The sequence below is a fragment of the Rhodococcus sp. NPDC056960 genome (genome assembly GCF_042674125.1).
Lineage (GTDB): Bacteria > Actinomycetota > Actinomycetes > Mycobacteriales > Mycobacteriaceae > Rhodococcus_F.
The window spans coordinates 1-56805 of sequence record NZ_JBHURF010000037.1 but is presented as its reverse complement, the minus strand read 5'-3'; the positions used below and the strand labels follow the sequence as shown (position 1 = coordinate 56805).

Below are 56805 nucleotides of genomic sequence, written 5' to 3'. Positions count from 1 at the left end.
CGGCGAGATCGCCGGCATTCAGGCGGACGTCCGGAGCAGCGCGGACATGAAGGCCGTCGCCGACCTGGCGGTGTCACAATTCGGGCGGATCGACATCCTGCTGGCGAACGCCGGTATCCACGATCACTGCGAGTCGACGCTCGAGATCGAGGACGACGCGTGGCAGACGATGCTCGACGTCAATCTCACCGGCGCGTGGAAGGCCTGCAAGGCTGTTGTTCCCGTGATGATCGACGGAGGCCGGGGCGGATCGATCGTGATCACCTCGTCCGTCGACGGGCTGCGCGCTGCCCCGTCGTGGGGGCACTACGGAGCGGCGAAGCATGGACTTCAGGGCCTGAAGGACACACTCGCATTCGAACTCGGCCAACACAACATTCGGGTCAACACGGTCAACCCGACGGGGGTCAATTCGCCCATGGCAGCCGGCCTCTCGCAGGTGCTGCCGCACGTGGTGCGGAAGTGGAAGGACAACGACCGCACGAACCTGCTGGACGTGATGATGCTCGAACCGCAGGACATCTCCGACGCCGTCCTGTGGCTCGTGTCCGACGCCGCCAAGTACGTGACCGGGATCGATGTGCCGATCGACGCGGGTTACCTGACCAAGCACTGACCGTTCGGGTCCGCCGCGACACCCGTCCGCGGGCCGGACGCGAAATGCCGATTCACGAGAGTGGAGATGTGATGACCCCGAGTGCCGAGGTGGCCCGCGAGTTCCCGGCGACGACGCCGGCTGGCCCGTACGCGGACGGCCTGGACCTGCCGTACTGGGAGGGTCTGCGGGCCGGTGAGCTCCGTCTGCAGAGGTGCGGCGAGTGCGGCCTGTGGATCTGGCGGCCACGCTGGATGTGTGGGCAGTGCCAGGTGTTCGACCCGGAATGGGTCGCCGTGGAACCGGTCGGACGAGTCTTCTCGTGGACCCGGACCTGGCACTCCTTCATCCCGGAGCTGACCGGCGAACTGCCGTTCATCACGGTTCTCGTCGAACTGCCGCATGCCGGGGGACGCCGGGTCCTCGGGCTGCTCGCAGAAGACGGAAACACCGACATCACCATCGGTGATGCAGTCAGGGGGGTCATTCAGCAGCCCGACGATGCGCCGTGGCCGCTGCTCCGCTGGCAACGCGCGGGCACGCGGCCCGAGACCGAGCGGGGAGAACACCGATGACCGATACATTTCTCCGTGGGGCGGCCGCCGTGGTGGGCATCAGCGAGTTCCACTACAAGCGAGGAGAATCGCCCGACAGCGAGCTCCGGATGACGTTGCGGGCGATCGTCGAGGCGGCTGCCGACGCCGGCGTGTCACCGCGCGAGATCGACGGCTTCGTGTCGTACGGCGGCGGCGAGAACGATGGGACCGTCGTGGGGGCATCGCTCATGTCGCACCGGATTCGATGGTCCAACATGATCTGGGGAGGCGGCGGCGGTGGTGCAGCCGCGGCGATCACGAACGCGGCGATTGCCATCGCGGCCGGACAGGCGCAGTGCGTCGTCGTCTATCGCGCTATGGCGCAACAGGATTCCGGGCGGCTCGGATATGCCAAGCATCATTTCGACGGGCACATGCTCCCGCACGGTGTCGGATCGCCTGCCGAGGCCTGCGCGCTGCGCACCCGGCGGATGCTCGAGCACGACGGTGTTCCGGAATCCGCGATGAGGTCTCTGGTTCTGGCCGATTACTTCCATGCCCAGCAGAATCCGTCTGCCGCGGCATTCGGGCGCCCGCTCGACGAAACCGGGTACGACGCGTCCCGGAAGATCGTCGAGCCGTATCGGCTCTACGACTGCTCACGGGAGAACGACGGCGCGGTCGCGTTGATCCTGGTCTCTGCGGATCGCGCCGAGGCGCTCGGGCAGCATCCGGCGTACGTGCTGGCCGGTAGTCAGGGCGCGGTGGGTGGCTATGCCGTCGACACGGAGAACGATCTCGACTACACCTCGGCCGGATTCTGCGGCGCCGCCGGCGTCGCGGAGACCCTCTGGACGGATGCCGGCCTCGGGCCCGACCAGGTCGATGTCGTCCAGGTCTACGAGAACTTCAGCGGTTCGGGGGTGGCCGCACTGATCGATCACTCGCTGTGCCCACGCGGCGCCGAGGCCGGCAAGGTCATGACCGTCGAGAATCTCACCGCACCACACGGGCTGCTTCCGGTGAATACCAGCGGTGGCAACCTGGCGGATTCGTTCGTCAACGGCATGGGGTTGGCCGTCGAAGCGGTTCGTCAGGTGCGGGGAACTTCCACCAACCAGGTTCCCGACGCGACGGTGTCGCTCTTCATCGGCGGGCCGATGGCTGCACTCTCGAGTTCGGTCCTGCTGTGCACGCGCGACGTGCTGTGAATGAAAGGGAGCACGACATGGCGGTGACAGAAAACGAACCGGTCATCGCGGACCGAATCGTCGGGTCCTGGGAACTCGTCGAGTACTCGACGACGTCCGACACGGGCACCGTCGGTCATCCGCTGGGGCCGGACGCTCGCGGACTGATCATCTACTCGGCCGACGGGTTCATGTCCGCGCAGATCATGCGTCGCGACCGGACCCGCTACCGGTCGGCCAATGTGCACAGCGGCGAGGCGAGCGAACGCAGCGAGGCGGCCGGCGGTTACCTCGCGTATTCGGGTCCGTACCACGTCGACGAGACGAACTGCGCCGTGTGGCACGAAATGTCGGTGTCGTTGTATCCGAACTGGATCGGCGACAACCAGAAGCGGCATGTGCGCTTCGACGGTGACCGGATGACCCTCTCGTCGGATCCGCTCGTGTTCCGCACGACCACGCTGTTGCCCGCGCTGGTCTGGCGGCGCATCACGCTGCGTCCGAAGCGGACGACGGCATGAGCGGCGGGAACTTCACCGTTGCCGTCGACCTGTCGACACCGAACGCGTCGGTCGACAGCATCACCCTGGTTCGGCGGCCGGGTCCCGTCGAGTCCGTGCGGATAACCGCTCCGGACCTTCGTGAGGCGCAGAAGAAACGCTCATCCATTCGGGCCGGGTTCGAAGAACGCGGAACCGGTGGCCGGGTCGACGTACTGCTCGACGTCGTCGTCCACATCGCCGCGGACGCACGCACTGCGCGCCGCGAAGCGGTCGGGGGACAGCGAGGCGACACGGTGGTGTACGTCGGAACACCCAGCGGACTCGCAAGCTTGATTCTCGACATCCGCGCGGCCGACGTCGCCGATGGTGTCACCGTCGTTCCGGCTGTCGCGGAGGGGAGTGCACGCGATTCCTGTGTGCAGCTGCTGCTCGGCGACGTGCTGCCGATCCTCGAAGCCCGCGGCCTCGCGCCGGACGCAACGGTCCGGCCACACGCCGGTTAGCTCCCGCCCAACCACGGAGAAACGGAGAAACCATGCGAATCGTCGTCGACAGGATCCCCGGTGAGCCACAGATCCGGCTCGAAGACGCCGGCGAGTTCGGCTCCCTCCACATCGAATCGGCCGACCCGCGGCACGGCGTCGCGCCGGAACACCTTTCAGCGCTCGGCCGACCGTCCGGCGCCTACCAGGTGTTCGTCGACCCGGACACGATCCGTGCCCTCGCGGGGGACCGCGTGTCCGACCCGTCGTGGTCGGCGGGATTCGAGGCCATGATGGACTTCGCCGAGCGCCGCGGATGGCTCAGCCCCGCAGGCGAGATCAGGATTCACATCGCACCGAACGTATGAGAGGACGAGACGTGTCGACACAATTGGACAGCAGCGAGTTCTCGGCTGTGAATCCGCGGGAGCTCCGTGACGTACTGGGGCACTTCTGTTCCGGCGTAACGGTGGTGACGGCGATGGTCGGCGGCGAACCGGCGGGCTTCACCTGCCAGTCGTTCTCGGCGCTGTCGCTGGATCCGCCCCAGGTCTTGCTGTGCCCGAGCAAACGCTCGACGAGTTGGCCCACGATCCGCACCGCCGAGACGTTCGTTATCAACGTGCTCTCGGCGGGGCAACAGGGCCTCAGCGACCGATTCGCGATCTCGGGTGGACCGAAGTTCGACGGAGTGCAGTGGCACCCTGCCGAGCGTGGAGCGCCGATCCTGGACGGTGCGGCGGCCTGGTTCGAGGTGGCCCTCGATGTGGAGCACGACGGTGGCGATCACCTGATTGCCGTCGCCGCGATGCTCGGCTTCGGCGCAGACCCGGCCACAGAACCTTTGCTCTTCCATCGGAGCCGATACCGAGGGATCGTGGATCCGAGCCTCTGATCATCGTGGAGGCAATCCCGGCGCAACGCCGTGGGACGGCCGTAGCGAGGCGATTTTCGACCGAAAGTGGGAGTGATGGGACGACCGGCAAAGCCGCTGATCAGTCGGGATTCGACGGTCGCGGCAAGCATCGAGATCATCGACACCGAAGGAATGGATGCGTTCAGTCTGCCGCGCGTCGCCAAGCATCTGAACGTGAGCACGTCGTCGCTGTATCACCATTTCGCCGATCGCCGCGAACTCATGACCGAGGTGGCGAAGGAGATCATGTTGGAAGCGGTCGTCCCCGGCCACCCACCGGGCAAGGACTGGGTGGAGTGGTTCGTCGACCTCAGCCTCAACTACCGCGACGCCATTCTCCGCCATCCCAACGCAGCGCTCGTGTTGGTGCAGTTCCTCCCGCGAGACATCCTCACGAGCACATACGAGAAGTGCGCCCGCATCCTCGATGACGCGGGTGTGCCGGCATCTCTGCATGTGGTGATATTGGATGGGTTGGAGAAGCTTTCGCTCGCGACCACCCTCACCGAACTGATGCGTCAGCCGGCCGGAAGCACGGAGATCTTCCCGAACGTCGACGCACGCAGGCACCCCACGCTCACCCGCGCGCTGGCAACGAACCGGTGGTCGTCGCGTGAACTCTTCGTCGTCACGATCCGCGGTTTCCTCGCCGGCGTGGTGAGCGGAGCCCCGTCGAGTGAAGCTCTTCCGCAGACGAGCCGCATGCCGGTGCGGTCTCGGACGTGATTCTCCGAAAACAATTGCAGGTGAGTTACTTTCGAAGTCTCTATGTGCATCTCTCTTGACTGCTCTTATCTATAACCTTAAGGTAAAGGCGGTATGTCCGGGTGCGAACCAGGACTTCAGTGCGGGGTATGAGACCCGCCAGGGCATTCCTCCCGAGCTGCCCGATCAATTCGATCCACCCGATGATGCGGAGTGAGCCATCGTGAAATGTGATTTGTATGTGGACGGCACCTGGTCTGCCTCCGCGAGTGCCGAGCGTATCGACGTGGTCGATCCGACCACCGAGGAGCGGATCGGGGACGTGCCCGCCGGATCGGCAGAGGATGTCGATCTCGCGGTGGCCGCTGCGAGACGGGCGTTGGAGCCGTGGTCACAGACCGAGCCGAGCGCACGGGCCGAGTTCGTGTCCCGCCTGGCCGACGAATTGGAGCGCCGGCAGGACGAGATCACGGACCTCGTGGTCGCCGAGGTCGGCACCCCGCGCAGGGTCGCGCGCTGGGCGCAGGTCGGACTGGGCATCGTCGACCTGCGGGAGGCCGTCACCGCTGCCGCGGACTTCCCGTTCGAAGAAACACTCCGAAACTCACTGATCGTGCGGGAGCCGGTCGGTGTGATCGGGTGCATCACGCCCTGGAACTACCCGTTGCACCAGATCACCGCCAAGATCGGCGCCGCACTCGTGACCGGGTGCACGGTGGTCGTCAAGGCCAGCGAGGTCGCCCCGTTCACCGCTCGTGCCCTGGCCGAAGCCGTCGACGCCGTCGGCATCCCACCCGGCGTGTTCAACCTCGTCCACGGATACGGACCGATCGTCGGCGAGGCCATCGCCGTGCATCCGGACATCGACATGGTCAGCTTCACCGGATCGAACTCGGTCGGAAAGCGAGTCCTCGAATTGGCCGCGGGAACCGTGAAGCGGGTGTCGGTCGAACTGGGCGGCAAGAGCGCGGCGGTGCTGCTCGACGACCTGAGCGGCGACGACTTCGCGAAGGCGGTGCAGCACACCGTGCGCGCCTGCTTCATGAACGGCGGACAGTCCTGCAATGCGCAGACCCGGATGCTCGTACCACGCTCGCGCCTCGCCGACTCCGAGAAGTTCGCCGCAGCGGCGGTCGCCGCCTACGCCCCGGGCGACCCGACCGACGGCGACACGAAGCTGGGCCCCATGGTCACGGCGGCTCAGCGTGAGCGGGTGCTCGGCTACATCCGCACCGGCGTCAAGGAGGGCGCGAAACTCGTCGCCGGCTCCGTCGACGCACCGGTCCGCACCGGGTTCTTCGTCGAGCCGACCGTGTTCTCCGAGGTGGACCCGGACGCCACGATCGCTCAGGAGGAGATCTTCGGTCCGGTGCTGTCGATCATCCCGTACGACACGCTCGACCACGCGATCGCGATCGCGAACGGCACGATCTTCGGTATCGCCGGTGCCGTGTGGTCTTCCGACCCGGCGCGTGCGACGTCGGTCGGGCGGAAGCTGCGTGCCACGCAGATCGAGGTCAACGGCGGAAAGTTCAACGGTGCCGCGCCGTTCGGCGGGTTCAAACAGTCCGGCCACGGGCGTGAGGGCGGCGCGTTCGGCCTCGAGGAATTCACCGAAGTCAAGAGTCTGCAGCTGTAGCGACGTACGTGCGGGCTCTGACGGGCACCGCGAAGGAGTGAGCACGATGGTTTATGCCGATCTGCCGTACGACGAGGCGACGAAGACCGGGTTCGCCCGGGCCATGTTCGATCACCTCGCAGAGGGCACCACCGATATGGCGCCGGAGATCCTCGAGGTCGATCCTCGCGTCTACACCGATCCGGAACTCGCGGCTCGGGAGCGCGCCGAACTGTTCGGATATGTTCCGATCATCGCGGCACACAGTACCGAAATTCCCGGCAAGAACGATTTCCTGACGGTCCAACTGCCCAACAACGAAGTCGTCCTCGTTCGGCAGGCCGACGGCGGAGTGCGTGGCTTCGTGAATACCTGCCGGCACCGAGGCGCGCGTCTCGTTCCCGACGAGAAGGGCACGAAGCGGATCTTCTCGTGCCGTTATCACGGCTGGGCATACGGAAGCGACGGCGGCCTGCGCTCGATCGCGGACGAACCCACGTTCGGATCGGTCGAGCGCAGCTGCATGAGCCTGCTGGAGATTCCGGTGGAGGAGCGGCACGGCTTCATCTGGGCCGTCGACTCCGCGGCGGGTGACCGCAAGATCGACCTCGCGGAGTGGCTCGGCCTGGAGTTCGACGAGTCCCTCGCCGCCATGGAGATGGACCAGTACACCTGTCACATCGCCCAGAACTTCGATGTGGACATAAACTGGAAGGTCTTGATGGACGCCTTCCTCGACGGCTACCACATCACCTCGACCCACGCCGGAACCGTGGCCCCGTACTTCTACAACAATGCCCAGTTCTGGGAGCCGATGGGCAGGCACGGGCGGATGGTGACGGCACGCAAGAGCATCGACTCGGTTCGTGGTGAGGCGCCCGAGGCCGTGTCGATCGACCGGCACATCACGGTTGCGCACTTCCTGATGCCGAACATGACGGTCCTGCGTCAACCGGATCATCTGGAGGTCCTCAATTTCGTGCCTGCTCAGGGCACGGCCGTCGGAACTCGGATGCAGATGCGCCTCCTCACCCGGGAACCCGCGGTGACGGAGGAGGAGAAGGCGCGGTGGGACAAGAACTGGAGCATCCTCATGGCCGTGCTTCGAGACGAGGACCTCGTCGTCAACGAAGGCCTGCAGCGGGCCGTGACGAATACCGACATCGGGCCGCTGCATTTCGGACGCAACGAGATCGCCAACCAGCATTTTCATCAGTGGATGGCACGCGCGTTCGAGGATCCCCGTAGGTGGGGCTGAGCTCCGAAGCCATGATGGGCGGTCGACTCTGTCGGCCGCCCATCGACGTCCTGGTCGACGTCGCCCGTAATTGCGCAGCGCACCAGAAGGTTCGATAGAAGCAATAGTCCGCCCCGGCTTGTCACAAGAACCAACAACCATTAGATTAACGCTCATGTGACGCACGCCATATCGCGTCCACATCCGCCACGCCCGCCCTGCCGTCATCGAACCCAAAACATTCACAAACCCGAAGGAATAGCATGTCGCACAACTCCGGTCCGGTGAAAGAAGGTACCGCCTCGGGTGCCAGATCCGTGGTCCTCACCTGCTTGGCCATCACGATCCTCGACGGCGTCGACCTCATCATGTTCGGCGCCGTCCTGCCGACATTGCTGGAAACCAAGCAGTGGGGAATTACCACCGCAACAGCCGGTTTGATCGGAAGTCTGTCGCTCGTCGGAATGATGGTCGGCGCCATGCTCGCCGGCTACATCACCGATCGCATCGGTCGACGCCCCGTCGTACTCGCCTGCATCGTGAGCTTCAGCCTGTTCACCGGGCTGTGCGCCCTCGCGCCGAACGTCGAGGCTTTCGGACTCTTCCGGTTGCTGGCCGGACTCGGTTTCGGTGGAGCACTCCCCACCCTCATTGCGCTCACGCAGGAATACGTCAAGGTCGATCGACGACAGTTCTACAACGGTGTCATTCAGACCGGCTTCCCGATCGGCGGGTGTCTGGTCGCCGTTGCCGGCATCTTCGTGATCCCCGCCTTCGGATGGAAATCGATGTTCGCGGCGGGTGGCCTCCTGGGCGTCGTCCTGTTCGTGACGGCATACCGGAAGCTGCCCGAATCGATCACCTTCCTGACGAGCAAGGGGCGGCACGATGAGGCCCGCGCGCTGGCGCAGCGCTACTCCATCGACGCCGGCGCCGAATCGGGAATGGCGCTCGAGCAGTCGAGAGACACTGGCAGTGAAACGAAGTCGGGGCTGAAGCTCCTGTTCACGCCGGGTTACCGGATCGCGACGATCATGTTCCCGCTCATCACCTTCTTCGGACTCCTCGTCTCCTACGGTATGAATACCTGGATTCCGCAGATGCTGAGGGCTTCCGGCTACGACCTCGGGTCCGCGCTGACGTTCCTGCTCGCGTTCAACCTCGGCAGCGCGGTCGGCATGGTGGTGATCACCGGCCTGGCGGATCGGGTGGGTTCGCGCCCGGTGATCTCGGTGAGCTTCATCGGTGGTGCACTCGCGGTGTCTGCCCTGACCCTGCAGCCGGCACAGGCGATCGTATTCGGATTGGTTCTGCTGATCGGATTCTGCTCCTCCGCCACGACGGGTGTCTACGGATTCGTCGGGGTCCACTTCCCGGCCACGGCGCGTGGCACGGCGCTCGGGCTGGCGGTCGGCCTCGGGCGGTTGGGCGGTGTGTGCGGTCCCATTCTCGCCGGCCTGATCATGAGTTCGGCGCTGGGATCGAACTGGGCCTTCTACGCCTTCGCGTTTGCCGGAGTAGCTGCCGCAGTGCTGGTCTCGTTGGTTCCCCGAGCGAATCGCGTCGCGGCAGCGACGCCCACTGTCGTCGAGAAGGCCGCGGAACTTGCCTGAGGGCGGGCTAGGTGACACAGAAAGGTCAACCGAAGTGACGATGAAAACTAGACTGACGTGCCCGTGCGGAACCGCGATCACCGGCACCGATGAGGACGACCTGGTTGCGAGGACGCAGTTGCACCTGACCGAATCGCATCCGGGAATGGAGTACTCGCGAGACGAGATCCTCTTCATCGCGTACTAGACCTGACACATGTTCGAACAGAGGAGTATTCATGAAACTCGAAGGTAAGGTCGCGCTGATCACCGGTGCCGGATCCGGGCTGGGGCGCGAGGCGTCCCAGTTGTTCGCGTCGGAGGGCGCGAAGGTCGCGGTGGTCGACATCGATCCGGAGCGGGCGAAGGGCACGGTCGCTCTGGTGGAGAAGAACGGCGGTTCAGCTGTCGCGATCACCGCCGATGTGCGGATCGAGCAGCAGGTGATCGACGCCGTGGCGGCGACGCTGGCGGCGTTCGGCAAGCTCGATATCGCCTGGGCCAATGCGGGAATCGTCTCGCGCGGTGGAGTGCCATCGGTTGCAGGTGGCGAGCAGGTCGAGTTCCAGGATCTGACGGATGCGGACTGGCAGGACGTGGTCGGTGTGAACCTGTCGGGTGTGTTCTACACCGCGAAGGCCGCGGTGCCGGCACTGCGTGCCAACGGTGGGGGTGTCATTCTGGCGACGTCGTCGGCGGCGTCGTTCGTGGCCTACCACAGCATCGCGGCGTACTCGGCGACGAAAGCCGGTGTGAACGGAATGGTTCGGGGTTTGAGTCTGGATCTGGGGAAGTACGGGATCCGAGTCAACGCCATCGCGCCGACGCACGGCATGTCACCGAACTTCCTGGCACCTGCGGGTGCACCGGTGGTGGGTCAGTCTTATGAGCAGGTGGCCGGCCCCTGGGTTCCCGAGGTGTCGCCGATCCCGCTCAAGCTCAATCGACCGCCGTCCTTGTCGGACAACGCGCGTGCGGCATTGTTCCTGGTGTCCGATGATTCGGCGTACATCTCGGGCGTGACGTTGCCGACCACCGACGGTGGCACGCTGTCGCGCGTGGCGATGATGTTCCCGGAAGACGGCAACAATCCTCCGCCCATGGTCACCGGCGAGGAGTGACGGTCGTGATTGGCCGCGACAATGCACCGCAGAACGGTCCGCGCCGCCTCGTCGTGGATCGGTCGGTCTGCGCCGGGCACGGTGTGTGTTACGGCCATTCCCCCGAGGTCGTCGACTGTGACGATTCCGGATATCCGGTGATCCTCCAGGACCCACTCGAACTCGACCAGCACATCACGGCCGCCGAGGAGGCGGCCGTGATGTGCCCCGAGCGCGCCATGACGGTCGAGTTGCCCTGACCGCGCGTTGATCGACCGAACGGCCGGAACGCCGCGATGGCTACGCGGTGGTGCCGCCGTCGGCGGTGTAGACGGCTCCGTTGACGAAGGAGGCGTCGTCGGATAGTAGCCAGACCGCGAGGTGTGCGATCTCGTCCGGCGTGCCGTATCTGCCCAGAGGGATCTGGGATGTCAGCTGGTCGTGGACCGCGGTCGGATTCCCGGGCGCCCACTGCTGTTCGAGGCTGTCCATCATGCGCGTGGCGATCTGACCCGGCGCGATGGCGTTGACCCGGACCCCACTGCTTCCGGCTTCCAGTGCCGCGCTCCGGGTCAGGCCCACGACGGCGTGCTTGCTGGCGACGTAGGCCGACAGTCGGGGAACACCCCGGATGCCCGCCTGGCTGGCGGTGTTGACGATCGCTCCATGCCCCTGCGCGTACAGGTGGGGCAAGATCTCCCGCATGCCGAGATAGACACTTCCGGCGTTGACGGCCAGGACCTGCTGGAACTGGTCCGGGTCGGATTCCTCGAGCCCTGCGGCGCGACCTTCGATTCCGGCGTTGTTGTGGAGGTAGTCGACACGGCCGAAATGCGCCAGGGTGTCCTCCACATACGCGCGGGTGCCCTCGGGGGTGGAGACGTCGGCGGCAACCGCGAGACAGGTGTCGCCGAGTTCGACGGCCAGGGCTTTCACCGCGGTCTCGTCCAGGTCGACGGCCGCGACACGGACTCCGCGGGCGACGAGCCTCCGGACTGTCGCAGCGCCGATGCCGCCGCCGGCGCCGGTGACGATCGCAACGCGATCGGGGCGTTCTCGAGTGTCGATCATGATGTCCTCATCGATTGTGTGACTGGCACAGCGGACTATTGAGCGGTGTATCCACCGTCGACGAGCAGAAGCTGTCCGGTGACGTACGAGGAGCTGTCGCACGCGAGATGCGCGACGGCCGTGGCGATGTCGTCGGGGGTCGCGGTGCGGCCCAGGGGGTGTTGTGCGGCCATCGATGCCCACTGGGCGTCGTCACTGATCTTGTCTGCGGTGAAGCCGACGCGGGCGAAACTGGGACCGACGGCATTGATGCGCATGCCCTGCGGGCCGTATTCGACCGCCGCGGCTTTCGTCAGGCCGAGCACGGCGTGCTTCGACGCCACGTAGGCGCTGATGTTGGGCATCGCGACGGTGCTCATGATCGAGGCGATGTTGACGATGGAACCACCATCGCCGCTCTCGGCGGTCATGGCGTTCAGTTCCGCTTGCATGCAATAGAACACGCTGCTCAGATTGACATCCAGCACTTGCTGCCAGGTGTCGAGAGGATACTGTCCCAGCGGCACCATGTCCCCGCCGATGCCGGCGTTGTTCACCGCGATGTCGAGGCCATTGTGCTCGCTGACCACTGCGTCCACCATGTCGCGGACGGCGCCGGCGTCCGTGAGGTCGACGTGATGGAAGGACGCGACGCCACCTGCTTCCCGAACCTCGGCGGCCGTGGCTTCACCGCTCGCCGGGTCGCGGTCGACGACCGCGATCCGGGCGCCGCCCGCGGCCAGTCGCCTGCTGATGGCCCGGCCGAAGCCGCCGCCCCCGCCCGTGACGAGGGCGGTCTTGCCCTCGAGGTGTGTGATGTTCATGGCGGTGTCCCTCACTCGGTTTCTCCTGCAGTGCGATTGGCCCAGGTCTGATCGAAGGTCCCGGAGCTGATTTCGAGGATCGTGCCGAACGGATCCTCGCAATACACGACCTCCCGGCCGGGAAACAACGTCCACACCTTGCTGCGTTGCTTCCCGCCGTTGTCCGCGATGTGCCGTGCCAGGGACGCGACGTCGGGCCAGGTCAGACACACATGGAATGGGCCCGTCCGCCAGTACTCGACCTCGTCCGGCCGGACGGTGGCGGGGGCGAGGAACTCGAAGAGCTCCATCCCGGTGCCGTCGGCGGTTGCGAGGAAGGCGACACGCAGACTGCCCCAGTCGCTTCCGAAGATATCGCCGAGGACTTCACCGAACGGCTCGTCCTGCTTGTCCACCTGCATGGGCCCGCCGAGGACGGTGAACTGGAGCACCGTGCTGTACCAGTCGACGGCCGCGTCGAGGTCGGGGACGGTGATCCCGATGTGGTTGAACGCCGGCGCGGTCGGCAGCGATGTCGTCATGGTTTTTTTGTTCACTGCAGATCGGTCGATCCGTACGAGTAGTCGACGAGTTGGGTGTTGTGCACGGCGTTGTTGTCCTTCGCCATGTAGTAGTGGAGTCGGGCGTCACCCATCACGGCGAGTTGCCCGTCCTCGGTGTAGCCCCCGATGGGGCCGTCGAACATCGCCAGCATCACGCACCCGGTCTCCGTGGCGAACGGCTCGTGAATCGTGCCGGCGGTCTCGACGGTGAACGAATGCGGTGTGCCAACATCGGGGATCGTCTGGCCGTCGACGACGACGGTGCCGTCGTAGTAGTAGAAGCCGCCCTCGAGGATGTACACCTGCAGGTTTCCGACGTGCCAGTGCGAGGTTGCCTTGATGCCCGCGTCCACCTGCAACAACAGCGTGAACGCCCCGGAGACGAGGTTGCAGTAGAGCAGTTTGTACCGGGTGCCCGGCATCAACCAGTCGGTCCAGTCGGTTTCGTCCATCGTGTGGAACTCGCGCCGGTCGCCCTTGGGGGTGTTACCAGGGCTTGTCATCCAGAACAGGGGGTTCCGGGCGGTGGTGGCAGCGGTGTGGTCGACAGTGGTCATCGAAGGTCTCCTGAACGTGGGATCTGTGTTGTCACGGCAAACATCGGGGCTGTCCGATCGCTGTGACTGGGACCACTGTGCCGCCGTTACCGGCCCAACACCAGGTCGTATCGTGTGCCCGCCGGTAAGTAACACTTATCGATCGAGCGTGGCCGCACCCGTGCGTTGTCCGGGTGCGTTCTTCTGACGCGACATCCCTCAGAATGGGGGGGACCGAGACGACGGAGACAGTGAAGGAGGACGAATGGACATTCATCCCCGCGTCTTGCGGTATTTCCTCACGGTTGCCGAAGAACTCCATTTTCGGCGGGCCGCGGAACGGTTGTTCATCACCAGTCCGGCGCTGAGTCAGCAGATCCGTCACCTCGAGCACGATCTCGGGTTCGAGGTACTGAAGCGGACTTCGCGGTCTGTCGAACTCACCGACAAGGGTGCCGAACTCGTTCCTCACGCGCGCGCTGTCGTCGACGCCAGCGATGCCCTGGCAGCGTGGGCAGCAGGCTCGGATCGCGCAACACCGCGAATTCGTATCGGATTCATGGCAACCGGCGCAGGCGAGCTCACCCAGCGAATCCTCAATGCGGCAGCGATGCATCTGCCGACCCTCGGTATCGAACTCAAACACCTCGACTGGGGTGATCAGACGCGAGCGTTGCTCGAAGACCGGGTCGATGTCGTCTTCACCCGCGAACCCACTCCGCTCGATCAGCTTCGGCACCTCGAGGTGTTGAGCGAACACCGCGTCGTCGTTCTGCCCCGCAGCCATCCCCTGGCAGATCGGAAGACAGTCGCCTTCCACGAAATCGCGCACGAGGTCTTCCTGCCGAGTGCGACCGGGTCGGCGGAGTGGACCGACTACTGGTTGGTGAACCCGCGCCCGGACGGGTCACGCGCTCGCACCGGCCCGGCGATCTCGACCGTCGAGGAGATGCTCGAACAATGCGCCGCCGGCTACGGAATCGCCACCACCGCGGAGTCGGTTCCCCAGTTCTACGCCCACCCCGGCGTTCGCTTCGTCGTCATCGAAGACCTCGCACCCACGCACGTTCTCCTTTGCGCTCGCGCGGACAACACCAACCCCGCCGTGACAGCGTTCGAACAACTCGTGAGCGAGATCGTCGACGCCTGAATCCGCGAGGGGCCTATGGGACGTTACCTGCGGGTTGGTGGAGGGTGGGAGCACCGTCGAAGACATCCGGATCGGCGCACATCCGTGCCCAGCGAAGGGTGATGCGCGCGTATGCGAACTCGCGAAGCATTCTCTGCGCGATGTTTACCCACCGATCTCCGGGGAGGAGTCCGAACAACGCGAGCACGGCGTGGAGAAGGAGTGTCGGCATGTATCAGTTCCACCTTCCGGATCACGAGTGTCGGTCGAGACGGGCGTTCACCCGGAGATCAGAACTCGATCCTCAGTGTCGGGCTGGTCGGCTTCGCCTGGCAGCCGAGGATGTAGCCGTCCGCGACATCGTCGGGATCGAGTGCGTCCGTGACGCCGGGATCAACAGTTCCTTCCACGAGAGTGCAGGCGCAAGAGCCGCATTCGCCTTCGCGGCAGGAGTACGGGGCATCGATTCCGGCGTTGACCATGACGTCGATCAGGGTGGCGTCGGCCGGCCAGGACAGGGTGTGGGTGTCTCCGTCCAGGGTGACGTCTACAGTTGACGACCCTGCACCATCGGTGGCGGTGACCTGTGTGATGGGGGCGAAGGGGTCTCCGTCGAGGGATCGGAATTCTTCGATGTGGATGTGGTGGCGGTCGTAACCGATGCTGGTCAGCGTCTCCTTGACCATGGCCATGAATGGTGCGGGTCCGCAGACGAAGACGGTGCCGTCCTGGCCGGTGTCCGCGAACCGGGTGAGGCTGTCCGGGGTGGGTAGCCCGGTCTCGCTCTCGAGGCGGTGCTCGACGGTGAGCCGGTCCGAAAACTTCTCGGAGAGGTCGGCGAGTTCGGCGTCGAAGATGATCGAATCGCGGTCCCGGTTGGCGTAGTACAGCGACACCCTGCCGGTCGCGGATGCCAGGACGGTCTTGAGGATCGACATCACCGGAGTGATCCCGCTGCCGGCGGCGAAGAGCCGGAAGTCGCCGTCGAGGCTGTGCGGGGTGAACGTGCCCGACGGCGGCAGCACGTGCACGTCGTCGCCTGCGGTGATGTTGTCGCACAGCCAGTTCGAGCCGTATCCGTCGGCGGTGCGTTTGATCGTCATCTTGATGCGGTCATCGGTGCTGGGCGAGCTGGCGATGGAGTAGCAGCGCGCCACCGAACCCGTGCGATCGCTGGGGATCCGGACGGTGAGGAATTGCCCGGGTCGGTACGCGAACCGGGCGGCGAGCTCGGCCGGGACCTCGATGACGAGGGAGGAGGCGTCAGCTGTTTCAGCGATGATTTCGGCAACACGGACTGTGTGCCCGAGGGAATCTGCGGCGACGGAGGTCATGGGTGCGTCTTTCGTTGCAGCTCGAAATGAAGGAGCGGTACCGCATGGCACCGCGTCGGTGACGGAGCGATCAGTGCTCGCCGGCCGGCGTGGCCGGGGGCAATGCCCTGAACCAGACCTCACCGAGGGCGCGGCCGAGTTCGTCGATACGTTCACGTTTGGGGGTGGAGGCGGGCAGACCGACGTGCACGTAGGCCATCTGCTCGGTCATGCAGCCGAGGGATTCGGCGAGCAGATCGAGGTCGGTGTCCCCGATCTCCCCTCGGTCGTGCAATTTCTGCAGCCAGCGGCGGGTGCGGGCGATGAAGTCGTCGCGCAATTGCAGCCACAGTTGCTGAAATCCCTCGTTGGCGCTGGCGGCGGCGGCTTCACGCAGCAGCCGGAGGATGTGCCGGTGCCGAGAGTAGGCGTGCAGATAGGTCCTGTTGACCTCGATCAGCGCCTCTAGTTCCCCGCTGGTGGTCGTCTTGCGGCTGGTGGCCTCGGACAGTTCCTGCAGTCCGGTGTGCATGGCGGCGAGGAACACGTCGTCGAGGTCGGTGAAATGCCGGTAGAAGTTACCCTGCGCAGTCTTGGCCCGGTGAGTGATGTCGGAGACGCGGGTGCGGGTGTAGCCGTATTCGCTGAAGCATTCGATGGCGGCCTGCACGATGCGTTCGCGGGTGAGTTCCCCGCGCTTGTTGGGGCGCTTGGGGGTGGCGGCGCCGGGTTCGACGAGTCCCACGTGGGTGTAGACGTCGTCGAGCGTGCGCGGTGGTATCTGACGCTGCGCGCTCATCCCGGCCTCCTCTCCGTCGCCCCCGTTTGCGAACAAGATATCACTAACATAGGTAATCGCATCGTGCTGACCTCGGGTTATGCCCGTTCCAGGTGCGCTGAGCGCAGAAGGGCGAGCGGGTGATCGGACGCAACGGTGTCGGGCAGGTAGCCGAGCAGTTCGGTGAGGTACTCGTCGACGTCGCCCTCGTCCGGGGTGTGCAGGGCGTCGCCCTCGTACACCGAGCCGGTGGCGCCGTCGACGGTAACCGTGAGCCCGGCCAGCTTCGCGACGGTGCCGGCTCCGGCGCCGACCACGCACGGCAGCCCGATCTCCCGGCACACCAGGGCGGCGTGGGAGGTGGCGCCGCCGAGTTCGGTGACGACCGCGACCGATTCGAACATCGCGGGCACGTCGTCCGGGGCGGTGGACGGGCGAACCAGGACCACCGGTGTTCCGGACGCCGCGAGGTCGAGTGCCTCGTCGATGTCGCTGACGGCCCGGCCGACGGCCACACCGGGGCCGGCGCCCAGTCCGGTGGCCAGGACCGTTCGGTCGGCGTGCACGGCATGGGTGGTCGCCAGGCTCGTGGCTTGTTCGGCCGAGACCCGGGCCACCGCGTCGTCGGCGGTGATGAGGCCCTCGCGGACCAGGTCGACGGCGATCCGGACCGCGGCGCGCGGCGACCGCTTGCCGGCCCGGCATTGCAGCACGTACAACCGTCCGCTTTCGACGGTGAATTCGATGTCGACGAGGTCGTGATGCTCGCGTTCGAGAACCCCGGCGATGCGCTCGAGTTCCGGGTAGACCTCGGGCAGGATCTCACCGACGGTGACGAGCGGGTTCGGGGTCTTCTCCCCGGAGACGACGTCCTCGCCCTGCGCCTTGGCCAGCCATTCGCCGTAGAGGGTGTTCTCGCCGGTGGCCGGGTCCCGGCTGAACATCACTCCGGTCCCGGACTGCTCGTCGCGGTTGCCGAACACCATGGCCTGCACGGTCACCGCGGTTCCGGCTCCGGCGCCGAGGTTGTGGCGGGCGCGGTAGGCCTTGACGCGGTCGTTGGTCCAGGAGTCGAAGACGGCGCCGATCGCCGCGCGCAACTGCTCGAGCGGGTCGCTCGGCGGTGCGGCGCCGGGGGTGCCGACGACGATGGCGGCGTAGCTGTGGCAGAACCGCTCCCACGTGTCGGTGGCCCACTGATGATCATCCGTCTCGGTGGCGAGCGCCTCGCACAGTTCGGGGGTCAGACCGAGGTTGAGGACGGTGTCCATCATGCCGGGCATGGACTGCGCCGCACCGGAGCGGACCGAGACCAGCAGCGGGGACGGGCCCGCACCGAACCGGCGCCCGGTTTCGGCCTCGAGTCCGTGCAGGTGCTCGAGGACCTGCTGCCAGATCTCGTCCGGGAGGCAACGGTCGTTGTCATGGTAGATCGCGCAGACACCGGTGGGCAGCGCGAACGCCGGGGGGACCGGCAGGCGCATCGCCCGCATCTTGTTGACGCTGTAGGCCTTGCCGCCCAACACCTCCCGAGTTCGGGGGAGGGTGCCGTCGAGGGTGATCACGTGCTCGGCCGGGGTGCTGGGGGAGTTCATAGCGTAAGTCCTTCGAAGACGGGAGATTTGGCGGCCGCGCGGGTGGCGAAGAGTCCGCCCTCGACCGGGATGTCGATGCCGTTGAGCCAGGATGCGGCGGGGGAGAGCGCGAAGGCGACGACTGCGGCGATTTCGTGGGGGTAGCCGTGCCTGCCGACGGCGTCGGAGGACCGGGCCATCGCGTCGGCGCCCATGCTGGCGGTGAAATCGGCCAGGATGGGAGTCTCCACCGGCCCCGGGCTGACGGACAACGCGCGGATGCGACGCGCGGTCAGTTTCGCCGACAGCAGTTGCGTCCAGTCGACCAGTGCGCGCTTCGAGGTGTCGTAGGCGGCCGGTCCCTTGACCGGGTGGTCACGAAGCCAGGCGCGCAATTCCGTCCGGTCGAGCACCTGCAGCAATGCGTCGATCGACTCCGGGGATTCGGTGTTGCGGTGCGCGGCAACGGAGGCGACGTTGACGATCGCCGCGCCCGCCGCCATGCGCGGAAGCAGCTGCTCGGTGAGCAGGCGCGGCCCGAGCAGGTTGACCGCCAGCACGGTTTCGGCGGCGGCGGTGCCCGGGACTCCGGCGACGTTCGCCAGCCCGGTGATCTCCTCGGGGAGGGCGGCGACGGCGTCGCTGATGGACCCGGGATCGGACAGGTCGCACAGCAGGGTGCGCACCGAGTCGAGCGGGCAGTCGCGCCGGTCGAGGGCGTAGACCGCGGCCCCGGCCGCGCTCAACTGGTCGGCGAGCGCGAGACCGATGCCCGAGGCCGCGCCGGTGACGACGACATTTCCGTCGAAAGCGTTACTGGTCATGACATTACCGCTGTCACGTCGGTGAACTCCTCGATGCCGAGGTGGCCGAGTTCGCGGCCGTAACCCGAATCCTTGATGCCACCGAAGGGGACTGTGGGCCGGTTGCGGGTGCGGACGCCGTTGATCTTGACCTGGCCGACGTCGAGTCGGCCTGCGACCGTGCGGGCACGTCCGACGTCGGCGGACCACACCTCCGCGGACAGCCCGTACGCGCAGTCGTTGGCGATCCGCACGGCGTCGTCGACGTCGGTGTAGGTCTGCACCGCGAGGACGGGGCCGAAGATCTCCTCGCGGATGGCCCGGGCGTCCTCGGGTAGCCCGGTGACGATGGTGGGATCGACGAAGAACCCGGTCGGGGACACCTCCGAGGGTTTGCCGGTGCCGGTGAGCAGGTGCCCGCCGGCAGCGACGGCGTCACCGATGTAGTCCAGGACGCGGTCACGCTGGCGTGCCGAGACGAGCGGCCCCTGCTTGGTGGCGGGGTCGGCGGGGTCGCCGAGAACATGTTGCGCCACTGCCTCTGTGAGGATTTCGATGGCGTCGCCGGCGAGCGTCTCGGGGAGTAGAAGCCGGGTGGTGGCGTTGCAGGCCTGGCCGGAGTTGACCAGCCCGGACGCGACGACCCCGGTGAGCGCGGACTCGAGGTCCGCGTCCGGCAACACCACCGCGGGCGATTTTCCGCCGAGTTCGAGAGTGCAGCGTGTCAACGTCTGCGCCGCGAGGGACGCGACCGCGCGACCGGCCGGGACGCTACCGGTGAACGAGACGTGTGCGAGCCGGGGGTGCGCGGCGAGGGCGGCCCCGGTGGCCGCACCGGTGCCGGTGACGATGTTGAACACCCCTGGTGGGCAGCCCGCCTCGAGGAACAGCGCGGCGAGCGCGTTCGCGTCGTACGGGGTCATCTCCGACGCCTTGAGTACCACCGTCGATCCGGCCGCGAGCGCAGCGGAGACCTTGGCGACGATCTGGTGAACCGGCATGTTCCACGGGGTGATCGCGGCGACCACACCGCTGCCCCGGCGAACCAGGGTGGCCCCGTCGATGTCCTGCGACCACGGGAAGTCGCGGGCGGTGCGGGCGGTGGCGCGGAGCACGTCGGCGGGAAGCTGTGCCTGGGTGATGCGGGCGAGGGAGATCGGCATCCCCATCTCCCGGCTCACGATGCCTGCGACGGTGTCGCCGTCGCGGGTGAGCAGATCCGCGGTGCGGTCGAGCAGGGCTGCGCGGTCGGTGACGTCGGTGTCCCGCCACGCCGGGTGGGCCGCCGCGGCCGAACGCACGGCGGCGTCGGCGATCTCGGCACCAGCGTCGACGACCTCCCCGATCACGGTCTCGGTGTAAGGGTCGATCACCTCGATCACCGGTCCGTCCGGGACGAACCACTGTCCGTCGATCAGACAACCCGCCCGGTCGAGAGCGTCAGCCACGGCGCTGCTCCAATCGCACGGGAAGGGTCTTGATGCCACGGAAGAAGTTGCTCTGCAACCGCTTCGGGTCCTCGATCACGCTGATGTCGATGCCTCGTTCGACGAGCTTGGTGAAGAACAGCTTCGCCTCGAGGCGGGCGAGGTTGGCGCCGAGGCAGGCATGGTCGCCCCATCCGAAGCCGAGGTGCTCGTTCGGGAACCGGTCGGCGCGAAAAACGTTGGGCTCGTCGAAGACCTGATCGTCCCGATTCGCCGAGCAGAACCACATGACCACCTTGTCTCCGGCCTTGATGGTCTTGCCATGCATCTCCACGTCCCGGGTGGCGGTGCGGCGCATCGACAGCACCGGCGAGACGAAGCGCACCATCTCCTCGATCGCCGTGCGGATCTTGCCGGGATTCTCCCGGAGCATGTCCCACCACTGCGGATTCTCGTGCAGGGCGAGAACTCCGCCGGTGAGCAGGTTGCGGGTGGTCTCGTTTCCGGCAACCATCAGGAGCAGGTAGTAGGCGTCGAGGTAGCCGCGGGCCAGGGGAACACCGTCGAGTTCCGCGGCGGTCAGCACGCTGACCAGATCGTCGGCCGGGCAGGCGCGCCGCTCGGCCTCGAGGGAGCGGAAATAGGCGAACACCTCGTCGCGGGCGCGCACGGCGGTCTCGGGGCCCTCGGAGTAGTCCGGGTCCTCCGAGGCCATCTGGTTGGTCCACCGCAGCAGGTTCGGGCAGTCCTCGAGGGGGGCGCCGAGCAGCCGGCCGATCATCACCAGCGGAAGTTGCGCGGAAATCTTCGCGACCAGATCGATCGGCCCGGCACCGACCGACTGGTCGAGCAGCCCGTCGATCACCGCCTCGATGTCAGGCGTCAGCGTCTTCACCTTGGCCGGGCGCACGTGCGGGGTGACGATCTTGCGCAGCGGCCCGTGCTCGGGTGGGTCGACGTGGTGAATGCTGCGGGCACCTTCGCCTTCGGCGCGGCGGCTCGCGATCTGGGTTCCCTCGGTGACAGTGAAGGTGGCGTGGTCCGAGGCGACGGCTTTGACGTCGGCGTATCGGGTCACGGACCAGAAACCCGGTCCGTTCGGCTCGGCGTTCCAGTGCAGAGGGTCCTCGTCGCGAAGCCTGGCGAAGACCTCGTCGGCGTAGCCGGATTCGAAGGCCCGCAGGTCCATCAGGTCGATACCACTGGTGGTGGTCATTGGATGTCTCCCGTCACGGTCACGTTCGTTTGTGACATAGGTTTCACTAAATCATAGATACACCGATTTGGAAACACCCCTTGTACGACGAGTCGATTCGCTTGTAGCCTGACCTTGATAGTGACGAAACATTCACAAAAAGAGGTCCTGTGTACCCTCCAAGAATCGCCGGCGAACGCCCGGATTCCCTTGCCTTCGTGATGGCCGACTCCGGTTCCTCGCTCACCTACCGGCAGCTCGACGAGCAGTCGAATCAGCTCGCCCACCTGCTGATCTCCCGCGGCGTGAGAGCCGGAGACTCCATCGTCCTGGTGATGGAGAACCGCATCGAATGGCCCGTGATCGTCGCAGCGGGCATGCGGTCGGGTCTGTACGTCACCCCCGTGAATTGGCACCTCACCCCCGACGAACTCGCCGTGCTCCTCGCCGAAGCTGCACCGACTGCCGTGGTCACCAGCGGCGCACTCGCCACCGCGGTCGCCGCCGCCCTTCCGGACGAGCACACCGCGTTGACCCTGTGCACCGATCCCGCTTCGGGCTTCGACCATCTCGCCACCGCGATCGCGGACCAGCCGATCACCCCGATCGCCGACGAACGCTTCGGTGCCCGCGTCCTGTACAGCGGCGGCACCACCGGTCGGCCGAAAGCGTTCCGGCAGAAACTGCTCGACATCCACCCCGCGCAGGCACCGACCCGGCACGCGGGCCTGGTCGAGAAGCTGGGCATCGACGCGGACACGGTGCTGCTTTCGCCCGCGCCGAATTACCACGCCGCACCGTTCACCTTCCAGCTGATGACGCTGGCCGCCGGCGGCACGGTGGTGTGCATGGAACGGTTCGACGCCGCGGCGGCCATGACGGCGATCGCCACCTACGCGGTCACTCACTCACAGTGGGTGCCGACCATGCTGCTCCGCATCCTCGCCCTGCCCGACCGGGACGCCATTGCACTCGCACCCACGCACACCACCGCCGTCACCTCCGGCGCGCCGTGCCCGATCGAGGTCAAGGACCAGATCAACGCATGGTGGGGGCCGGTCCTGCACGAGTACTACGGCGCCTCCGAGGGCTACGGGCACACCTACATCTCCGCCACCGAATCCGCCGACCATCCCGGCTCTGTGGGGCGGCCGCTGAGCGGTACCCGTGTGCACGTCACCGACGACGAGGGAACACCGCTGCCCGCCGGGGAGATCGGCAAGGTGTGGTTCGAACCGCCCACCACTGCCGCCTACAGCAACGCCGGGGACATTCCCGCCACCGCCGCGTGGAAGAGCATGGGCGACCGGGGTTTTCTCGACGAGGACGGGTTCCTTTACCTCGCCGGCCGGGAGAGCTTCATGATCATTTCCGGCGGCGTGAACATCTACCCGGAAGAGATCGAGGCCGCGCTCGTGCGCCATCCGGATGTCGTCGACGCCGCCGTCTTCGGCATCCCGGACCCCGAATTCGGCGAACAGGTCAAGGCGATGGTGGAACTGCGCGATGGGGTGGCCGCCGACGACGTGACCGCTGCGGGCCTCATCGACCACTGCCGTGCCGCCCTGGCCACGTTCAAGGCGCCCCGTTCGGTCGACTTCGTGGACCGGTTGCCACGACTGCCCACGGGCAAACTCAACAAGAAGGCCTTGCGCTCAACGTATCTGGCGAGCTCATGACCGTTACCCGACCCACCGATCGATCCGAACAGGAGCCAGACATGGTTCACACTCGAAACGACCAGCTCACTTTCGATGTCCTGCACTCGCTGCGGGTGAAGGGGCTCGCCAACGACGCCGTCCTCGGCGCCCTGTCCGGTGTGCCCGTCGAGGACCTGTCCGCAGCCCTCGACCCACTCGTCGAGCAGGGCCTCGTGGTGCGGAGGGAAGGGCGGATGCCGGGAGCGATGCTGACTCCCGCCGGCAAGACCGAGCATCTGCGGTTGCTCGCGCAGGACCCGGCCACCACCGGCGCGGCCACGGCACTGAACGCCTTCTACGACCGATTCCTGCCCATCAACTCCGACTTCAAGAAGGTCTGTCAGCGCTGGCAGATGCGCAGCGAGGACACCCCTAACGATCACAGCGACCCCAGCTACGACGCAGGCGTCGTCGATCAACTCGCGCAGACCGACGAGCAGCTGCAGGTCCCTCTCCGGGAGCTGGCCGACACGCTGCCGCGGTTCGGCCGCTACCTGCCCCGCCTGTCCGCGGCCCTGGGCCGGGTTCGCGCCGGTGATAACGCCTCGTTCGCACGGCCGATGTACGACAGCTTCCACGACATCTGGATGGAATTGCACGAAGACCTCATCCTCAGCACCGGACGCACCCGGGGTGCCGCCGACGAAGGCTGAGCACCCACAAGGAAAGGGTCGGGCCGGTCATCGACCGGCCCGACCCTTTCCCGTGGGCGTGCTGAATGGCACCGCCGGTTGGTGGGTCTGTTCAGGAATCGGCGCCCGCGGCCGGGAGCGGCAGGCAACCCTCGACGTGCGTCGCGACGTCGGAGCCTTCCGAGTTCGCCACCACTGCCGAGATCGCGCTGATCGACACGTAGCCGTCCCGTACGAGGGCCGAGTCGGTTCCGGTGCCGAGTCGCTCGGTGTTGGCAAAGCGCAACAGCCGCACAGTATCCGGGGTCTTGTCGAAGGTCAGGCCCAGCAGACCGCGCGGTGCCAGCGGCGCCATCCGGACACCCTTGACGTCGCTGATGTCCATATCGGGGACGTTGACGTTCAGTACGGCCCGCCGGGGGCTGTGGGCGAGCATCCACTGCGCGGCGGATATCGCGATCACGGCGGCGGTGTCGAAGCGGTGGTCGGGCGGGAACCCGCAGCTGACGGCGAGGCCGCGGACACCCAGTGTCGACGCGGTCAGCGCGGCCGCCACCGTGCTCGAGTTCAGAATCATCCGGCCGGTGTTCGGTCCCGGATTGATGCCGCTGACCACGAGGTCCGGTGGGGCGCCGAACACGCCCGCGCAGGCCGCGAATACCGCAAAGGCGGGCGGGGAGTCGAAACTGAATGCGGGCACCCCCGGCAGATGCTCGAACCGGCGTTTCTCGTAGGCGATCTCCGCACCGTGTTCGAGGGTGCCCAGCGACGAACCGCTGCCGCTGCACTCGCCGTGCGGGGCGGCGATGGTGATCTCGTAGCCCTCGGCTGCCAGGGCCGTTGCGACCGCGTGTAGGCCGGGGGCGTCGATGCCGTCGTCGTTGGTGATCAAAATGCGCATGTGGGCGCTCTCCTTACCCGCCGACCTCCGCAATCAGACGCCAGCTCAGACCTCGTATCCAAAGATTGTGACTTAGCATTCACACTTTTGTCTACCGCCGGCTCCGGTGGAATCGTCGACTCCCGACGTGGATCTGAGGCCTGGGCAGCCCCGCTCGAAGCCTTCTGAACCCCTAATGTCGTGCACGTTTCTCGGAAATTCGGCAAGAAATAGGATGGGCAGGGGCTTCTTGCGTTGCGCAGAGAATCGCCACGCGGTTCGTCGGATGCCTTGACAGGGTGACGCCACTCACATAAGAATGTGAATTTATAGTCGCTAACACGAGTGGTGACGTGCATCGTTCGGGCATGAGCCCGGCACCTCCCAACACTTCTGTCTGGAAGAAGGCATCGCATGGCTGAGTGGCCCATCAACGACACCGTGTCGAAGATGTTTCCCCTGTATTCCCGCGCGAACGTCGGCGAAATCTTTCCCGACCCGATCAGCCCGTTGAACGCCTCGGCAGGGTTCCAGCACAATCTCGAGCCCGGCTGGCGGGACGCCTTCGTCGCGTGCAAGGTCTGGGATCACGACCTCTACGACGCCACCGTCGAGAAGAACATCCTCCCGGCCTTCGGCAGCTACCTGTACATCAACATGTCGCTGATGCGGCTGTTCGGCGTCCGCGTGCCGGGGATGTCACCCGAGGCGGTCGACCTGCAGTACTTCGGCGATATGCCCGGCATCCCCAGCTACGAGAGCGAGAAACGCGACTTCGACGAGAACCCCGCGTTCGAGGCCCGCGCCGGCGCATGGTTGGTCGAGGAGGTCATCGGGGCCACCGGGCTCCCCGAGTACGACGCCGACCGGGAGGACGTGCTTCGCATCCGCGCCAACCGGCCGGACATGGCCACGCTCACCGATCAGCAGCTGCGCGGGCGGATTACGTCGTTCGACTACATCCTGCGGCCGCTGTTCCAGCACCACATCGAGGCCAGCCTCAAGTCCGGAGTGGGCCTGGGTGCCGTTGCACAGATCGCCGCCGAGGTCGGCCGGCCTGAACTGGCCTTGACCCTGGTCGGCGGCATCGGCGACGTCGACTCCACCGGACCGTCCAAGCGGATGTGGACCCTCAGTCGCGCTGCCCAGGATCCCGCCGTGGCCGCCCTGTTCGACGCCGGCGTCACCGGCCTCTACGACCGCCTGACAGCGAGCACCGAGCCCACCGTCGCGCAGTTCCGCGCGGATCTCGACGCCTTCCTGTCCGATTGGGACTTCCGAGGACCGGCCGAATGGGAGATCCGCGCCCTGACGTGGGGAGTCAAGCCGGAACTGGCGGTTGCCACCATCGACCGCATGCGGCAGGTCGGCGAAAACGAGGCGCCGGAAGGCAAGGGCGCCATCCGAAGTGCGGAACGCGAAGCCGCCGCTGTCGCGGTCCGCGAACTCCTCGCCGGAGATCCCGAGACCTCCGCCCAATTCGAGGCCATCCTCGCCGCCGCAGCGCTCTGGCTACGCGGTCGTGAACGCGCCCGCACCACTGCTGCCATGGTGATCCACGAAATCCGTCTTCCGGCACGAGAACTCGGCCGCCGCGGTGTCGAGGCAGGAGCGCTCGACAGCGTCGAGCAGATCTTCATGCTCTTCGCCGATGAACTCGACGCCTACCTCGCCGACCCTGCAGCGTTCACCGACACCCTGCGCGCACGGGAGAAGAGCTACCTCGAACTGTTCGACATCAAGCCCCCGTTCGTGGTGTCCGAGGAAGTGCCCCCGCTCGAGAGCTGGGCGCTGCGCACCGGCGCCGCCGACGCCGCTCTGGTTGCGGGCGAGTCGATCGTCGGTGTGTCCGGCTGTACCGGTACCGCGCGGGGCGTCGCCCGAGTCCTGACCGATCCGGACGACCCGTCGGCTCTCGAACCTGGAGAAATCCTCATCGCCCCGATCACCGACCCGTCCTGGACCCCGCTGTTCGTCGCCGCGTCCGCGGTTGTCGTCGACGTCGGAGCCCCATTCTCGCACGCGGCCATCGTCAGTCGTGAAATCGGTATTCCGTGCATCGTCTCGGCTACCGACGCGACCAAGCGCATCCCCAACGGCGCCGAGATCGAGGTCGACGGCGCCACCGGCGTCGTCACATGCCTTCGGCCTGTGAGTACTTATTAACCACGGGCGGTTAATAAGTACTCACGGCCGGAGTGACCCGCGGCCAGTGAACTCGGCCGCGGATTGGCGCCGCAACTCGCGGCGTTCGGACTGCCGCCGGTCACCACCGCTCAGCTGGAAGATTTCGTCGCCCTGATGCGACGTTGTGGCGGGGCGGGCCCGTCATCGCGTGTGCCTTCCCCTCACCCGGAGGGAATAATCAAGGTTCCTTAGGGGGTATTTCCGACGGCATTTGTAGCGTCGATCACATCGCGATGTTTACGGTCGCCTTGACCAGATCTTGCGCCGCGAAATTGAGGAGCCGTTGTGATCACCGCTGCTGATGTGGATTACCACCCGAGTGAGCCGTCGGCTCGTACCTGGGCTGAGACCATTGTGTTGGTCTTTTCAGTTCCGGAGGCCGGAATCCTCGGCAACGCTTACGTTCTGTCTCGGCCGAATGTCGGGGCCACCATCTCGTCGGTGGTCGTGCATTCCGGGCTCTGCACGCAGCCCTACGAGATCGATTTCACGGACCCGCAGATGCATGTGCCGGCCCCGGAGGTGTTCTCGAAGTTCACGCTGGAGAGCGGGCTGAGTCTCGAGGCGACGAACGCACCCCGCGATTTCCATGTCTCGTACGAAAATGCACTGGGGGCATGTCGATTCGACCTCCAGTTCCAAGGTCTGCATGAACCTTTCGACGTTCACGACGCCACGCAGAACCCGCTCGTAGCCGGTGCCGACGGCCCCATCGACACCGGGCTCGGTGACGTGTGGGCGAATGGGCACTACGACATGATCGGGCACGTGACCGGCACCCTGGAACTACGGGGCAGGGAGTACCAGGTCGATTGCTTCGACGGCATGGACCGCAGTTGGGGGCCCCGCGCGGAGCTCGGACACAGTGGCGCCGCCTGGATCCACGTGACGCTCGGCCCCGACTTCGGACTGCACCTGGGGATGGCCCTGGGCATCCGGAACGGCGAGGTGATCTACGAGGGTCTGCGCTTCGGCTATGTCGTCGAGGACGGTGAAGGCTTCGGGATCACCCACGCGACCGTCGAGGCGTCCCGAGTCGACCTGATCGCTGTCAACAATCACATCACCGCGGTCGACGTCCGTGGCAAGAAGCACGAATTCTTCGGTACCGCCGTCGGTGGTGCACCGTGGTACAGCTTCAGTCCCGCCTACGTCAGTTGCCAGAGTCTGTTCCGTTACCAGGTCGGCAACCGGGTCGGGTACGCCGAGGCGACGGACGTGCTGGGACTGGAGTTTCTCGCCGAGCGACTGTCGAGTCATGGCCGGCTGCGCGCCGGGGCCCGTCTCTGACGGTCCTGGTTTTCTCCGACGACGAAAGGCCGGCAATTCCATGCCACGAACAATCACGGCCGCGGTGATCACCGAACCCGGCGGTCAATTCATTACCCACCATGTCGAACTCGTCGATCCCGGCCCCGACGAGGTGGTCGTCGAGATACGGGGCGTGGGTGTGTGCCACACCGATATCGCCGCCCGCGACGGACTCTTCGGCCTGTCATATCCGATGGTTCTCGGGCACGAGGGCAGCGGGGTCGTGGTCGAGGTCGGCGTAGGAGTGACGACCGTACAGCCCGGCGATCACGTCGCGCTGTCGTTCGCCTCGTGCGGGAAGTGTGGCCCGTGCGACGACGGCCACTCCGCCTATTGCCTGGAGTTCGCGGCGCGAAACTACGGCGGTGGCCTCGAGGCGGACGGCACCAGCTCGATCAGCCTGAGAGGCGCCCCTGTGACCGCGGCGTTCTTCGGCCAGTCGTCGTTCGCGTCCCACGCACTGGTCTCCGAACGCAATGTCGTCAAGGTCGACGGGGATGTGCCGGTGGAACTCATCGGCCCGCTCGGCTGCGGTATTCAGACCGGTGCCGGTGCGGTGTTCAACAGCCTCGACTGCACGGAAGGCGAGTCGCTGCTGGTTCTCGGTGCCGGACCGGTGGGGCTGTCCGCCGTGATGGCGGCGAAAGTGCGTGGCTGCGAATCGATTATCGTCTCGGATCCGGATCGGCGCCGCCGTACGCTCGCCGCCGATCTGGGTGCCACCGCGACGCTGGATCCGGGCGATGGACCGCTGGTCGACCAAGTGCATGCCGCGGTACCTGCGGGTGTGGACTACGCATTCGACACGACGGGACTCCCGGCCGTCATGGCGGAGGCCGTCGGCGCTCTCGCTCCACTCGGCACACTCGGTTTCGTCGGTGTCCCGCACGACATGGCGGCCACGCTCGCGCTGCCTCTCGTGCCGGCGATGGTGGCAGGGCTGACCGTCCGGGGCATCACGGAGGGGGACAGCGATCCTCGCACGTTCATCCCCTACCTGCTCGACCTCTATCGGGCCGGAAGATTCCCCTTCGACCGGCTCGTCGGCACGTTCCCGTTCGCCGACATCGAGGCTGCGGTACAGGCACAGTTGCGTGGCGAAGTCGCAAAAGTGGTCCTGATCCAGGACGGCGCCGACCCCACACCCGACTCGAACGGAGAATGATTCATGGTGATGACAACGGCCACCACCCGCGGGGCCGCGCGAGTGGAGCCCACTATCGACGCAGTATTGCGTCGCAAGATGCAACGGCGGGGGGCCATGATCCATGAGCAGCCCGCAATCGGCGCGGTGTCGGAACGACTGCGGGAGTTCCTCTCCCAGCGGATCGACGGAGAATTCCTCGTCGAGGGCATCGGCCGACTTGCGGGCGGTGCGTCGAAGGAGCAGTTCGTCTTCGACCTGGACTGGGTGCGGAACGGGCAGCGCAGGCAGGACCGCATGGTGTTGCGGATGGATCCGCCGGGGTCGATGGTCGAGACCCCGCGGCTGCGCGAGTTCGAAGTACTGAAGATGCTCGACGGTGTGGTCCCCGTGCCGCGCGTGTTCTGGGCGACCGAGGACCCCGCGGAACTCGGTGCCCCGTCCATGATCTGCGGCTACGTCCCGGGATCGGCGAGCGCGAAGGCTGCCGGGAAGACGGCGTCGGGGCTCGGAACCGTGTACGGCGCGGCGCTGCGTCCGGTTCTGGGACCCCAGTTCGTGCGTCATCTCGCCGAACTGCACCGGTTCGATTGGACTCCCCACGATCTCCCGTCGTTCGAACGTCCGCGGGCCGGGACGACCGACGCGATCGATTGGAGACTGGCGGCCACCGACCGCGCCTGGCAGGAAGACTCGTTCGAGGCGCATCCGGTGATTGCCCTGACCCAGCAGTGGTTGTGGGAACGACGTCCGCCGGTCGATCACGTGTCGGTGATTCACGGCGACTATCGCAACGGCAACTTCCTGTTCGACGAGGATGACGGGACGATCACCGCCTTGCTGGACTGGGAACTGACGTATCTGGGCGACCGACACCACGATCTCGCCTACGCGATGATGGAGGGATGGGGGGAGCACGACCCGGCGACGGGACAGTTCTACTGCTCGGCGTTGGTGTCGCGTGACGACATGATCGAGGAGTACGAGAAGGTGTCGGGTCTGCCGGTGGATCCGGCGCGACTCGAGTACTACACGGTCCTCAACATGTACTGGGCGGCGGTTGCTCTGGTCGGTACGGGGCCGCGAAACGCGGCCGAACGCCTGACTCACCTGGATTCGATGCAGACATTTCTCGGCGGACTCGGCGCCTTCTATCTCGACCAGTTGCTCGCAATTGTCGGCAAGGACTAGGAGTTTCCCATGATTCCCACTGTGGCACAGCAGATCAGCGCTGTTCGCAACACGATCGGCAAGTCGGTGTTACCCGCTCTCGATCCGAACGATTCGTTTGCGGCCGAGCAGGCCGGACTCGTACTCGCCTGCCTGGATTGGGTACTGGACGTGCAGGCGTTCGAATACCCGTACGAGGTCGCCGAGCACGCAGACGCTCGGCACACCCTCACGGCCCTCACGGAACTGGACTCCGAGTTCGCCAGCGAGTGCCGCGCGCTGCTCGACGAGACGGCCTCTCCCGCGACGAACCCCCTGGAATTGCGGCAACAGGTGCGTGACCTGAAGGAGCTCGTCGCGCGCGGGTATCGGGACCTCGCCGCTGCCCAAGGGCTCGGCGCCGAATCGGCTCGTCGCATCGTGGCCGAGGCCGCAGCCCGGCAGACCGAGCGGGAACTCGCGTGGTGCCGTATGACGGGTTTCCCCCAGGGTGACGTGCCGAACGTCGGCGATGTACTGAGAGCCCAGCGACGCGAATGACATGGACCGGGCCGCGGGACGGAGGGGCCCTAAGACTTGCCGGCATCGAAGCGCGCGATGAGTTCGGCTCGATTGGCGACGCCGCACTTGCGGAGAATCCTTTTGACGTGAGACCGCACGGTTTCCACGGAGACGACCAAATTGGCGGCGATCGCGGCGTTCGAGGCACCGGTCAAAACGAGTGCGAGGACGTCGCGCTCGCGCGTGGTCAGCGGTTCGAGCGCGATGGACGAGTGCGGATCCGGAGTCCGGGTGGGAGCAAGAGGGGCCAGCGTGTGGGCCGAGTCCTCGAGACCCGCGAGCGTGTGCAGAAGGTCTTGCTGACGGTGGTGCCGCCGGTCCAGGGCCGCGCACTCGAGACAGGTGCCGACCACTCCCGCGTAGGCGAGCAGAGCATCCATGACGACGTCGTCGGGTGTGGAGCCGACATGGATCACGCCGGCCGGTAGGCCGCCGATATCGACCCGGAACGCTGTATACCTCCCGTTCGCAGAGACTTCGGGGGTTCCGGTGCTCTCCGAACCGTCGAGTTCGGAGAAGAACACGTCCTTGCACGTGGCGATGGAGGCCGCACCGGGGCACACCGCGCGGATGATGTCGTCGACCGTGGTGGCGCGCTGCAGGACGGATACTGCGGACTCCAGCAGGTGCGTTGCGCCTTCCAGCCGGTCGAGGTCGTCGGCGTGTGTCCGGTCCTGTGCTTCGATCAGCTCGACGAGCCGGATCGCCGCATCGTGCGGTTCGGGAGCGGAATCATTCGCGAGATCGGCGAGAATACGGTCGATCTCGTCGGTCAGCGCATTCTGGTCGGTCATGGGAACCTCAGCATGTTTCTCGCCCGGGTCGGTGCAATTTCCTGTGCAGGACCGCAGCTTCGGCACGGGTGGACACACCGAGTTTGCGGTAGATCCGCTGGACGTGGGACTTCACTGTGCCCTCGGACACGAACAGTGCTCGGGCGATGTCGGCGTTCGGTGTGCCGTGGGCGACGAGCTCGAATACTTCGTGTTCGCGCACGGTGAGGGCCGCGCAGTGGGAGGTCCCGGCCGGGCCGCTCGTGCAGCCGGCGCGATCGGGTTCGGCGCCGAGCGCCTCGGCGAGACTGAGCTGTGACTGCTCGAGGTCGTCGAGGGCGGACTGAATCGCCGTCATCTGTTCTGTCACCCGGTGGCGGCGGGTCGCGATGGCGGATCGGAGGGTTTCCTGTTCCGCGGTCAGTGCGCACACCGCGGCCGCCGTCTGCAAGGTGGTCATGTCGGACTCGTCGACCTCGACATCGTCGTGGTCCGCATGAAGTAGTGCTGTGACTCGCCCCGCGGCGACCACCGGTACCGCGAGATAACCGCGTGGTCGCGACAGTTCGACGAGCGGGCGATAGGTGTTCCGATAGATGTCGATCGGGTCCACGGCGATTCCGCGTCCGCTGCGGAACACCTCCTCCTCGCGCGGCGCGGCACCAGGGGGGAGTGACAGCGCCGCGACCGCCTGCCGCAGAGGAGCGAACGAGTCGTCCAGTTCGGGATGAATCGCGATCGTGGTGGGAGACCAGCCCGAGGTCGTGGCCGGGGAGTACACAGACTTCTTGAAGCCCAGATCACGGCACAACCGGTCGGTCACGACATACGGACGCTCGGCCCGCGACACCCCGCGGAGATTGGTGAGAAACGCGCGAAATCCCGTGAGCTGAGATCGATGGTCCGCGATCCGCCGCGCCTGTCGCCGACGCTGGATCGCCTCGATCTCTCGGAGAAGTTCTGCGGCATTGCGGATTTCATCGGCGCCGCGCGCCCCGGACCGCAGGCGCGAGAGCAGGGCCTGACGGGTCCATTCGAGAGTGAGGGGGTCTTCGCCGGATTGCGCCGCCAGTTCCGCTGCCGCCTGGGAGTTGCCTCTCCGGACGGCAAGGTCGAACAGAGGAGCGAGTCCGCCGTCGGATGGTGGGTTCATCGGGATACTCATTTCCTGCGGGGTCCTGCGACCTGCGGGCAGGAACTTCCAGGCCGCGCGGTGGTTCGACGCGGCTTCCTTCTCCGATCTTTGGACTGATCATAAAGCCAAAGCGTGGGGTGCGGCAAGGGCCACTGTCGGGTGCGACGGCGTGCTCGGTAACGGTGACGCCGTGAGGATGCGGCGTCTGGACCTCACGTCCTCAGCGGCGTGAGGTCCAGACCGCCCGCCTACAGGAATTCGTCGATACTACGGAGTTGCTCCGGGGCGGCTTCGAATCCGAAGGGTGCGTACCAGGACCGCTCGAACGCGAGGAGGTTGCGGGACGCCTCGGTGACCCATTTGCCCACTGCCAGGCGGACGTCGTCCGGCAGTGACTCGTCCTGGACGACGGTGCTGATTGCGGCGGCCAGGGTCGCACCCAGCTCGATGAGTTCCGTCGTGCCGGTGGACGCGGATTCGCGTGCGCTCCGGGCTGTATCGGTGTGCTTGGTCAGCTCACCGATTGCCGGGATCGATCGCGTGGGGACTCGCGCCAGCACGCCGTCGGCCATCCGGAGATACTCGCCGAGTTCGAATCTCGACCGCTCATGGATCCGATAGATCCGCGTACGCAGGAACTCCAGGTAGTCGGCAACGAGAGGCAGTTGCTCGGAAGCGAGCGGATCGGCCCGGTCGACGGCCGGCGCGACCGAGTCGAGAAGCGACTTGCGCAGGGCTCCGAGTGTGTTGCGCGAGTGGTCCATCACAGCACCTCTTCCAGGAGTGTGTTCAGTTCGTCCGCTGCGACCGCAGACATGCCCTTGACGCGACACAGGACGACGTCCTGATGCGACTTGCCCAGCTTCGCGACCCGGTGTGCCGAGGCCATCGTGGAAACGACGATCTGATACGCGTTGAGGATCTTGTAGAACGTGAGTTTCTCGGAGTCCACCGGCAGACCGGTGGCGGCTTCGTAGCGTCGGTAGAAGTCGTCCTCCGGGATCAGCCCGCACACGAGGTACCGATCCTGCTCGTCGTAGTGGCCGAACGTGGATTGCGTGGTCCAGGCGAGGTCTCGGTGGCGGTCGCCGAGATGGCCGCGTTCCCAGTCGAGCCAGGCCGTGATCTCCAGGGTGTCCTCGTCGTAGAGGAAGTTTCCGCTGCGGTAGTCGCCGTGGACGATACTCACATGATCGAGGACGGGCAGATGACTCAGCATCCAGTGCTCGGCCACGTCCATCAGCGGCACGTCGGCCGCACGGTCCTCCACCCAGGTCCGGCGGGCCTGATTGAGCAGCCACCGCGCCGCGTCGTCGGTCCCGACCCGGGGCCGGGTAAGGCTGGTGAACTCCGCCTCGGACAGATCGAACGTGTGAAGGGCGGCCAGGTAGGACACGAACTGATCGGCGAGACGCTCGCGTGTGCCGGCACCGAAATTCGTTCCCAGGCCACTGATCCTGCCGGTGGTGGTCGCCGACGGCTTGGTCACACCCGAGACGTAGGAGTAGATGAGCGCGGGTTCCGGGAAATACTCGCCGCCGATGTCGATGAAGCGCGGTTCCGGAACGCGAACGGTGCCCCGCACCGCGCCGACGAGTTCGAATTCGCGTAGCCGACTGGTGGCATTCGATCCCTCGGCCGGGTCCATGCGAACGACCAATCGCTCACTCGTCCAGGATCCGGACTCTTCGCGATGCAACGTGAATCCCATCTGGACCTTGGACACACCGCCGGTGAACCACCGGGCATCGGACACCCGGAAGGGGCCGTCGAGGTGAGCCGACAGAAACGTCTCGACACAGCGGGTGAACTCGTCGAGGTCCATTCGCCGGTACGAACCGAGTGCACGACGGTTCATCTTGCGGGTCAATGTCCGATCGACTTCGGGCTCGGTGGGGTACCGCGCGCGGAGACGTTCGATCTGTGCGTTGGTCGGGGCGTCGGCCCAGTCCCTGTCGGGCAGGGACAAAGAAGTGCTGGTCATCTGAATTCACTCCTACTTCAGTCGGCCGTGACGGGACATCCGCTCGGCCAGGTAGTCCAATCCGAAGATGTCTCCCATCTCGCCGTAGCCGACGGCGGAGCCGCGCTCGTACCGGAACAACGACTGGTAGCAGACGTGGGACGGGTTGAATGTGTACCACGGGTGCCCCGCGATCGCGCTGCCGAAGAACTCGTGTTTTCTGCCGCGGACATCGGTGGCCGTGACGTGGTTGCTGAACGCGAGCATGTCGACGCGCTCCGCCTCGATCGTTCCGTCGATCAGACCGAAGACCTCGCCGTGCTCGACGACGTAACCGAACCGGATCTTGTCGTAGAACACCTGGCCTCGTTCGATTCGCATCGGCACCGCCATGTGCATCGCGAAGTCCTCACCGAAGTTGATCGAGACCCAGGAGACCGATCGGGTGCCGACCTCGGGGCGGGGTCCCCAGCTGTGGTCCATGCCCTCGTAGGATTCGACCTGGTAGGTCTTGCCGCGCAGTTCCAGTTCGCCGCGGATACGGCCCTTGACTTCGAAGTGCCCGTTCTCCCACTCGTTGCCCTTGCGTGGGTCGTGCGAGGTTTCGCGGTCCAGGTCGAGGAGCGGATTCTGGTTCGGGTCGTGCGGGTCGAACGGTTCGTGCAGTCCTTCGAAGGTGAGGTCGAAACTTGCTGCCCCCAGGGCGTTCTTGTATTGCATCCGGTAGTTGCGGGGGCCGTCCGAGGACACGGTCAGGCCGTTGTCGAGGGTGTAGTTGCTGAACGAGTCGGGGCAGGGCAGGTGCATCTGGGGGTCGGTGAAGTCGACTTCGTACGGCTGGCGGCAGAATCCCTCGGCGAGGATGACCGAGGACAGGGTGACGCCGAGGTTCGGCCGGGCCAGTACGTAGGCGTTGCCGAAGATTCGTGCTTCGGGCACGGAGATGATCAGGACGGTGGTTTCGGTCCAGGTCTTGTCGGTGAGGTCTCGGGAGTGGAATTCGGTATCGGAGTGCGTGATCACGGCGTTGTCCAATCGTGTGGTCGGAGGGGTCTGTCTGTGCGTTCAGTCATGTTGCAGCTGTTTGGTATTCGAGTTCTTTGATGCTGTCGTTCGAAGGGTTTTCGAGACGGCGATCATGATCAGGCCGCCGGCGCCGAGGACGATCGCGCCGACGAGGAACGACAGCCTGTTGCCGGCCTCGCCCGGGAACGCGTCGCGGATGATGCCGAACATGTAGGGCGAGACGAAGCCGCCGATGTTGCCGATGCTGCTGATCAACGCGATCCCGGACGCCGCGGCGGCGCCGGAGACGATCTTCGGTGCGGTGGTCCAGAACGTCGGGATGGTGGCCATCGAGCCGATGGTGCCGACGCAGATCGCGATCGCGGCGATGTACGGGCTGGAGGACACCGTAGCGGCGGCGATCACCCATGCGCAGGCCCCGGTCAGGGTCGGAACGACGAAGTGCCACATGCGTTCCTGGGTGCGGTCCGAACTCCGGGAGATCAGCACCATGGCGATTCCCGTGAAGACATACGGCACCGCAGCCAGGTAACCGATCCCGGTGGTGCCGACGGTGCCGCCGGTCATCTCCTTGATGATCGACGGGAGGAAGAATCCCATGAGATAGATGGGCACGACCATCGAGAAGTACACGGCGGCGAGCATGAGGACCCGGTAGTTCTTCAGCCCGTCCGTCCAGTGCGGACGACTGGTGCCGTCGTCGGTGTCGGCGGGATCCTCCAGGCTGATCGTGTCGGTAAGCCACTGCGCTTCAGGGGTCGTGAGCCACCGCGCGTCGCCGGGCTCGTTCGGGAGGAACTTGACGATGACGGCGGCGAGCAGCAGGCAGGGCAGGCCTTCGGCGATGAACATGAACTGCCATCCGGCCAGCCCCCACGGGTTGAGCGACATGAGAGTGCTGGTGAGGGGCGACCCGACTGCCGAGGCGACGGGAATGGCGAGGAAGAACAAGCCGAGGATCCGTCCCCGGTTCGCCGACGGTACCCATCGCGTGAGGTAGTAGACCACTCCCGGTAGCAGGCCGGCTTCGGCGGCGCCGAGGAGGAAGCGCATCCCGTAGAACATCCAGATGTTCTCGACCAGCGACATCAAGGCTGTGACCAGGCCCCACGTGATCATGATGCGGGCAATCCAGATCCGGGCCCCGATGCGATGGAGTGCGATGTTGCTGGGAACCTCGAAGAGGACGTAGGCGATGAAGAAGACTCCGGCGCCGAGGCCGAAGGCGGCTTCGGAGAGGCCGAGATCGGTCTGCATCTGCAGTTTGGCCACACCGATGTTCGTGCGGTCCACATAGCTGAGCAACGCGGCGAGGAACAACATCGGAACGATCCGGAACGAGATCTTTCGCGAAATGCTCGAACCGGGAGCGTAGTCGGTTGTCTGTTCGGCGGGGTTTCGCCGACGGTGGTTGTCCATGGTCACCTGAACCTTCTGAGGGGGAAATCGCGGACTGGGTGCAGATCCCAGCGGAAGTGACGACGTCACCGGGAACCATAAGAACGACGGGAATGGCAGGACAACGCTCTGCCCGGCCCCCATCGGTTTCGTGGGTGAATCGCTGCTGTGGATGCCGACAGCACGGCCTCACGAGAATGCTTGCCAATCAGTGACGAATGCAGTATTCGCAAATCCGGCCTCGCGGTGAGCAGATTCGCGCTTCGGTCTCATTTCGTGAGGCAGGTGGGGCTGGTGGGGCGCTTGCGGACGCATCCGAGTTGTTGAGTGCTCGACATCACCTGTAGTGGCGGGGTGTTCCGAAACTGCGCCGGATGCACTACAACGACAGATCGTGATGAATGAATCGGGGCTTCCGCGGGGGTTCGTGGTGTTCTGTGCGCAGTTCGCCGCTCGATTCCCCCGCGTCGAGCCCCGTCGACGGATGCCGGCCTACGTCTACGGGCTGCTCGGTGGCGCCGGGCGCAAGAACGGGTGGACGCAGGCAGAGGCGGCGGGAGAGGCCGGCCCGGAGGGCATGCAACGGTTGCTGAACGCGGCATCCTGGGACGAGGACGGCGTGCGCGACGACACGCGCGAGGTGGTGGTCCAGGCGGTCGGCGATGTCTGGCAGGGCCGGCTGATCGTCGGCGACCTGTGGTTCCGCAAGCGAGGCAGCCGGTCTGCCGGGGCGGCCCCTCGGGTATCGGAGGAGAGCGGGCGGACCGAAAACGCCCAGGCCGGCATATTCTTGGCGTACGCATCCGAGGCGGGCGTGGGCCTGATCGACCGCGAGCTGTACCTGCCGTGGGAATGGACAGACGACCGGAACCGTTGCCGGACAGCGGGTATCGACGATTCGGTGACATACGAGAGCCCGGCCGACTTGGCGCGGGCGATGATCGACCGGGCCCTCGACGCGGGGGTGCCGTTCGTCTGGGTCACGGCCGGCGCGACCTATGGCCGGTCGGAGCCTCTCCGGAGATGGCTGGAGGAGCGCGGTGTTCCCCACATCCTCGAGGTGCCGGGCGACTGCCGGGTGACCACGGCGAACCTCCAGGTCCGCAATGTCGACGCGGTGATCGGCGAACTGTCGGAGACGGTGTGGCACAGGCTCAGCCACGGTGGGGGTGCCACCGGACATCGCGTTCGGGACTGGGCAGCCGTCGACTTGCACAGGTCCGGACAGCGGCACGGGAGCTGGCTACTGGCCGGACGATCGATCACCGATCCGTCCGACGTCACCTATCACCTGTGTTTCGGGCCGGTCGGCAGCATCCTGTCCGAACTCGCCCGGATAGCCGACGGGCATCGGGCAGTCGAGGGGTGCCTCCGCGCGGCGCGGGAGAGGTCGGGTCTCGCGGACTACCAGGTCCGCGGGTACAGGGCGTGGTACCGGCACGTCACCCTGTCGATGGTGGCGGCGGCGTACCTGTCGATTCTGGAGGCGAAGACGACGGACCGGGATTCGGGCGACGTGTCGCACGTGAGGACGGTGCGTTCCCGGCCGAACGCGGTCGCGCCGTGGTGGTGAGACAGAGCTCGTCGACGTCCTCGTCGGCCGTCGTGGTCGCTTCCTCGACGGCGTCGAGCGCGGGGTGGCCCTGGAAGCGGAGAATCAGCAACGCGGTCTGGATGCTCAACTGATCCGCCGCGTCTCCGACGATGTCGAGGCCCGTCAACGCGTGTACGCGCGAGAGGCGTAGCCGCACGGTGTTTTCGTGGATGCCGAGACGGCGTGCGGCACCACGCGGACTCCGCCCGGCGTCGAACCAGCACTGCACGGTACGCAGCAGATCGTCCGTTCCGGGCGCATCCCGGAGGAGAGGTCCGAGGAGGTCGCCGACGAACCGCCGCAGGGCGTCGAGGTCACCGTTGGCCAGAAACACCCGGGCCGGGCCCAGATCGTCGACCGCGAGGATCCGGTGCGCCGCGGGTGGGGTGAAGCGGTCGGCGCACTGGACGACTTCGCGGGCCTCACGGTATGCGCGGGAGAGTCCGGCCGGTTCGCATACCGATGACACACCGGCGATCATTCCCGGGGACCGGCACACCGCCGCTGCTGCGCGAGTGAGCGCATCCTTGACGTGCGATACCGCGATCACGGACGCGACATCGCTCGAGGCCTCGACCAATAGGATCGCCCCCTCCGACCCCCGGGTCGACAGCACCTCGACACCGAGGGAACGCTCGATGTGTTCGGTGAGCGCTTGATCGAATCCCTCGCGCTCCCCGTCCGGAGCCGGTACGAATACCAGCACGCGGTGTGCCTCGGTATCGACGCCGAGGTACTCACCGCTCGCCGCGAGATCCTCGTGAGCGCCCGTTCCGAGGATCAGTTGCCGGGTCAACGCGGACTTCGCGTTCCACGCGACGCGGGCGATGCGTCGTTGGATCAGGAACTGGGCGCCGATACGACGTGCACACCGCGCGGCGGTGTACTCGTCCGTCGGGCGGAGCGGTGTCGGATGTTCGTCGATCACGAGCCAGCCGAAATGCTCACCCCGCTCGGCAATCCGGGTGACGATCTTTCGGCGGATCATCTCGGTTGACGCTCCGGCGGCGAGAACGATGGGTTTCGATCCCGCAGCCGCGTCCGACGGGTAGGACCGGAGAATTGTTGCGAGCGTGGGCATCGACGTTCGCCCAGCCGAGTGTGGACCGGCAGCGGCGATCGTTCGCTCCCGCCGGTCGAACAGGACCACGGACTTCCCCGTCAACTCCGCGCAAACCTTCACGATCGCGGACATGGTGTCGGCCATGGCGACCGCATCATCGAGCCGCTCGACCACCGCGGCACGCTCGTCGGTCAGCAGTCTGCCGTGCTCGAGGTCCCGCCTGCGACGGCGCTGCTCCTCGGCGTCGAGGACGGTAGCCGCTGCGGAATCGACCAGCGAGCGGATCGAGTCGAGCGCAGCAGAATGCAGGGTGGTGAACTCGGCATCGGGCCGCGGGTCGGTGAGGAGAAGGATCCGGACGGGATCCGATCGGGGATCGGACAGCCGAAGCACCACGATCCGCGCGGAATCCTGGAAGCAGGTACCTGTCAGATCCCGACCCGCGCCGAAGACCGGTTCGCTGGACTCCAACGCTCGTCGCACCAGCGGTTCACCCGGTGGCACCCGCGGTCCGGGGGCTCGGGGTCCGCTGATGGGGAGGGGGATGAACAAACCGCGGGCCCCGTCTTCCACCAGCACACTCGCGGCCGCGAATCCGGACTGAGCTGCTGTGCGAGCGAGCAGTTCGTCGAGCAGGCGCAGATACGGCGGGATCGTCGGCAGATGTGCAGTCATGACTCCTCTCCCGGTCAGGCGCACCAGGCGGCGAGTCGTCACCGTGCGGTGTCAACCTCTCCGACATTTGGACTGACCATAATTCCCGAGGGCGGATACGGCAAGGGTCTCGCCGTCCGGCTATCGGTGCGGTTGCCGCTGCCGTCCGTGGTCTGCTTCGAGGGTGCTCTCGGATTCGTCGCGGTGCCGGGGGATAAGCAGGCACGCGAGTCCGCCGAGGAGGGCGATCGCGCCGAAGACTGAGAAGACCCATCCGAAGGGGAGGTCGGCGGAGAGAAGGATTCCGCCGAGGAGTGGGCCGGTGACGGCGCCGAGTCGTCCAACTCCGGTTGTGAGTCCGAGGGCGGAGGCGCGGATCCGTGCGGGGTAGTGCGTGGCGACGTATCCGAAGAGCACGATCTGGGTGCCGATGGATCCGGCGCCGGCGAGGAGGACGACGAAGTACATCGCCTGCGGGGGTGGGGCTGTCGCCATGCCCCCGATCGCGATCGTGGCGAGGAGGAACGCGGATGCTGCGACGGGGCGACTGCCGAATCGGTCCGCCAGTGACGACCCGCTGATGCCGCCGATGATGGCGCCGGCGTTGAGCAGTACCTGGAAGGTAAGCGCGGAGCCCACGCTGTACCCGGCTTCTCGCATCAATTCGGGAAGCCAGGTGTTGAGGCCGAATACGAGCAGGAAACCGACGAAGTTCGCCGCGGCGAACAGGATCAGGGTGGGAAGCGCAGCGGGAGCGAAGAGTTCGCGCAGTGGTGATGTTCGAGCGAGGGCCTGCTGCGGGTGATCCGGTCCCGATGGCGGTGCGGTTTCCGGGATGATTCGCCAGGCAAACGGCAGAACCAGTACGAGTGCGAGGGCGCCCAGCGCCCACAGACCGCGGAAGCCGAGGATGCCGTGCAGGTTCAGGGCTGCGAGCGCCGCGAGGACGCCGCCTACCGGTAGGCCTGCCAGCATCAGCGCGTTCAGGCGGTTGCGTTCGGTGTCGCGGGCTACTTCGACGACGAGGGCGATCGCCACGGGGGCGATCCCGCCGAAACCGAGACCGGCGAGGAAGCGGAACAGTCCCAGGAGTTCGGGCGTGGGTGCCGCGGCGACGGCGATCATGGCCACGGAGTACCAGATCAGGCATCCGAGGAACAGGCGTCGTCGCCCGAACCGGTCGGTGAGTGTGCCGGCGGCGACGGCGCCGAAGAACATGCCGAGCAGGGCGTAGCTGCCGATGGCGCCGGCCTCGATTCGGGAGAGTGACCAGGGTTCGTAGGTCAACAGGGCCGGGATCGTCGATCCGTAGATGATCAGGTCGTAGCCGTCGAAGATGATGGCGGCGAAGCAGATTGCCACGACGGGATAGCGCCTGACGTGAGGTGTGTGAGGGGGCATGCGAACTCCAGGGGTGTGAAGTGGGTAACACGATTGTCGTTATTTCGATACTAATGTCAATAGTTCGACATGAGTATTGACAATTCGACTCTACCGTCGATAGTGTGACGACTATGACAGGAAACCTCGCCACGCCACCCGCCACGCCGGAGTCCTCCGAGGACGGGCTCACGCCCTATCCGTCGAACGTCGTCGATCGGTACCGTCGCCTCGGGCTGTGGGCGGGTCGCTCCCTGCCGGCCGAACTGTCCGACGCGGCGCGTGTTCACGCAGACCGCGTCGCGCTCGTCACGCCCGAAGTGCGGTGGACCTATCGCGAACTCTTCTCCCGGGCAACACAGTTCGGTGCCGGACTGCTGGCCGGCACAGAACTGCGCGCCGGTGACGCCGCGATGTTCCAGATGGGGAACGTCGCCGAGACCGTGGTGGCGTACCTGGGTTGCCTGATCGCGGGAGTGCGGCCGGTGTGCACCCTGCCTCAGCACGGCGAGCGGGAGGTCGGCCTTCTCGCCGAGCACGTCGGCGCCAGGGGGTTGCTCGTCCAGGCGGACTTCGGGCGCGGCGAACCGCTGAACACGGCCCGTTCGCTGCTCGACCGGGGTGTGATCGACACCGTCGTCATCGCCCGAGGCGAACCGATGGACGGCGCCGTCGCCTTCGAGGACCTGGTCCGGATCGGCGCGGCAGCACCCGTTCCGGACCCGGTGGATCCCGATCAGATCGTGGCCTTCCAGCTGTCCGGCGGGACCACCGGGCTGCCCAAGGTGGCACCGCGCCTGCATGAGGAGTACGTCTACAACTCCAAGGCCTGGGCGGCGGCACTCGGCTGGACCCCGGCAACGACACTGCTCTACCCGCTGCCGCTGCTGCACAACGCCGGCATCGCACTCGCCCTGCAGCCCGCCCTGCTGTCCGGCGCATCCGTCGTGCTGGCGCCCAGTGCCCGAATCGACGTCCTGCTCGACCTCGTCGAGTCCGAGCGTCCCACCACGCTCCCGCTGGTTCCCCCCGCTCTGGCCATCCGCTTGCTCGAGGAACCGCGCAGCCGCACCGTGGACCTGTCCTGCATCGAGGATTACATCGTCGGCGGTCAGCGGCTGCCGGTGGAGATCGCCGAACGGTTGCGCGACGAACTCGGCATCTCGGTGCGGCAGATGTTCGGCATGGCCGAGGGGATGTTCCTGGTCACCCCCGCCGACGGCAGCGAGAAACTCCGGTTTCACACTGTCGGGCAACCGATCTCGGCGGCCGACGAAGTGCGCATCCTCGAAATCGACGGAACCGCCGAGTTGCCGTTCGGGGAGATCGGTGAATTCTGCGTCCGAGGCCCGTACACGATCCGCGGCTACTACCGCGCCGACCGGCACAACGCCGACGCGTTCACCGACGACGGCTTCTACCGCACCGGCGACCTCGCCCGTGCCCACCACCTCGACGGCACCACCGTCTACTCCATCGAAGGCCGGATCAAGGACGTCATCAATCGCGGAGTGGAGAAGATCCACGCCGAAGAGGTCGAGGAACTGATCCTGCGGCACCCCGACGTGACCAACGCCGCGCTCGTCGCCATGCCCGACGCGGTGCTCGGGGAGCGAGCCTGCGTCTATCTGATCCTCGAGAAGAACGCCCCACGCCCGACCGTGTCGACACTCGGAGAGTTCCTCCTCGGGCAGGGTCTCGCGAAGTACAAGTTACCCGAACGGGTCGAGATCGTGGACCGGTTCCCGCTCTCGAACGTCGGGAAGGTATCGAAGAAGACACTGCGAGAGCAGATTACGACTGTGCTGCTGGCTGAGCACGAACACGAACATTCGCCCGCAACCGGCGCACGTTAGAGGGAGAGACACCATGGCCCATCGCACCATCGACGTCATCGGAGGCGGACCGGCCGGTCTGGCCGCCGCCCGCCTGATCAAGCTCGCGGACCCCTCGGCCCGGGTGACCGTGCACGAGCGGTCGGATTCGAGCACCGCGACGTTCGGGTTCGGGGTAAGCCTGACCGAGTCGACGATGCGCAATCTCGCGGCGGTCGATCCCACGACCGCGGAACAGATCCGCCGGGTCAGCTACGCCGGGCATTCGCTGACCCTGCGCGGGGCGGACCGGGACGTGCAGTTGCACGGGGCACGTAACCTCGCGATCGGCCGGGCCGCGCTGCTGCAGGTGCTCACCGATGCCGCCACCGCCGTCGGCGTCGACATCCGCATGGGATCACGCGTCGATTTCTCCGACACGGACGCCGACGTGGTGATCGCGGCCGACGGTGCCCGCAGTGCGGTGCGGGACAAGCTCTCCGCCGAATTGGGTGTCCACATCTCCTACGGCAGCCTGCACTACATGTGGTGCGGGGCCGACTTCGCCGTCGACACGGCCTACTTCGCGGCGCGGTCGCTCGACGACTCCCTGTTCGTCACCCACGCCTACCCGTACGCCGACGATCGCAGCACGTTTCTCATCGAAGCGGACGAGCAGACGTGGGCCTCGGCGGGGCTGGCGCGAAACGAGGACGGGCTGGCACCCGGCGAGACCGACGAGGCCAGCGTGCGGCTGCTCGAGCGGGCCTTCGCCGGCGACCTCCGCGGCCGGAAACTGCTGACCAACCGGACCCGGTGGGCCCGGTTCCCCACCGTCAGCCTGGACCGATGGTCGTACGGCAACGTCGTGGTGCTCGGCGACGCCGCGCACACCGCCCATTACACGATCGGGTCCGGAACCAAACTCGCGCTCGAGGATGCGATCGCCCTCGCCGCCGCCCTCGCCGAGAATGCCGATGTGACGAAGGCATTCACGCGGTACGAGGCCGCCCGCCGACCGGGAGTGGACCGGTTCAAGCACCTCGCCGCCCGCAGTCAGGGCTGGTGGTCGAGCTACCGTTCCCGGCACGAGCAGTCGCCCGAACTGGTCGCGCTGTCCTACATGACCCGCGCCGGCAATCTCTCCGTCGCCGACTACGCCGCCGATCACCCCGACATCGTCCGCGAGGCGGTGCGTGACCTCGGCGATGCGCCGGTGACCGAACCGGCGGCACTCGACGACTGGATCCTGTCCCGCCCCCTCGGGCACACCGCTCTCACTCTGCCCCGACGGGAGCTGGATCCGGGGAGCGTGCCCGACGGCGTCCGTCGGATCACGTGGTCCGACGGCGACGTCGGTGGAGAGCGGGCAGCGAACCTCCTGGCTCGGTTCCGCACCGAATCCGAGACGACGGTGGTGCTGCTGGAGGGCCCGGACGACGCACCCACCGTCGGTGCCCGCATCGACCTGGCCGAACGGCTGCGATGGGCCACCCCGTGCGCGGTACTGGTGGCGATTCCCGCCGCCGCCCGCCCGGAGGGGGCCGCCGCCGTCGCCGCGGGCCGGTGCCATGCCGTCGTGATCGCCCGATGAGCGCCGGCGCCGCACCGAGCCGATCGGCGACCGGCGGCGCCCGAACGCGCCGATACACTGCAGACATGTCGGCGAAGCGAACCAACGGGGCGAGAAGCACACGCCGCCGCGAACTGATTCTCAGCGAACTGCTCGACACGGCGACGGAGTTGTTCGCGGCCAAGGGCTACGAGGCGACGAGCCTGCAGGACATCGCCGACGCGATGGACGTGTCCCGGTCCGCCCTCTACCACTATTTGGGTACCAAGGACGATCTGCTCGCCATGCTCGTCGAACAGGTCTCCCGCAGCCTGGCCGAGGTTCTCGAGGAACTCCGCACCCGACCGGACCTGTCCCCCGTGGACAAGGTGCGGAACCTGACCGAATTGCTGGTCCGCCAGCGCGCCGAACACCCGAGCCAGTTCCGCATCCTGGACCGCTCGGAGACGGTTCTGCCCGAGCCCGCCGGCACCGAGCATCTCGAGGCCAAGCGGCGCATCGTCCGCGAACTGGTCAACATCATCGACGAAGGCGTGAAGATCGGTCAGTTCCGTCCCGTCGATTCGCGCACCGCCGCATTCAGCCTGCTGGGCATGTGCAACTGGGTGGCGTGGTGGTTCCGCCCCCAGGACGCATCGGACATCGACGCCGTCGTCGCCACGATCACCCGGCTCGCACAGGACATGTTGTGCGGCCCTCAGGAAGAGGCCGAGGTCGGATCGATCGGACTCCTCAACGAGATCCGCGACCGGTTGGACAGGCTCGAACCCCGACTCTGAACCGCCACGCTCGCACGCAGGCCCGGTACCGATTGGTACCGGGCCTGCTTTGTTTGAACACTCATGGTGAAAAAACGACAATACTGTTGACAAAGCGATGACCGCGTCGAACAATAGTCATTACCGTCGAATTCTCATCTAGGGAGCACCGTGAACCCCTCGCCCACCCGCATCGGACTCGTCGTCCCGAGTTCGAACATCACCGTCGAGACCGAGATGCCTCGCCTGCTCGGCCGCCACCCGGACGCCGACTTCACCTTCCACTCCAGTCGCATGCGCATGCACACCGTTTCCCCCGAGCAACTGTGTGCAATGAACGCCCAGCGTGAGCGCTGCGTGCTCGAACTCGGTGACGCCGGTGTCGATGTCGTGCTCTACGCCTGCCTGGTGGCGATCATGGCGAGCGGGCCGGGTGAGCACCGCCGCGTCGAACTGTCGGTCGCGGAACAACTGGCCGCCGGTGGATCCACCGCCAAGGTCCTGTCGAGCGCGGGAGCCCTGGTGACCGCTCTCGGCGCCCTCGGCGCACGCCGCATCGCCCTGGTCACCCCCTACATGCGCCCGCTGGCCGAGCAGGTCGTGCACTATCTCGAAGAAGAGAACTTCGAGGTCGCCGACTGGCGGGCTCTCGAAGTGGCCGACAACGCCGACGTCGGTTGCATCCCCGGCGAGCGGGTCATGGACGCAGCCCGGAGTCTCGATCTCGACGGCGTCGACGCACTCGTCATCTCCGCCTGCGTGCAGATGCCGTCGCTGGACTTGGTCCAGGCGGCCGAGGACGAGTTCGGCATCCCCGTCCTCTCCGCCGCCACCGCCGGTGCCTACACCGTCCTGCGTGCCGCCGGCGCCCGCGTCGACATCCCCGGCGCGGGTTCGCTGCTGCGCGCCGACGCGACCGTCCCCGCCCACTGATTTCACCGTTCTCGACATCGAGGGAGAACCACCGATGAGCACACCGCACACCAAGCCCGTCCACCGCGTCCGCGGCGTCGACCATGCCGCGTTCCCCACCTTCGACCCCGTCGGCACGGTGGCTTTCTACCGCGACGTCCTGAAATTCCCGGTGGTGCACTCGATCTGCGCGGCCGGGTGGGGGCCCGAACAGCATCCCGACTTCATCCACTTCTTCTTCGACATCGGCAACGACGACCGGATGGCGTTCTTCTACTACTTCGGACTCGAACCGTTCGGCGACCAGGATGCCCCCGGCGACTCGTGGGCACGCTTCGCCCCCGGCACACCGGAGTTCTTCCGCAACTCCCGCCACCTCGCGATCCACGTCGACAGCGAGGAAGATCTCCTCGAATACCGGCGCCGGCTCGACGATTCGCAGTGGCCGGTGGAGATGCAGGTCGTGCACGAAACCATCGAGTCGATCTACACCCACGACCCCAACGGCTACATGCTCGAGATCACCCGCGCCCTGCGTCCGGTCACCGCCCAGGAAGACCTGGACGCGGAACTGACCATCCAGGCTCTGTGCGACGTCGCGTCCGGTGACAGTCCCTCGATGGACCAGTTGCTCACCCGCAAGGCCGAACTGATCGTCGAACGCGCCGCGCAGTGGGAAGAGCAGCGCCGCATCGAGAGTGAGGCGGTGGTGTCGCGATGAGCAGGCTCTACGTGCTCGGTGTCCCGGAGAACGACGGTGTCATCGACGTCGCCACCCAGGACCCGGCGCTCACGGTCGACAAGGTCGGCCCCTATTTCCGCATCACCGCCGACGACGACATCGTCATCGACCGGAGAGCCACCGGCTGCCGCCACGCCGTGTGGTACAGCGCCGTTGCGGGACTGGAGAACTCACGAATCGCCCAGCACGACAAAGACGCGCTGAAGGTGGTCCGGCGATGAGTACCACCGAACGGATCGGCGCCGGACGCTACGTCTCCGCCGGCACCGTTCCGGAGCACACCACGGTCAGCGTGCACGAGCTGACCACCACCGACGGCGCCACGGTCTCGGGCGTGCTCCGGACCGTGCCCGGGGCCGACACCGTCGCCTTTCTCATGCACCCACGCCAGGACTTCACACACCACGTGCTGGTTCCCGAATTCCTGTCGCGTGGCTACGCGGTGTGGACGCAGGGCACCCGCATCATGGGCAACGACCTGACGCTGCTGCACGAGCAGGCACTGCTGGACATGGCTGCGGGGCACAGGTTTCTGCGGCAGCGCGGCTTCGACACGGTGGTTTCGGTCGGGCATTCCGGCGGCGGCACCCTCGCCGCCTACTACATCGAACAGGCGACCCTTTCGCCGTCCGCGCGATTCGCCGACACCCCCGGCGGCAAGGCAATTCCGCTGCCGGACGCGGACATGCCGGCCCCGGACGCGGTGATCTTCATGGCCCCGCACCCGGGCCAGGGGGCACTGCTGCTGCGCATGATCGATCCCTCCGTCACCGACGAGGCCGATCCACTCTCCGTCGACCCGGCGCTGGACCCGTACAACCCCGACAACGGGTACGTGCAGGCACCCGAGCCGAGCAGCTTTGCCCCCGAGTTCGTCGACCGGTACCGGGCCGCGCAACGCGCCCGGGTCGCCCGCCTCGACGACCTCGCCCGGGCCCGCGTCGACTCCGCGTCCCGGGCACGGCACCGTCACAAGCAGTCGGGTGACCCCGCCGACCGTCGCGCAGCACTGGCCACCGGAGTGCTGACGGTCTACCGCACCGACGCCGACCTGCGCTGCGTCGATCCGTCCCTCGACCCCAACGACCGCCCGTACGGGTCGCTGTTCGGGTCACGACCTGATCTGACGAACTACGGCATCATCGGATTCGGGCGCCTGACCACACCCGAGGCGTGGCTGTCCACCTGGTCGGGGCTCAGCAGCCGCGCCGACTTCCTCCGATGCGCACCAGCCGTCCGAATCCCCGCGCTGCTGATCGAACTCACCGGCGATCAGGCCTGCTTCCCCGTCGACGCGAAAGCGATGGCGGCAGCACTGGGAGGAGACGACGTCACCCATGTGCTGGTGCGGGGCAAGCATTTCGGGGCCGCCCTGACGGCGGGTGAACCCACCGGCGCCACCCTGGCCGGTGAACAACTCGGCCACTGGCTACACGAGCGTTACGGTCGATCATGAGTCACGACGTCGCCGCACCGAGAATCAACCAGCCGATCCGCACACAGAAGGCACTGGACATGACCACACCGATCCCCGTCACCGACATCGCGGTCGACGCCGGCGAGCTGCGCCTGTCGGGTCGCATCGCCCGGCCGCACACCGAAAGCCGCGGCCTCGTCGTCGCCTTGCACGGCGGCACCTACGACGCGGGCTACTACGACCGCGGGCCCGGCTCCCTGCTCGAACTCGGTGCACAGCTCGGCTACACCGTCGTCGCGCTGGACCGCCCCGGATACGGAAGCACCACGAGTTGCGACCCGGCCGTCCTGTCGTTCCCGGCGCAAACCCGGATCCTCGCCGCCGCGGTCGACACGATCGCCGGCGACCTCGGCCGGACCGACGACGTCGTGCTGGTCGGGCACTCCATCGGCGGAATGATCGCCCTGCAGGTCGCCTCGCACACACGCGACCCCCTGCGCGGTGTGGAGGTCAGCGGCCTGGGTGAATTCTGGCAACCAGGCCTGCGTGAGATGTGGGCGTCGATGATCAGTGACGCGCCCGCCCTGGTGCTGCCACCGGAGGCCCACGCACACGTCATGTTCGGACCCGACGACACCCACACCGTCGACCAGGTCGAGCTCAACGCCCGGCTCCTGCGCCCCCTGCCGATGCCCGAACTGACCGACGTGGTGCACTGGTCCACGGCACTGCCGTCTGCCGCGGCGAAGGTCGCGGTGCCGGTGAGCCTGACCCTCGCCGAGCACGACAACATCTGGCAGTCCAGCGCAGAGGCGCGGGACGCGTTGGCCGGGCATTTCACCTCTGCACCCACCGTGCGGATGGATCTGTTTCGCCACGCGGGTCATTCGATCGAACTGCACTCGCGTGCGCGGGCGTATGCACTGCGACAGTTGGCGTTCGTCGAGGAATGCCTGTCCGTCTGAGGTGCTGCCCGCCCGCGCCCGCGCGGACCCGTCATGCCTGGGCGGGAACCCGGGTGTCGTAGGGGTCCGCGGTGTCGCTGGTGCCGATCCAGTCGAGGATTTCCTCGGTGTGCTGCCCGAGAACCGGTGGCGGAGCGTGCTCGGTCCGCACCAGCGACTGGCCGTCGGCGTTCTCCATCCGCAGTGACGGGCCGGGCAGTTGCACGGGTCCGACGACGGGGTGCTCGACCTCGAGTAGCAGTCCCTGGCTGCGGGTCTGCTCCCACTCGTAGACCTCGTCGATGGTGCGGATCGATCCCGCGGGCACGCCGGCGGATTCGAGGGCGGCGAGCACGTCGGCGCGGGTGCGGTTGGTGAAATCCGCTTCGATCGCGGCGATCAGCGTGTCGCGGTTGGCGACCCGGTCCCGGTTGACGGCGAACTGCGGGTCGTTCGCCGCCAGCCCGGCGACGGGCGCGAATTTCGCCCAGATCGCCTCGCTGCCGACCGCGATCTGCACGAACCCGTCGCCGCACCGGAACGACCCGTACGGGGCGATCTGCGGGTGGTGGTTGCCGGACCGCTGCGCGACCTGGCCGCCGACCGTCCACTTGGTGCCCTGGAAGGTGTGGGCGCTGACCGCCGCGGCGAGCAGTGAGGTGCGCACGACCATGCCCTTGCCGGTCTTCTCCCGGTTGGCCAGTGCCGCCGACACGCCGGCGGTGCCGTGGACGCCGGCGAGGACGTCCGCGATCGGCACGCCGATGCGGGTGGGTTCACCGTCCGGGGTTCCGGTGACCGACATCAGCCCGGCCTCGCCCTGGGCGATCTGGTCGTAGCCGGGCCGCGATCCTTCCGGGCCGTCGTGCCCGAACCCGGTGATCGACAACGTGATCAGTCGCGGGTTCAGTTCTTCGAGCACGTCGGCCGGGAACCCGAGGCGGTCGAACGCGCCGGGCCGGAGGTTCTCGATCAGGACGTCCGCGCGGCGGATCAGCCGGCGCAGCGCGTCCTTGCCGTCCTCGGTCTTGAGGTCGAGGACGATCGATTCCTTGTTCCGGTTGGCCGACATGAAGTACGACGACTGCGGGTCGTTCTCGGGTCCGACGAACGGCGGCCCCCAGGTGCGGGAGTCGTCGCCGGTGCCGGGTGCTTCGACCTTGATGACGCGGGCGCCGAGGTCGCCGAGCATCATCGCGGCGATCGGGCCGGCCAGTGCGCGGGAGAGGTCGAGGACGAGGATGTCGCTGAGTGGTCCGACGGTCATGATGCGTTCCCCTCTCAGAGTGTGCGCAGGCGCACGTTGACCTGCTTGGTCTGGGTGAAGCCGGCGATCATGCCCTCGAGGGAGACCTCCCGGCCGAGTCCGCTCTGCTTGTATCCGCCGTAGGACTGGCCGACCATCTGGCCGCCGCCCTGGTTCACCTGCACCCAGCCGGTTTCCAGGGCGTGGGCGGTGGACAGGGCGAGGTCGAGGTTGTGCGTCCACACGTAGGCAGCGAGGCCGTAGTGGGAGTCGTTGGCCATCGAGATGACGTCGGCGTGGTCGGTCCACGGGATGGCGACGAGCGCGGGTCCGAAGATCTCCTCCCGCGACAGCCGCCAGGAGTTGTCGGCGCCGGAGAACACGGTCGGGCCCATGTAGTAGCCGTCGGAGTTGCCGACGTTGCCGGGGGAGCCGTCGAGGACGGTGGATACCTTCGTCGAGCTCAGGCCGTCGTCGAGGAATCCGCACACCGACGCGAACTGCTTGTCGTTGATGATCGCGCCCATGTCGGTGGCCTCGTCCAGCGGGTTGCCGACCGTCAGGCCGTCCAGGGTGGTGACGAGCCGGTCGAGGACCTGGTCGTAGACGTCCTGGTGCAGGAACAGACGGGAGCCGGCGGTGCAGCTCTGGCCCTGCCGGTGCACGCGGGTCGAGAGCAGCAGCTGGTTGATGAAGTCGTCGTCGACGGTGACGTCGGGGAAGACGATCGAGGGGTTCTTGCCGCCGAGTTCGAGGGAGACGTGTGCCAGGCGGCCGCCGGCCTCGCGGGCCACGTGGCGGCCGACCTCGGTGGACCCGGTGAAGGAGACCTTGTCGACGGCCGGGTGCTGCACGAGTGCTTCACCGGCGACCCGGCCGGATCCGGTGATGATGTTGAGGACACCGGCGGGCAGGTACTCGGCGCAGATCTCGGCGAGAAGCAGGACGCTGAGCGGGGCGGCCTCGGCGGCCTTGACGACGACGGTGTTACCGGCGACGAGGGCGGCGGGGATCTTGAAGCCGGCGATCATCAGCGGGGAGTTCCACGGCAGGATGCAGCCGATGACACCGAGCGGCTCCTGCCGCGAGTACTGCAGCTGGTCGTCCCCGGCGGGCAGCACGGTGCCCTTGATCTCTCCGGCGACGCCGGAGAAGTAACGGAACAGATTCGCCAGGGTGGTCACCTCGGGGCGGGCCTGGGTGCGCAGCGCGTTGCCGGTGTCCAGAGCCGTGAGGCGGGCGAGCTCCTCGGAGCGGGCATCGATGGCGTCGGCGATCTGGGCCAGGACCCGGGCGCGGGCGGTGAAATGCTGCGACCGCCACTGCGGGAACGCCTGACGTGCGGCGCGCACCGCGCGATCGACGTCCGCCGCGTCAGAGGACGGAACCCGGCCGATCACATGCTCACGCAGGACCGGGGTGGTCACGTCCGTCCACTCGCCGGACTGCGCTTCCACCCACGCGCCATCGACGAACATCGGGTAGTCGCGGGCCTCGGGGATGCCGAGTTCGGACACGGAGGTTTGAGTAGAGGTCATGATGAGGGCTCCTTGAGATCCGCTGCTGCGGAATCGAAAGCGGGTCGTAACGGTCTGTGGTGTCCGGTCGCACGGGTCGAACCGGAACGGAAAATCTGGGAACGTCAGGAACGGACGTCTGCGGTGCCGGTGTCGGACAGCGCCCACGGGTGCAGGCCGGAGATGGCGCGCTGGTGAACGTCGTCGACGGTGCCATGGGCCTGCACCTGGACGAGGATCGGGGCGTAATGGGCGAGCAGAGGCTGATTCTCGCCGTGGTAGACCCGGAGACGGTTGCGGATCACCGTTTCGTTGTCGTCGGCGCGGCCGCGTGCCAACATCCGGGTGACCACCTCCTCGTCCTCGACGACGAAGTCGAGGACTGCATTGAGTTGGCTCAGTTGATCGTTGAGGATGTCGTCGAGGGCGATCGCTTGCTCCACGGTGCGCGGAAACCCGTCGAGGATGAACCCGGTGGATGCGTCGTCGTCGGAGAGGCGCTCGCGCACCATGTCGACGGTGACATCGCTCGGTACGAGTTCGCCGGCATCGATGTACGACTTCGCGGTCTGCCCCAGCGGGCTGCCGACGGCCATGTGGTGGCGGAACAGGTCGCCGGTGGAGATGTGCGGTAGGTCGAGAGCGGTCGAGAGCCGTTGTGCTTGAGTTCCTTTACCCGCTCCGGGAGGACCCATGAGGACGATGCGCACGAGCGGTTCCTTTCGGGGTTACGACTGCGCCGGTTCGGTGCCGAGCGCGCCGGAGCGAATGGCCGTCACGATCGCGGAGAAGTCGCGACCGGGGCCGTCGTGGGTGACGAACTGCTCGTAGAGTTCGGCCGCCCGCCGCCCGAGGACGGTGTCGACGCCGTTGTCCGAAGCCGCGGCCTGTGCCAGCCGAAGATCCTTGAGCATGAGGGCGCTCGCGAAGCCACCCGCGTAGTCGCGGTTGGCCGGGCTCGTCGGAACCGGACCGGGGACGGGGCAATTCGTGCTCAACGCCCAGCACTGACCCGAGGCGGTGGACGAGACGTCGAACAGGGCCTGATCGGTCAGCCCGAGCTTTTCGGCGAGCGCGAACGCCTCGCTGACCGCGATCATCGAGATTCCCAGGATCATGTTGTTGCAGATCTTCGCCGCCTGGCCGGCTCCGGAGTCGCCGCACGGGACGATGCGGGCCCCCATGATCTCGAGGAAGGGGGTGGCGTGGTCGACCGACTCGGCCGGGCCCCCGACCATGAAGGTGAGGGTTCCGCCGTCGGCGGCGCCGGTGCCACCGGATACCGGGGCGTCCACGGCGCGATGACCGGCATTGACGGCCAGATCGGCGGCCGAACGCGCGTCTGCGACATCGATGGTCGAGCAGTCGAGGAAGAGGGTGCCGGGGGCTGCGGCGGCCACCAGATCGGCGTACACGTCGAGCACGTGCTTGCCGCTCGGCAGCATCGTGATGATCACGTCCGCGTCACGCGCGGCATCGGTGACGGACGCCGCCGGTGTGATCCCGCGCGAGGCCGCCTTCTCCGCCGCGGCGGGCGCGGGATCGAAGCCGGTGACCGTGTGACCGCCGGTCACCAGGTTCGTGGCCATACCCAAGCCCATGTTCCCGAGACCGAGAAAGGCGATCTTGCTCATCGTGTCCTCCTAGCAGTGTGGCGCCCGAGAGTGCTGCAGCCGGATCGTGATCGGGAAACGACGAATTGCAGAAGTCTCAGAACAGGATTGGCCGTTCTCAGTTGCGCAGCGGGGCTGAATGCCAGTGTGCCGTGGACGTACGGGCGGGGGAATCATCTCTTTTGCAACGGGGTGGCGCATTTTTGCATCGCCGCAGGTAGGGCGCTTCGCGCCCCGTGCGCCTTTTTGGTAGCTGGAGCAACCAGAAAGGCGCACGGGTGGCGGAGCCGCCTACCGGGGCGCCATGCGCAGGGCACCGTCCATGCGGATGGTCTCACCGTTGAGGTAGTCGTGTTCGACGATCATCTGAGCGAGTTCCGCGTACTCGGCGGGCTGGGCCAGCCGCGACGGGAACGGGACCCCGGCCTCGAGACCCTGGCGGTATTCGTCGGTGACGCCGGCGAGCATCGGGGTGTCGACGATGCCGGGGGCGATGGTGTTGACCCGGATCCCGAACTGCGCCAGGTCGCGGGCGGCGGGCACGGTCATGCCGTGCACCCCACCCTTCGACGCCGAATACGCGATCTGGCCGACCTGGCCCTCGAACGCGGCAACGGACGCGGTGTTGATGACGACGCCGCGCTGCCCCGACTCGTCGACGGTCTCCGTCTTCGCGATGGCGTCGGCGGCAAGGCGCATGACGTTGAACGTGCCGAGCAGGTTCACCGTGATGACGGTGCGGAACAACTCCAGGTCGTGCGGACCCTTCTTCGACAGGATCCGGCTCGCCCAGCCGACACCGGCGCAGTTGACGACGATGCGCAGCGGCACAGCCGATTCCACGATCTTCTCGATCGCGGCCTGGACCTCGTCGCCGCTGGTGACGTCGGTGGCGAGGAGGGTGACGCCGTCGGGGACGGTGTCGCCGGCGCGCTCGATGGACTGCGGCAGGTCGAGCCCGAACACGGTGGCACCGGCGTCGGCGAGGCGTTTGGCGGTGGCGGCGCCGAGGCCCGATGCGGCCCCGGTGACCACGGCGGCGGAATGTGCGATCTTCACCTTTGAGGTTTCTCCTACTGTCGGTACAGGTCGACTACTTCCGTCGACCGCACGGGTATTGGTCCGGAACGAGTGACGACGCCGACCTACCGATGGGTGAAGGCGGGCGACCGCTTCTCGACGAACGCGCTCATGCCTTCCTTCTGGTCTTCGGTGGCGAAGGTGGAGTGGAACACCCGGCGCTCGAAGCGGATTCCCTCGGTGAGCGTGGTCTCGAAGGAACGGTTGACCGCTTCCTTCGCCATCATCGCGACGGGCAGCGACATCTCGGCGACGGTGGTGGCGGTCTGCAGTGCGTCGTCGAACAGGTCGGCGGCGGGCACGATGCGCGCGACGAGTCCGGCGCGTTCGGCCTCCTCGGCATCCATGTTCCGGCCGGTCAGGCACAGTTCCATCGCCTTGGCCTTGCCGACGGCGCGGGTGAGGCGCTGCGATCCACCGATGCCGGGGATGACACCGAGCTTGATCTCGGGCTGACCGAACTTGGCCGTGTCGGCGGCGAGGAGGATGTCGCACATCATCGCGAGTTCGCATCCACCGCCGAGGGCGTATCCGGCGACCGCGGCGATGATGGGTTTGCGGGCTGCGGCGATGCGATCTCCGATGGAGAAGAAGTCGGAGAGGTAGACGTCCATGTACGTCTTGGTCTGCATCTCCTTGATGTCCGCGCCGGCCGCGAAGGCGCGGTCGGATCCGGTGAGGAGAATGGCGCCGATCTCGCTGTCGCTGTCGAGGTCTTCGATCGCCGTGACGAGTTCGCGGAGAAGCTGGGAGTTCAACGCGTTCAGCGCTTTCGGGCGGTTGAGGGTGATGATCCCGACCCGTCCCTTGCGGTCGAGGAGGATGGTTTCGAAGTCGGTCACTGGTGTGCTCCGGTCGTCGTGGTGGGGTGTTGGAGACCGAGTTCGAGATCTCCGAGGGGTGTGAAGAACCGTGCGACGTCGTCGTCGTGGACGTCGTCGATCGACGGGGGTGACCACTGCGGGTTGCGGTC

55 protein-coding genes and 2 pseudogenes (1 of these 57 only partly in view) are annotated in these 56805 nt (G+C 66.6%); 31 read left to right on the top strand and 26 right to left on the bottom strand.

Annotated features, from left to right (window positions below):
- The 14 genes from ACFTWF_RS39470 to ACFTWF_RS39405 form a co-directional block, all read left to right on the top strand.
- Positions 1 to 616, top strand: partial view of a mycofactocin-coupled SDR family oxidoreductase gene (locus ACFTWF_RS39470; protein ID WP_378466512.1) — the 3' portion only. It extends 197 nt beyond the left edge of the window; the window shows 616 of its 813 coding nt (coding positions 198–813); its start codon lies beyond the left edge, outside the window; its stop codon occupies positions 614 to 616.
- 71 nt (positions 617 to 687) lie between these two features.
- Positions 688 to 1170 (top strand): Zn-ribbon domain-containing OB-fold protein, encoded by a 483-nt coding sequence (locus ACFTWF_RS39465; RefSeq protein ID WP_378466511.1) that lies wholly within the window; start codon positions 688 to 690, stop codon positions 1168 to 1170.
- A complete protein-coding gene (locus tag ACFTWF_RS39460) occupies positions 1167 to 2342 on the top strand; it encodes a transporter (protein ID WP_378466510.1) in 1176 nt (391 codons plus the stop codon). Before ACFTWF_RS39465 ends, ACFTWF_RS39460 begins: the two co-directional genes overlap by 4 nt.
- A gap of 17 nt (positions 2343 to 2359) precedes the next feature.
- A complete protein-coding gene (locus tag ACFTWF_RS39455) occupies positions 2360 to 2842 on the top strand; it encodes a lipocalin-like domain-containing protein (RefSeq protein WP_378466509.1) in 483 nt (160 codons plus the stop codon).
- Positions 2839 to 3327, top strand: coding sequence for a hypothetical protein (locus tag ACFTWF_RS39450; RefSeq protein ID WP_378466508.1), 489 nt, complete (start codon positions 2839 to 2841; stop codon positions 3325 to 3327). The genes ACFTWF_RS39455 and ACFTWF_RS39450 overlap by 4 nt, the downstream gene beginning before the upstream one ends.
- A gap of 32 nt (positions 3328 to 3359) precedes the next feature.
- Complete coding sequence (locus ACFTWF_RS39445; RefSeq protein WP_378466507.1) at positions 3360 to 3674, top strand: hypothetical protein; 315 nt, start codon at positions 3360 to 3362, stop codon at positions 3672 to 3674.
- An 11-nt stretch (positions 3675 to 3685) separates the two neighbouring features.
- A complete protein-coding gene (locus tag ACFTWF_RS39440) occupies positions 3686 to 4201 on the top strand; it encodes a flavin reductase family protein (protein ID WP_378466506.1) in 516 nt (171 codons plus the stop codon).
- A 75-nt stretch (positions 4202 to 4276) separates the two neighbouring features.
- Positions 4277 to 4948 carry a TetR/AcrR family transcriptional regulator gene (locus tag ACFTWF_RS39435; RefSeq protein ID WP_378466505.1) on the top strand — a complete coding sequence of 224 codons (672 nt, stop codon included), beginning with the start codon at positions 4277 to 4279 and terminating at the stop codon, positions 4946 to 4948.
- Positions 4949 to 5150: 202 nt separating this feature from the next.
- Entirely contained in the window at positions 5151 to 6566 is a 1416-nt protein-coding gene (locus tag ACFTWF_RS39430; protein ID WP_378466504.1) for an aldehyde dehydrogenase family protein, read from the top strand.
- A 46-nt stretch (positions 6567 to 6612) separates the two neighbouring features.
- The gene (locus tag ACFTWF_RS39425) at positions 6613 to 7803 is read left to right on the top strand and encodes an SRPBCC family protein (RefSeq protein ID WP_378466503.1); all 1191 of its coding nucleotides are present in this window, start codon (positions 6613 to 6615) and stop codon (positions 7801 to 7803) included.
- A 242-nt stretch (positions 7804 to 8045) separates the two neighbouring features.
- Positions 8046 to 9395: an MFS transporter gene (locus ACFTWF_RS39420; RefSeq protein WP_378466502.1), complete on the top strand. Its 1350-nt coding sequence runs from the start codon at positions 8046 to 8048 to the stop codon at positions 9393 to 9395.
- A 40-nt stretch (positions 9396 to 9435) separates the two neighbouring features.
- Positions 9436 to 9582, top strand: a complete 147-nt coding sequence (locus ACFTWF_RS39415) for a DUF1059 domain-containing protein (RefSeq protein ID WP_378466501.1) — start codon at positions 9436 to 9438, stop codon at positions 9580 to 9582.
- Positions 9583 to 9613: 31 nt separating this feature from the next.
- Positions 9614 to 10495 (top strand): SDR family NAD(P)-dependent oxidoreductase, encoded by an 882-nt coding sequence (locus ACFTWF_RS39410; RefSeq protein WP_378466500.1) that lies wholly within the window; start codon positions 9614 to 9616, stop codon positions 10493 to 10495.
- Positions 10496 to 10500: 5 nt separating this feature from the next.
- Positions 10501 to 10734, top strand: coding sequence for a ferredoxin (locus ACFTWF_RS39405; RefSeq protein ID WP_378466499.1), 234 nt, complete (start codon positions 10501 to 10503; stop codon positions 10732 to 10734).
- 40 nt (positions 10735 to 10774) lie between these two features.
- Here ACFTWF_RS39405 and ACFTWF_RS39400 read toward each other — a convergent pair whose 3' ends face one another.
- From ACFTWF_RS39400 to ACFTWF_RS39385, 4 genes are read right to left on the bottom strand one after another with little or no spacing between them, the layout of a single operon-like run.
- Positions 10775 to 11545: an SDR family NAD(P)-dependent oxidoreductase gene (locus ACFTWF_RS39400; protein ID WP_378466498.1), complete on the bottom strand. Its 771-nt coding sequence runs from the start codon at positions 11543 to 11545 to the stop codon at positions 10775 to 10777.
- Positions 11546 to 11580: 35 nt separating this feature from the next.
- Complete coding sequence (locus ACFTWF_RS39395) at positions 11581 to 12348, bottom strand: SDR family NAD(P)-dependent oxidoreductase (RefSeq protein WP_378466497.1); 768 nt, start codon at positions 12346 to 12348, stop codon at positions 11581 to 11583.
- Between the two features lie 11 nt (positions 12349 to 12359).
- Entirely contained in the window at positions 12360 to 12869 is a 510-nt protein-coding gene (locus ACFTWF_RS39390) for a VOC family protein (RefSeq protein ID WP_378466496.1), read from the bottom strand.
- A gap of 11 nt (positions 12870 to 12880) precedes the next feature.
- Positions 12881 to 13447, bottom strand: coding sequence for a cupin domain-containing protein (locus tag ACFTWF_RS39385; protein ID WP_378466495.1), 567 nt, complete (start codon positions 13445 to 13447; stop codon positions 12881 to 12883).
- Positions 13448 to 13691: 244 nt separating this feature from the next.
- On the opposite strand from ACFTWF_RS39385, the gene ACFTWF_RS39380 reads away from it, so the two are divergent.
- Positions 13692 to 14576 (top strand): LysR family transcriptional regulator, encoded by an 885-nt coding sequence (locus tag ACFTWF_RS39380; RefSeq protein ID WP_378466494.1) that lies wholly within the window; start codon positions 13692 to 13694, stop codon positions 14574 to 14576.
- 269 nt (positions 14577 to 14845) lie between these two features.
- Here ACFTWF_RS39380 and ACFTWF_RS39375 read toward each other — a convergent pair whose 3' ends face one another.
- From ACFTWF_RS39375 to ACFTWF_RS39350, 6 genes are all read right to left on the bottom strand, one after another.
- Positions 14846 to 15889 (bottom strand): 2Fe-2S iron-sulfur cluster-binding protein, encoded by a 1044-nt coding sequence (locus tag ACFTWF_RS39375; protein WP_378466493.1) that lies wholly within the window; start codon positions 15887 to 15889, stop codon positions 14846 to 14848.
- Between the two features lie 70 nt (positions 15890 to 15959).
- Positions 15960 to 16667 (bottom strand): TetR/AcrR family transcriptional regulator, encoded by a 708-nt coding sequence (locus ACFTWF_RS39370; protein ID WP_378466492.1) that lies wholly within the window; start codon positions 16665 to 16667, stop codon positions 15960 to 15962.
- A 77-nt stretch (positions 16668 to 16744) separates the two neighbouring features.
- On the bottom strand, positions 16745 to 18241 hold the full coding sequence (locus ACFTWF_RS39365) for a pyruvate, phosphate dikinase (protein WP_378466491.1): 1497 nt from the start codon (positions 18239 to 18241) through the stop codon (positions 16745 to 16747).
- Positions 18238 to 19044, bottom strand: coding sequence for a coniferyl-alcohol dehydrogenase (locus ACFTWF_RS39360; protein ID WP_378466490.1), 807 nt, complete (start codon positions 19042 to 19044; stop codon positions 18238 to 18240). The genes ACFTWF_RS39365 and ACFTWF_RS39360 overlap by 4 nt, the downstream gene beginning before the upstream one ends.
- Positions 19041 to 20471: an aldehyde dehydrogenase family protein gene (locus ACFTWF_RS39355; protein WP_378466489.1), complete on the bottom strand. Its 1431-nt coding sequence runs from the start codon at positions 20469 to 20471 to the stop codon at positions 19041 to 19043. The genes ACFTWF_RS39360 and ACFTWF_RS39355 overlap by 4 nt, the downstream gene beginning before the upstream one ends.
- On the bottom strand, positions 20464 to 21666 hold the full coding sequence (locus tag ACFTWF_RS39350; RefSeq protein ID WP_378466488.1) for a cytochrome P450: 1203 nt from the start codon (positions 21664 to 21666) through the stop codon (positions 20464 to 20466). Before ACFTWF_RS39350 ends, ACFTWF_RS39355 begins: the two co-directional genes overlap by 8 nt.
- Positions 21667 to 21815: 149 nt before the next feature.
- Between ACFTWF_RS39350 and ACFTWF_RS39345 the strand changes: the two genes are divergently transcribed.
- On the top strand, positions 21816 to 23324 hold the full coding sequence (locus ACFTWF_RS39345) for an AMP-binding protein (protein ID WP_378466487.1): 1509 nt from the start codon (positions 21816 to 21818) through the stop codon (positions 23322 to 23324).
- Positions 23325 to 23365: 41 nt separating this feature from the next.
- Positions 23366 to 23998, top strand: coding sequence for a MarR family transcriptional regulator (locus ACFTWF_RS39340; RefSeq protein WP_378466486.1), 633 nt, complete (start codon positions 23366 to 23368; stop codon positions 23996 to 23998).
- 91 nt (positions 23999 to 24089) lie between these two features.
- On the opposite strand, the gene surE is transcribed toward ACFTWF_RS39340, so the two are convergent.
- Positions 24090 to 24878 carry a 5'/3'-nucleotidase SurE gene (gene surE, locus ACFTWF_RS39335; protein ID WP_378466485.1) on the bottom strand — a complete coding sequence of 263 codons (789 nt, stop codon included), beginning with the start codon at positions 24876 to 24878 and terminating at the stop codon, positions 24090 to 24092.
- A gap of 393 nt (positions 24879 to 25271) precedes the next feature.
- Between surE and ACFTWF_RS39330 the strand changes: the two genes are divergently transcribed.
- The 5 genes from ACFTWF_RS39330 (at position 25272) to ACFTWF_RS39310 (ending at position 31209) form a co-directional block, all read left to right on the top strand.
- Positions 25272 to 27023 (top strand): PEP-utilizing enzyme, encoded by a 1752-nt coding sequence (locus tag ACFTWF_RS39330; protein ID WP_378466484.1) that lies wholly within the window; start codon positions 25272 to 25274, stop codon positions 27021 to 27023.
- A 375-nt stretch (positions 27024 to 27398) separates the two neighbouring features.
- Positions 27399 to 28334: a hypothetical protein gene (locus ACFTWF_RS39325; RefSeq protein WP_378466483.1), complete on the top strand. Its 936-nt coding sequence runs from the start codon at positions 27399 to 27401 to the stop codon at positions 28332 to 28334.
- A 40-nt stretch (positions 28335 to 28374) separates the two neighbouring features.
- Positions 28375 to 29520, top strand: a complete 1146-nt coding sequence (locus ACFTWF_RS39320; protein ID WP_378466482.1) for an NAD(P)-dependent alcohol dehydrogenase — start codon at positions 28375 to 28377, stop codon at positions 29518 to 29520.
- A 3-nt stretch (positions 29521 to 29523) separates the two neighbouring features.
- The gene (locus ACFTWF_RS39315; protein WP_378466481.1) at positions 29524 to 30690 is read left to right on the top strand and encodes a phosphotransferase family protein; all 1167 of its coding nucleotides are present in this window, start codon (positions 29524 to 29526) and stop codon (positions 30688 to 30690) included.
- 9 nt (positions 30691 to 30699) lie between these two features.
- A complete protein-coding gene (locus tag ACFTWF_RS39310; RefSeq protein ID WP_378466480.1) occupies positions 30700 to 31209 on the top strand; it encodes a hypothetical protein in 510 nt (169 codons plus the stop codon).
- Between the two features lie 29 nt (positions 31210 to 31238).
- Here the strand turns inward: ACFTWF_RS39310 and ACFTWF_RS39305 are convergent, their stop codons facing one another.
- The 6 genes from ACFTWF_RS39305 to ACFTWF_RS39280 all read right to left on the bottom strand — a co-directional run bounded on the left by ACFTWF_RS39305 (position 31239) and on the right by ACFTWF_RS39280 (position 37546).
- On the bottom strand, positions 31239 to 32024 hold the full coding sequence (locus ACFTWF_RS39305; protein WP_378466479.1) for a helix-turn-helix transcriptional regulator: 786 nt from the start codon (positions 32022 to 32024) through the stop codon (positions 31239 to 31241).
- Positions 32025 to 32031: 7 nt separating this feature from the next.
- A complete protein-coding gene (locus tag ACFTWF_RS39300) occupies positions 32032 to 33156 on the bottom strand; it encodes a LuxR C-terminal-related transcriptional regulator (RefSeq protein ID WP_378466478.1) in 1125 nt (374 codons plus the stop codon).
- A gap of 230 nt (positions 33157 to 33386) precedes the next feature.
- Complete coding sequence (locus tag ACFTWF_RS39295; protein WP_378466477.1) at positions 33387 to 33902, bottom strand: hypothetical protein; 516 nt, start codon at positions 33900 to 33902, stop codon at positions 33387 to 33389.
- Positions 33902 to 35122, bottom strand: a complete 1221-nt coding sequence (locus ACFTWF_RS39290) for a phosphotransferase family protein (RefSeq protein ID WP_378466476.1) — start codon at positions 35120 to 35122, stop codon at positions 33902 to 33904. Before ACFTWF_RS39290 ends, ACFTWF_RS39295 begins: the two co-directional genes overlap by 1 nt.
- 12 nt (positions 35123 to 35134) lie before the next feature.
- Positions 35135 to 36124 (bottom strand): hypothetical protein, encoded by a 990-nt coding sequence (locus ACFTWF_RS39285; RefSeq protein ID WP_378466475.1) that lies wholly within the window; start codon positions 36122 to 36124, stop codon positions 35135 to 35137.
- A gap of 42 nt (positions 36125 to 36166) precedes the next feature.
- A complete protein-coding gene (locus ACFTWF_RS39280) occupies positions 36167 to 37546 on the bottom strand; it encodes an MFS transporter (protein WP_378466540.1) in 1380 nt (459 codons plus the stop codon).
- A gap of 376 nt (positions 37547 to 37922) precedes the next feature.
- Between ACFTWF_RS39280 and ACFTWF_RS39275 the strand changes: the two genes are divergently transcribed.
- Complete coding sequence (locus tag ACFTWF_RS39275) at positions 37923 to 39098, top strand: IS701 family transposase (RefSeq protein ID WP_378466539.1); 1176 nt, start codon at positions 37923 to 37925, stop codon at positions 39096 to 39098.
- 94 nt (positions 39099 to 39192) lie between these two features.
- Here the strand turns inward: ACFTWF_RS39275 and ACFTWF_RS39270 are convergent.
- Both ACFTWF_RS39270 and ACFTWF_RS39265 read right to left on the bottom strand, forming a co-directional pair.
- Positions 39193 to 40107, bottom strand: a pseudogene (locus ACFTWF_RS39270) (PucR family transcriptional regulator); the annotation flags it as partial.
- A gap of 870 nt (positions 40108 to 40977) precedes the next feature.
- Positions 40978 to 42237, bottom strand: coding sequence for an MFS transporter (locus ACFTWF_RS39265; RefSeq protein ID WP_378466474.1), 1260 nt, complete (start codon positions 42235 to 42237; stop codon positions 40978 to 40980).
- A 113-nt stretch (positions 42238 to 42350) separates the two neighbouring features.
- Between ACFTWF_RS39265 and ACFTWF_RS39260 the strand changes: the two genes are divergently transcribed.
- The 8 genes from ACFTWF_RS39260 to ACFTWF_RS39225 all read left to right on the top strand — a co-directional run bounded on the left by ACFTWF_RS39260 (position 42351) and on the right by ACFTWF_RS39225 (position 50397).
- The gene (locus tag ACFTWF_RS39260; RefSeq protein WP_378466473.1) at positions 42351 to 44072 is read left to right on the top strand and encodes a (2,3-dihydroxybenzoyl)adenylate synthase; all 1722 of its coding nucleotides are present in this window, start codon (positions 42351 to 42353) and stop codon (positions 44070 to 44072) included.
- Positions 44073 to 44085: 13 nt separating this feature from the next.
- Positions 44086 to 45624 carry an FAD-dependent monooxygenase gene (locus ACFTWF_RS39255; protein WP_378466472.1) on the top strand — a complete coding sequence of 513 codons (1539 nt, stop codon included), beginning with the start codon at positions 44086 to 44088 and terminating at the stop codon, positions 45622 to 45624.
- A gap of 65 nt (positions 45625 to 45689) precedes the next feature.
- A complete protein-coding gene (locus ACFTWF_RS39250; RefSeq protein ID WP_378466471.1) occupies positions 45690 to 46382 on the top strand; it encodes a TetR/AcrR family transcriptional regulator in 693 nt (230 codons plus the stop codon).
- Positions 46383 to 46598: 216 nt separating this feature from the next.
- Positions 46599 to 47294: a maleate cis-trans isomerase gene (locus tag ACFTWF_RS39245; protein WP_378466538.1), complete on the top strand. Its 696-nt coding sequence runs from the start codon at positions 46599 to 46601 to the stop codon at positions 47292 to 47294.
- Positions 47295 to 47328: 34 nt separating this feature from the next.
- The gene (locus ACFTWF_RS39240) at positions 47329 to 47994 is read left to right on the top strand and encodes a VOC family protein (RefSeq protein ID WP_378466470.1); all 666 of its coding nucleotides are present in this window, start codon (positions 47329 to 47331) and stop codon (positions 47992 to 47994) included.
- Positions 47991 to 48236, top strand: a complete 246-nt coding sequence (locus tag ACFTWF_RS39235; protein WP_378466469.1) for a hypothetical protein — start codon at positions 47991 to 47993, stop codon at positions 48234 to 48236. Before ACFTWF_RS39240 ends, ACFTWF_RS39235 begins: the two co-directional genes overlap by 4 nt.
- Complete coding sequence (locus tag ACFTWF_RS39230) at positions 48233 to 49471, top strand: alpha/beta hydrolase (RefSeq protein WP_378466468.1); 1239 nt, start codon at positions 48233 to 48235, stop codon at positions 49469 to 49471. Before ACFTWF_RS39235 ends, ACFTWF_RS39230 begins: the two co-directional genes overlap by 4 nt.
- Positions 49468 to 50397, top strand: coding sequence for an alpha/beta hydrolase (locus ACFTWF_RS39225; RefSeq protein ID WP_378466467.1), 930 nt, complete (start codon positions 49468 to 49470; stop codon positions 50395 to 50397). Before ACFTWF_RS39230 ends, ACFTWF_RS39225 begins: the two co-directional genes overlap by 4 nt.
- A 31-nt stretch (positions 50398 to 50428) precedes the next feature.
- Here ACFTWF_RS39225 and ACFTWF_RS39220 read toward each other — a convergent pair whose 3' ends face one another.
- The 7 genes and pseudogenes from ACFTWF_RS39220 to ACFTWF_RS39190 all read right to left on the bottom strand — a co-directional run.
- The gene (locus tag ACFTWF_RS39220) at positions 50429 to 51643 is read right to left on the bottom strand and encodes a CaiB/BaiF CoA transferase family protein (protein WP_378466466.1); all 1215 of its coding nucleotides are present in this window, start codon (positions 51641 to 51643) and stop codon (positions 50429 to 50431) included.
- A 14-nt stretch (positions 51644 to 51657) separates the two neighbouring features.
- On the bottom strand, positions 51658 to 53160 hold the full coding sequence (locus tag ACFTWF_RS39215; protein ID WP_378466465.1) for an aldehyde dehydrogenase family protein: 1503 nt from the start codon (positions 53158 to 53160) through the stop codon (positions 51658 to 51660).
- A 104-nt stretch (positions 53161 to 53264) separates the two neighbouring features.
- Complete coding sequence (locus ACFTWF_RS39210) at positions 53265 to 53849, bottom strand: adenylate kinase (RefSeq protein ID WP_378466464.1); 585 nt, start codon at positions 53847 to 53849, stop codon at positions 53265 to 53267.
- Between the two features lie 18 nt (positions 53850 to 53867).
- Positions 53868 to 54773, bottom strand: coding sequence for a 3-hydroxyisobutyrate dehydrogenase (mmsB, locus tag ACFTWF_RS39205; RefSeq protein WP_378466463.1), 906 nt, complete (start codon positions 54771 to 54773; stop codon positions 53868 to 53870).
- Positions 54774 to 55043: 270 nt separating this feature from the next.
- The gene (locus tag ACFTWF_RS39200) at positions 55044 to 55811 is read right to left on the bottom strand and encodes an SDR family NAD(P)-dependent oxidoreductase (protein WP_378466462.1); all 768 of its coding nucleotides are present in this window, start codon (positions 55809 to 55811) and stop codon (positions 55044 to 55046) included.
- Between the two features lie 86 nt (positions 55812 to 55897).
- Positions 55898 to 56674, bottom strand: a complete 777-nt coding sequence (locus tag ACFTWF_RS39195) for an enoyl-CoA hydratase (RefSeq protein ID WP_378466461.1) — start codon at positions 56672 to 56674, stop codon at positions 55898 to 55900.
- Positions 56671 to 56805 (bottom strand): annotated as a pseudogene (locus ACFTWF_RS39190) (enoyl-CoA hydratase/isomerase family protein); the annotation flags it as partial. The pseudogene ACFTWF_RS39190 and the gene ACFTWF_RS39195, both read right to left, overlap by 4 nt.

Coding starts and splice junctions, on each gene's coding strand:
- ACFTWF_RS39330 (WP_378466484.1), top strand. CDS start 25,272: ATGGCTGAGTGGCCCATCAACGACACCGTGTCGAAGATGTTTCCCCTG.
- ACFTWF_RS39445 (WP_378466507.1), top strand. CDS start 3,360: ATGCGAATCGTCGTCGACAGGATCCCCGGTGAGCCACAGATCCGGCTC.
- ACFTWF_RS39245 (WP_378466538.1), top strand. CDS start 46,599: ATGCCTCGCCTGCTCGGCCGCCACCCGGACGCCGACTTCACCTTCCAC.
- ACFTWF_RS39305 (WP_378466479.1), bottom strand. CDS start 32,024: ATGACCGACCAGAATGCGCTGACCGACGAGATCGACCGTATTCTCGCC.
- ACFTWF_RS39320 (WP_378466482.1), top strand. CDS start 28,375: ATGCCACGAACAATCACGGCCGCGGTGATCACCGAACCCGGCGGTCAA.
- ACFTWF_RS39300 (WP_378466478.1), bottom strand. CDS start 33,156: ATGAACCCACCATCCGACGGCGGACTCGCTCCTCTGTTCGACCTTGCC.
- ACFTWF_RS39455 (WP_378466509.1), top strand. CDS start 2,360: ATGGCGGTGACAGAAAACGAACCGGTCATCGCGGACCGAATCGTCGGG.
- ACFTWF_RS39265 (WP_378466474.1), bottom strand. CDS start 42,237: ATGCCCCCTCACACACCTCACGTCAGGCGCTATCCCGTCGTGGCAATC.
- ACFTWF_RS39465 (WP_378466511.1), top strand. CDS start 688: ATGACCCCGAGTGCCGAGGTGGCCCGCGAGTTCCCGGCGACGACGCCG.
- ACFTWF_RS39350 (WP_378466488.1), bottom strand. CDS start 21,666: ATGACCACCACCAGTGGTATCGACCTGATGGACCTGCGGGCCTTCGAA.
- ACFTWF_RS39235 (WP_378466469.1), top strand. CDS start 47,991: ATGAGCAGGCTCTACGTGCTCGGTGTCCCGGAGAACGACGGTGTCATC.
- ACFTWF_RS39370 (WP_378466492.1), bottom strand. CDS start 16,667: ATGAGCGCGCAGCGTCAGATACCACCGCGCACGCTCGACGACGTCTAC.
- ACFTWF_RS39220 (WP_378466466.1), bottom strand. CDS start 51,643: ATGACCGTCGGACCACTCAGCGACATCCTCGTCCTCGACCTCTCCCGC.
- surE (WP_378466485.1), bottom strand. CDS start 24,878: ATGCGCATTTTGATCACCAACGACGACGGCATCGACGCCCCCGGCCTA.
- ACFTWF_RS39390 (WP_378466496.1), bottom strand. CDS start 12,869: ATGACGACATCGCTGCCGACCGCGCCGGCGTTCAACCACATCGGGATC.
- mmsB (WP_378466463.1), bottom strand. CDS start 54,773: ATGAGCAAGATCGCCTTTCTCGGTCTCGGGAACATGGGCTTGGGTATG.
- ACFTWF_RS39260 (WP_378466473.1), top strand. CDS start 42,351: ATGACAGGAAACCTCGCCACGCCACCCGCCACGCCGGAGTCCTCCGAG.
- ACFTWF_RS39425 (WP_378466503.1), top strand. CDS start 6,613: ATGGTTTATGCCGATCTGCCGTACGACGAGGCGACGAAGACCGGGTTC.
- ACFTWF_RS39315 (WP_378466481.1), top strand. CDS start 29,524: ATGGTGATGACAACGGCCACCACCCGCGGGGCCGCGCGAGTGGAGCCC.
- ACFTWF_RS39395 (WP_378466497.1), bottom strand. CDS start 12,348: ATGAACATCACACACCTCGAGGGCAAGACCGCCCTCGTCACGGGCGGG.
- ACFTWF_RS39380 (WP_378466494.1), top strand. CDS start 13,692: ATGGACATTCATCCCCGCGTCTTGCGGTATTTCCTCACGGTTGCCGAA.
- ACFTWF_RS39435 (WP_378466505.1), top strand. CDS start 4,277: ATGGGACGACCGGCAAAGCCGCTGATCAGTCGGGATTCGACGGTCGCG.
- ACFTWF_RS39385 (WP_378466495.1), bottom strand. CDS start 13,447: ATGACCACTGTCGACCACACCGCTGCCACCACCGCCCGGAACCCCCTG.
- ACFTWF_RS39225 (WP_378466467.1), top strand. CDS start 49,468: ATGAGTCACGACGTCGCCGCACCGAGAATCAACCAGCCGATCCGCACA.
- ACFTWF_RS39255 (WP_378466472.1), top strand. CDS start 44,086: ATGGCCCATCGCACCATCGACGTCATCGGAGGCGGACCGGCCGGTCTG.
- ACFTWF_RS39360 (WP_378466490.1), bottom strand. CDS start 19,044: ATGACCAGTAACGCTTTCGACGGAAATGTCGTCGTCACCGGCGCGGCC.
- ACFTWF_RS39375 (WP_378466493.1), bottom strand. CDS start 15,889: ATGACCTCCGTCGCCGCAGATTCCCTCGGGCACACAGTCCGTGTTGCC.
- ACFTWF_RS39280 (WP_378466540.1), bottom strand. CDS start 37,546: ATGGACAACCACCGTCGGCGAAACCCCGCCGAACAGACAACCGACTAC.
- ACFTWF_RS39460 (WP_378466510.1), top strand. CDS start 1,167: ATGACCGATACATTTCTCCGTGGGGCGGCCGCCGTGGTGGGCATCAGC.
- ACFTWF_RS39230 (WP_378466468.1), top strand. CDS start 48,233: ATGAGTACCACCGAACGGATCGGCGCCGGACGCTACGTCTCCGCCGGC.
- ACFTWF_RS39275 (WP_378466539.1), top strand. CDS start 37,923: ATGAATGAATCGGGGCTTCCGCGGGGGTTCGTGGTGTTCTGTGCGCAG.
- ACFTWF_RS39420 (WP_378466502.1), top strand. CDS start 8,046: ATGTCGCACAACTCCGGTCCGGTGAAAGAAGGTACCGCCTCGGGTGCC.
- ACFTWF_RS39290 (WP_378466476.1), bottom strand. CDS start 35,122: ATGACCAGCACTTCTTTGTCCCTGCCCGACAGGGACTGGGCCGACGCC.
- ACFTWF_RS39415 (WP_378466501.1), top strand. CDS start 9,436: ATGAAAACTAGACTGACGTGCCCGTGCGGAACCGCGATCACCGGCACC.
- ACFTWF_RS39400 (WP_378466498.1), bottom strand. CDS start 11,545: ATGATCGACACTCGAGAACGCCCCGATCGCGTTGCGATCGTCACCGGC.
- ACFTWF_RS39250 (WP_378466471.1), top strand. CDS start 45,690: ATGTCGGCGAAGCGAACCAACGGGGCGAGAAGCACACGCCGCCGCGAA.
- ACFTWF_RS39410 (WP_378466500.1), top strand. CDS start 9,614: ATGAAACTCGAAGGTAAGGTCGCGCTGATCACCGGTGCCGGATCCGGG.
- ACFTWF_RS39340 (WP_378466486.1), top strand. CDS start 23,366: ATGGTTCACACTCGAAACGACCAGCTCACTTTCGATGTCCTGCACTCG.
- ACFTWF_RS39365 (WP_378466491.1), bottom strand. CDS start 18,241: ATGAACTCCCCCAGCACCCCGGCCGAGCACGTGATCACCCTCGACGGC.
- ACFTWF_RS39450 (WP_378466508.1), top strand. CDS start 2,839: ATGAGCGGCGGGAACTTCACCGTTGCCGTCGACCTGTCGACACCGAAC.
- ACFTWF_RS39295 (WP_378466477.1), bottom strand. CDS start 33,902: ATGGACCACTCGCGCAACACACTCGGAGCCCTGCGCAAGTCGCTTCTC.
- ACFTWF_RS39215 (WP_378466465.1), bottom strand. CDS start 53,160: ATGACCTCTACTCAAACCTCCGTGTCCGAACTCGGCATCCCCGAGGCC.
- ACFTWF_RS39310 (WP_378466480.1), top strand. CDS start 30,700: ATGATTCCCACTGTGGCACAGCAGATCAGCGCTGTTCGCAACACGATC.
- ACFTWF_RS39240 (WP_378466470.1), top strand. CDS start 47,329: ATGAGCACACCGCACACCAAGCCCGTCCACCGCGTCCGCGGCGTCGAC.